Below are 52,919 nucleotides of genomic sequence, written 5' to 3' on the forward strand. Positions count from 1 at the left end.
CGATCCGGTGCGTTCCAAAGACGAATATGTCGATGCCATTCGCGAAGACCTTGAATGGCTTGGCATTGATTGGGATCGCGAAGAACGTCAGTCGCTGCGTCAGGAAAAATATGACACGGCGATTGCGGGTCTGAAAAAGCGTGAATTGCTGTATCCATGCTACGAGACCGAAGGTGAATTGAACTGGAAACGCAAGGCGGCCCGTCAGCGTCACCAGCCTTTCATCTATGACCGTAAGGCATTGACCCTTTCAGATGATGAAATCGCTGCCCTTGAGGCCGAAGGCCGCAAACCGCATTGGCGTTTTCTTCTGACCGATGGCCTGGTTGAATGGGATGACCTTTCGCGTGGGGTATGTTCGTTCGATACCGAACATGTGTCTGATCCGGTTTTGATCCGCGAAGATGGGTCATTGCTGTATATGCTGGGCTCGGTTGTTGATGATCTTGAAATGGGTGTCACCCATATCATCCGCGGCGAAGATCATGTCACCAACACGGTTTCGCAGATCCTTTTGTATCTTGCGCTTGGCGGTAAGCCCGGTGCGCTTGAATTTGCCCATATGCCGCTTTTGGCGGGTCCGGGTGGATCGCAGCTTTCCAAACGTCTGGGCAGTCTGTCATTGCGTGAATTACGCAATGACGGGTTCGAGGTCGAAGCATTGGTTGGTCTTCTGACCGGTCTTGGGGCGTCTGATAAAATCGAACCGGCCAGCCTTTCGGATGTTTTGGCGAAATTTGATCTCGACCATTATGGTCGTTCGACGCCGAAATTCGATCCGGCAGAACTTGCCAGCCTGAATGAAAAAGTCGTTCATGAAATGTCGTTTGAGGCAGCCCAGCCCAAGCTGATTGCAGCAGGCATGGCAGATGCTGACGAGATGTTCTGGAACGCGGTGCGCGGCAATTGCTGGCGCGCATCCGAGGCACTGGAATGGTGGGATGTTATCCATCAGGCCGTGAACCCGGAAATTGACGACGAAGATGCCGAATTCCTGAAACAGGCTGCTGAATTGTTGCCAGAAGGTGATTTGGACGGAACCAGCTGGAAATCCTGGACCGGGGCGGTTAAAGACGCGACCGGTCGCAAGGGTAAGCAGCTTTTCATGCCGCTTCGCAAGGCGTTGACGGCGCGTGAACATGGTCCGGAAATGTCGACCATGCTGGTTCTGATCGGTGGGGATAAGGCCCGTAACCGGCTGTGTGGGAAGGCGGTCTAAGCATATCTGTTTTGATCGCCGAAAAATGCCTGCATCAATCCCATATCACAGCCAAACGGACAGTTATAATGAACAAGACCCTTCGTATATTTGACACGCTCACCCGCGAAAAGCAGGTGTTTGAGCCGATCAATTCTGATGACGTCCGCCTCTATGTCTGCGGACCGACGGTCTATGACTATGCCCATGTTGGCAATGCGCGTCCTGTTGTCGTGTTTGATACGCTGGTCCGCGTTCTGCGCCATATCTATCCAAAAGTGACCTATGTCCGCAACGTCACCGATGTCGATGACAAGATCAATGCCCGCGCCAAGGAGAGCGGCGAGCCGATTTCCGAAATCACCAAACGCACCCATCAGGCTTATCTTGATGACATGGGGGCGTTGAACGCGATTAAGCCGGATATCGAACCGCGTGCGACCGACCATATTCCTGAAATGATCGCCATGTGCGAAAGCCTGATCGAACAGGGTTTTGCCTATGCCGCCGAAGGCCACGTTCTGTTTGCCGTCGAAAAATTCGATGAATATGGCAAATTGTCGCGCCGTGACCGCAAGGAAATGATTGCCGGTGCGCGGGTTGAAGTTGCCCCGTATAAAAAAGACCCGGCGGACTTTGTTCTATGGAAACCGGCCGAAGATGACATGCCCGGTTGGGACAGCCCGTGGGGCCGTGGTCGTCCGGGTTGGCATATTGAATGCTCGGCCATGTCGACGCGTTATCTTGGCGAGAATTTTGACATTCATGGTGGCGGTTCGGATTTGGTGTTCCCGCACCATGAAAATGAACTGGCGCAAAGCTGCTGCGCCAATCAGGGGTCAAGTTATGCCAAATACTGGATGCATAACGGCCATCTGATGGTTGAAGGCGAAAAAATGTCCAAGTCCTTGGGCAATTTCGTCACCGTGCATGACTTGCTTGAAAACTGGTCGGGCGAGGCGATCCGTCTTGCGATGCTGGGAACCCATTATCATCAGCCGATCAACTGGACGGAAGATAACCTGCGTCAGGCCAAAGAGTCGCTTGACCGGTTCTATACCGCCCTTCGTCAAAGTGCCGATGTGACCCCGGAAAACGTTCCGGCACCGCGTGCGGTTCTTGAAGCATTGTGTGATGACCTAAATACGCCATTGGCGATTGCGGAATTCCACAATCTGGTGACGCGCCTGAACAAGTCTGAAAAGAAATACGAGCGTGCCGAAGCCAAGGGCGAAATTCTTGCTGCGGCCAAGCTGCTTGGCATTCTTGAAGCGGATCCGGAAGCATGGTTCACCGGCAGTGCCGATGAAGACGAAGCCGCCGAGATCGATGATTTGATCACGCAGCGTGCCGATGCCAAAAAGAACAAGGATTTCGCAACGGCGGACAAAATCCGCAATGATCTTTTGGCCCGTGGCATCCTGCTTGAGGACTTCAAAGAAGGTACGAGCTGGAAGCGCGTTTAAGTATCCGCTTTGCTTTTGAATTTAAAGGGCCGCAAGTGTTTTGCTTGCGGCCCTTTTCGTGTCTATGTCCCGTGATTTCATCCAAGATACACCAAAGGTTGCGCATGGGCAGATTTCTGCCCAATTCTTAATGGACTATCGATGACCATTGGCAAGACGCAACAATCAGGGTGCTCTCGACCATGTCTGACATTGACCGGCGAAAATTTCTGCAAGCCACAGCGGCCCTTGGCGCATTGGCAAGTTTTGGATTGGGGCGGGCCGCATCGGCGCAAGGTAAGTCGCCCGGGGATTTCCCTGATATCCTTCGTAAACCGATCCCATCGACGGGTGAAGAAATTCCGGCCATCGGGCTTGGCAGTTGGATCACTTTTAATGTCGGCAATGATCAGGTATTGCGTGATCAATGTGCCGATGTGATTTCGGCGTTTTTCGCGGCCGGTGGGCGGATGATTGATAGCTCCCCGATGTATGGTTCGGCGCAAGAAGTCATTGGCTATTGCCTTGATAAGCTTGGGGCCCGTGATCAGGTGTTTTCAACCGACAAGGTTTGGACATCCGGCGATGGTGTGGCGCAAATTGATCAGACACTTGCGCGGTGGCATATGCAAAAGTTTGATTTGTTGCAGGTCCATAATCTTTTGGGGATTACGGATAACTTGCGGCTGTTGTTCCGTCTGAAAGACGAGGGTTTGCTGCGCTATATCGGGGTGACCACATCGCACGGGCGACGCACTGATGATTTGATTGCGGTGATGAAAAACGAACGGCTTGATTTCGTTCAGGTCACTTACAATCCGATTGACCGTAAGGTCGAAGAATATCTGTTGCCGATGGCCTATGATCGCGGCATTGCGGTGATTGTGAACCGGCCATTTCGCGGGGGCAGTTTGACCGAACGGTTGGAAGGCGAACCTTTGCCGGAATTTGCTTCTGATCTGAAAGTGGAAAGCTGGGCGCAGCTTATTTTGAAATATCTGATTGCTCATCCATCGGTGACCTGTCCCATCCCGGCAACAACCAATCCGGGCCATGCGGCCGAAAACATGCGCGCGGCAACCGGATTCTTGCCCGATGATAAAATGCGTGAACAGATTGCCGCCGTGATTGGCGTTCTGGTTTAGGCAAAGCGATATGGGAAAGCAGGCATGAGTGAATGGTGGGATTACGGGCTGGCAGATTTACTGCTGTTCTCGCCACGGGTTTATTACCGGCTGTTTGAAACGCTTAACACCACATGGTGGCTGGTGGTTGCCAGTGCATTTGTTGCCGGGCTGATTGCCTTTGGTATGGCTTTGCGCCACGGGCATCGCGGCAACCGGGTGATTTTGGTGTTGCTGTCCCTGATCTGGGGGTGGGTGAGTTACGGTTTTCTGTGGCAATATTATATGCCGATCAATTGGGCGGTGCCCTATTTCCTGCCGGGCTTTGTCGCCGAAAGTGTCTTGCTTGCTGTGTTTGCCGCACGCCCCTTGCCACTTCGGTTTGGCTGGCGGGGGGATCTTTCATCCTATGTCGGTGTGGGATTAATGGTCTGCGCCTTTGTCCTCTATCCGTTCGCCGGATTGATTGAAGGCCGCAGTTTGATCCAGGCCGAATTGTTTGGCAGTGCAGCCGATCCGACAGCCCTTGGTACATTGGGTTTTGTTTTGATGGCGCGGGGTACTTGGCGTTGGTTGCTGTTACTCGTCCCTTTGATCTGGTGCGTTCTTAGCAGTGCGACCTTGTGGGTAATGGATCAGAATATCGCATTGGTGCCGCTGATTGCGGTGTGGGTAACGGTATTTTGCGGGTGGCTTGACCTTAAGAACGGCGTTACGACGCGGAAGCTTACCGAAGCTGAATTGGCGGATTAAGCGAACTGCCAAGGTTCAGGCACATTGCGCGAAAATTACCCTGTTATCTGGCATTCAAAACCCCACCTATGGTCTGGGTGCGCCTTCTTAAGCGCAGCGGAATTTCTGCTTTTGTCTAAAAAGTAGTGGAAACCCATCTGAATCAATGGTTTCGTGAATTTGCCTGCATATGTTTTCATCCTGCTTGATCACTGTGCAGCAAGTGAATTCATATCGTAGTGCTGTCGTGCATGAAAGGGCGGTCGATGATTAAGGTTTTGTCCAGTGTTTGGGCGCTTTTACTGGGCATCGTCCTGATCATGCTGGGCAATGGCATGCACTTTACCCTGATCGGTTTGCGCGGCGGGATCGAAGGATTTTCTCCGGCTGCACTAGCAATCGTAACGTCGGGTTATTTCGTTGGTTTTCTATCTGGCGCACGGTTGACGCCGGTCATGATCCGGCGTGTTGGCCATGTGCGCGTTTTTGCCGCATTAGGCAGTTTCATGTCGGCGGCCGTGATAACCTTGCCGCTACTGACCGAACCGTGGGCATGGACGATTTTGCGGGTTCTGGTCGGGTTTTGTATGTCGGGCATTTATGTGACAGCCGAAAGCTGGCTGAACGATGCATCGAGTAACGAGACCCGGGGTAAGGTCTTATCAGCCTATATGATTGCCCAGACATTGGGGCTGATCGGGGCGCAGGGACTGCTTACACTTGGCGATGCCGCGACTTCTGCACTTTTCATTGTGGCGTCCATTCTTGTTTCGGTTTCGTTTGCGCCGATCTTGCTGTCAGTGACAGCCGTTCCCGTCACAGAGGCCGCACGTCCGATGCCGTTGCGGCAACTTTTTTCCGATGCGCCGCTGAGTACCGTCGGGATTTTCCTTCTGGGATGTGTCTATGCGACGCAAACCGGGATGGCGGCTGTTTTCGGAACGCAGATTGATCTGAGTGCGGACCAGATTGCGATGTTTGTCGCGATGATGTTTGCCGGTGCCTTGCTCTTTCAATATCCGATCGGCTGGCTGTCGGACCGGATCGACCGGCGTAAGGTTATCTTCTATGCTGCCGTGATTGGTGCGTCTTCGTGCGGGATCGGCTGGTTTGCAGAAGATCGGTTTTGGTATTTGATGGCCGCTGCCTTTTTGGCCGGTGGGGTGACAGCGCCGCTTTACGCATTGTTTTTGGCCTATACCAATGATTTTCTATCGCTTGAAGACATGCCCGCCGCATCGGGTGGTCTTGTTCTGACCTTTGGTATTGGTGCGATCATGGGTCCGCTGATTGCAGGTTGGGCCATGCAACATTTCGGTCCCTTTGCCTTCTGGTTGGTGATTGGCGTGACATTCATTGGCATCGCCCTTTATGCGCTTTATCGGATGACCAAACGCGCAGCCCTTCCGGCCGAAGAAACCGAAAGCTATGTCGGTGTCTTGCCAACCGCATCGCCGATGGCGGTCGAAACAGCCGGTGTCTGGGCTGCAGAGCAGGCCGAAGCCGCAGCTGAAGAAGAAGCCGTCGAGGCCGAACAAGCTGAAGCCAAAGCCGATTCCGACGTTGCCAAGGAAGCGGAAACCAAGCCTTAAGCAGGCATTGCTGGCCTAGCGGCTAAACAGCAATCTGATCCCGACGACGGCAAAGAAGACACCAAGCAATCCATTGATCCAGCTTGCCGCCCGGCGATAAATCGAAATGGCCGGGGCGGTTGAAAAGGCTGTGGCATAAAGCAGATGAATGGACGTTGAAATCATCCCGCAACCAATGACAATCGCCGCCCCGACCCAAAGCGGTGCGCCGTCGCTAAACCCGATTGAAATGATCGCAATCCAGGTCAGGATGGCTTTCGGGTTGGTGAGATGAAGGGCAAGGCCGCGCAGGTAATAACCGCGTCCGGTGATTTGGCTGGCGTTCTCGGCAATGGTAGTGCTGTCGACTGCTGCTGGTTTGCGAAAGGCAGTCCGAAACGCCCGATACGCCATCCATAATAAATATAGTCCGCCAAAAATCCGAATGGCGGTCATGGCATCGGCATATGTGGCAAGAACGGCAGACAGTCCGGTCAGGGTTAAAAGACCGATGGAAAAAGATCCGGTGCCGATCCCCAAGGCAAAGCGTTGTCCGGCATGACGTCCGCGATCAAGCGAGACACCCATCAAGCCCAAAAGAGCGGGGCCGGGGCTGATTAACCCGACAAGCAGGGCAACATAGGACAGTAAAATTCCGGGCAGGTATTGTGTGAATTCGGCAAAGGGGATCATGGGGCGTATCTCCTGTGGTGGCAGGATTACCGTAAGCCAGCCAAGAAAATCTGTCGAGGCATACGAAAAAGCCCCGTCCAATCTGAACGGGGCTTTGATCACGGTGGCTCGTTTTGGAAATCAGGCGTCGTTTTCGGCCTCAGCCAAGACTTCATCACCCTGACGGGCGATTTCCGAAAGAGCCTGTTCAAAAACTTCTGACGGGTGGCCGCCGGAAATGGCGAACTTGCGGTTCACAACATATGTCGGAACCGAGCTGATGCCAGCATCGCCAAATTCGTCTTCTTCGGCGCGGACTTCCTGGGCGTATTCGTCACTGGCAAGAATTTCGGCCGCACGTTCGGGGGACAGGCCAACTTCTTCGACGGCACGTTTAAGAACGCCGTGATCGCCGGGATTTTCAGCATCCTGGAAATAGGCGGTAAACAGATTAAGCTGCAGTGCCGTTTGTTGGCCCGGTTCGCCTTCTTTGCCGGCCCAATAGATCAGGCGATGGGCGTCAAAGGTATTGTAGATGCGGCTGTCTGAACTGAAATGGATCGGGAAGCCTACATTTTCGCCCATCATGGTAATGCGCGCACGGTTGTCGGCACTCTGATCCGGGGACAGGCCGTATTTTTCTTTGATATGTTCGGCAAGATCCTGACCTTCTGGCGGCATATCACGGTTCAATTCGAACGGATGCCAGCGCAGGGTAACTTCGATCTCGTCATCAAGACGGCTGATGGCTTCTTCAAGGTTTTTGTAACCGATGATGCACCATGGGCAAACCACGTCCGAGACAATGTCGATCTGCAAAGGGATGGTGTTCGTCATTAGATTGCCTTGCGTTATGTAATTTCGTTCTGCCCCATCACATAATAGCTATGGCGGCAAACGCAAGAACAGATCGCTTTGCAATGTCAGAAAGGCAGAACCCGTTGGGGCTATGTCGAGAGAAGATGGGCGTCAGTTTGCATCATCCGGCGGTTGACGACGCGCATGGTCAACCATGTATTCGGCAAAGGTTTCAAGGATGGGGCAGGACCAGTCCGCACGGGTGCGGTTGCCATCACGTTCCCATTCACCATACCAACGTTCGTCGATATCGCGGAAAATCGTATAGTTGGCAAAGCGATCGGATGCGGTCCAGCAGTTTTTCCCGGTGCGTTCCCAGGTCAAGCCGGCAAGCATCATGACATCTACGCTGGTAGCGGCTTCTCGGGCCATCGTTGGTATCCTTAGACGGCAGCAAGGCTACTTGGGGGCTTCAATTTGTGGGACAGTAACCGTGCATTTTACAATGTATGGTAGAGTTAAGCATTGATAGGTAGGGGTTACAATCATTCAAGGGGACAGGTTAGCTATCCTAAAGATTGGGAAAGGAGGGGATAGGAGTGAAAAAAAGCGCGATTGAACCAATTTACGTAATGCTGTTGCGCTATGGGTACTTTTACGGCAATTTGCCAGACCCGCAGCGACCGGAACATGCCGGTTGCACCAGACGATCGATCAGTTGGAATGAATAATGTCAGACAAGCGCGTCTATCTCTATGACAGTACCTTACGCGATGGGCAGCAAACCCAGGGCGTGGATTTTTCGGCCGCGGACAAAACCGCGATTGCCAAGGCGCTGGACGAACTGTCGATTGACTATATTGAAGGTGGCTGGCCGGGGGCCAATCCAACCGATGATGCATTCTTTGCCAATCCGCCCAAACTGAAAAATTCCAAACTGACGGCATTTGGCATGACGCGCCGTACCGGGCGATCTGCCTCGAACGATCCGGGGCTTGCCAGTCTTGCGCAGAATGCGCCGATTGTTTGCATGGTCGGTAAAAGTTGGGATTTTCAGGTGACCGAGGCGCTCGGAATCGGGCTTGATGAAAATCTGGCGATGATTTCTGAATCCATCGCACATCTTGGAACCAAAGTTTCCGAAGTGATGTTTGATGCCGAACATTTCTTTGATGGCTATAAAGCCAACCGCGACTATGCATTATCAGCGATCAAATCGGCCTATGATGCCGGTGCGCGGTGGGTGGTTTTGTGTGACACCAATGGCGGCACACTGCCCGACGAGATTTTTGACATCGTCACCGATGTTTGCAGCCTGATCCCCGGAACCCATGTTGGTATCCATTGCCACAATGATACGGAAAACGCCGTTGCCAATTCGCTTGCGGCCGTCCGTGCCGGTGCGCGGCAAGTCCAGGGTACGTTAAATGGTCTGGGCGAACGTTGCGGCAATGCCAACCTGATTTCGATCATTCCGACCTTGATGATCAAGATGGGATATGACGTTGGCATCTCCAAAGAACAGCTTTTACATCTGCGCCGTATTTCGCATGTTCTGGACGAACGTCTGAACCGCGAACCATTGCGTCAGGCCGCCTATGTTGGCGATAGCGCTTTTGCCCATAAGGGCGGATTGCATGTATCGGCGGTCGAAAAGAACCCTGCCTGCTATGAGCATATCGAACCTGAACTGGTGGGCAATCAGCGCCATATTCTTGTTTCCGATCAGGCAGGACGGTCCAACATCCTTGCACGGTTCCGCGAAATCGGGGTTGAGGTCGATCCGAAATCCGATGCGGTTGGCAAATTGGTCGATGCGGTTAAACAGCGTGAGTTTGATGGTTACGCCTATGACGGTGCCGAAGCCAGTTTTGAGCTTTTGGCGCGCAAGGCACTGGGCGAACTTGATCGCTATTTCCGCGTAACATCGTTCCGCGTGATTGATGAACGTCGCTGGGTGGATGAACAGGACGAACAGGTCATCACCATGTCTGAGGCCACCGTTAAGGTCATTGTCGGCGATGATCAGTTTATGTCGGTTGCCGAAGGTAACGGCCCGGTCAACGCCCTTGATGCCGCCCTGCGCAAGGTGCTGGTTACGGTGCCGGAATACCGTGAAGCTGTCGAACAGATCGAACTGATTGACTATAAGGTCCGCATCATAACCCGTGGTGATGGCACACGTGCCGTGACCCGGGTTATGATCGAAAGCCGCGATAACGAAGGTAATAACTGGTCAACAGTTGGCGTTTCAACCAACATTATCGAGGCGTCCTATAACGCGCTTCGTGATTCCATTACATATAAGCTTTTCAAGTCCGGTGTCGGCAGCCAGCACGGTTAAGCGGTCATTGATTTGGTTCAGAGCAAAAGGGCGCGATTTGATCTGCGCCCTTTTGAGTGTTTAATCTATTGCAGTTCTCGCCCAAAGATCAGGAGAGACCTGCCAGTTTGAGGGCGTCAGCCCCAGCGGGAAAGCGTAGGCGGTCTGATGTGTCGTTGACAGCCAGCCAGACGGCATTGGCGACATCGCTTGCGGTCGTCATTTCATCGGCCTGCAGGTACGCTGCTAAAATATCCTGTGCAAAGGCCTTGTATGCTTCGGGGATTAGGCCATCCATCCGCGAACCGGTATTGGCCGAGAATTGTGTATCCGGACAATAGCCGGGCTGCACGAGTTTTACCCGGATATCAAAAGACTTTAATTCAAACTCAAGCGATGCGGTAAATCCTTCGATCGCGATTTTGCTTGCGCTATAGGCCGATACTAGCGGCATCGGTGCGAGCACTGCACTGGATGTCACATTAACGATGGTACCATTCTTCCGGGCTCGAAATTGCGGCAAGACTGCCTGAACCATGGCCATGGTGCCAAATGTATTGGTTTCGAATATGTCGCGTATGGTGCTCATGGGGGTGGCTTCAAAGGCTCCGAACAGCCCTATACCGGCATTATTGACCAATGCATCAATCGGGCCGCATGTTTCAATTGTTGCCGCGATTGACGGAGGGTCCGTAACATCAAGTGCAAGCACTTTGATCCTGTCTGATATCGGAAGGGCATCTTCGTTAGGTGTTCGCATGGTGGCGATGACGTTCCAGCCCTTGGCGTAAAAGAGGCTTGCGATTTCAAGGCCATAGCCTGATGAACAGCCGGTGATCAGTATTGTTGGCATTTTTTTTCCATAGTCATTTTGATGTTTCTCTGTAGATAGAAATATCAAAATTCTCAGGACTTTCTATAATAGGAGATCCATTTTTAATGAGAGTTAGTCCTGTTTTGAGCGATCCCCTTGTTGAGATCATTCGCCTGCTACAGCCAAACGCCGTTTTTTCCAAAGGGATCAGCGGCGCTGGAGTATGGGCAGTGCGCTATTCACCGTTTGGGTACCCGAGTTTCGGTGTTGTGATGGATGGCAGTTGTCTACTGACCGTGGATGGTCATGCAAGCATCCGGCTTGAAGTTGGCGACTTTATTCTGTTGCCAAAAACGCCAGCTTTTACAATGTCCGGGTTTGAGACGGTGGAACCTGAAATTCTTAGTTCTGAAGTTGCTGCGACCAAGAACGACGAGGTACGGCATGGTAGGCAGAATGGCCCGCCGGATGTTCGCCTGTTAGGTGGTTATTTTATCTTCAATTCGCCGGATGCTGCGTTGCTGACATCTTTGTTGCCGGGGCTTGTCCATTTGCGAGGTGTTGACCGGCTTCTGAAGTTGGTCTCGCTGATCGTTGAAGAGACCGGGGAATGGAAGCCCGGCCGGGAACTCGTGTTGTCGCGACTGGTTGAAATCCTGTTGATTGAGGCTCTGCGATCCTCACCGGGGAAGGATGCACCTCCTGGGTTGTTGAGGGGATTGGCAGATGAGCGGATTGTGTCGGCGCTACGTCAGATCCATGGAAACTTCGGCAGTTCATGGTCGATTGCAACTCTGGCGAAGGAAGCAGCACTTTCACGGTCAGCTTTCTTTGATCGATTTGCAAGGACGGTGGGGATGGCGCCGATGGAATATTTGCTCGCGTGGCGGATGGCTATTGCCAAGAGGGAGCTCGCAAAACGAGATTGCCGGGTTGCCGATGTTGCCGAACGGGTTGGATATGGCTCGGCAAGTGCGTTCAGTATTGCGTTTTCCCGACATGTCGGGCTTCCGCCGGGGCAATATGCGCGCGAATGCTGGATGGACCATGATAGCCTGAATGTCTGACAACGGATCGGGTTATAATCAGATGATTGCCAAGATTAGGAACTAGTCTTGCTGGTTGGCTTTTGCTAAAGAAGCGCCAATATTGACGGGCATGCCTGTAAACACATCTTATTTGACGACCGGAGAAACCACGCGATGAGCGATGCCATCGGCGCAGCACGCCCCGAAACCGGGGGTGTTGCCAATCCACCAGTGATCATTCTGATTGAACCGCAGCTTGGCGAGAATATCGGTAAGGCCGCGCGTGCGATGCTTAATTGCGGCTTGGTTGATCTGCGTCTTGTCCGCCCGCGCGATGGCTGGCCCAATGAACGGGCAACTGCAAATGCGGCCGGTGCCGATATTGTCATTGATAATGCCAAGGTGTTTGAAAGCGACGAAGAAGCGGTTGCGGATTTAAACCGCCTTTACATCACAACAGCGCGTACCCGCGATGCGATCAAGCCGGTCTTTACGCCCAAGGGCCTTGCCCCCGAACTGCGCAGTGTCGTTGCCAAGGGCGAAAAGGTTGGCGTGATGTTTGGTCCGGAACGCACCGGCGTTCGCAACGAACATATTGCCATGGGCGATGCGGTGGTGACCGTGCCGCTTAATCCCGGTTTTACATCCCTTAATCTGGCACAAGCGGTTCTTCTGATCGGCTATGAATGGTGGCAGGCCGGTGTGGATGTGCCTGATTATCAGATGTTGATGAATGATACTTTTCCGGCACGGAAAGAAGATATGGAACGCCTGTTTGAGCATCTTGAAGCCGAGCTTGATGCGTCCGGTTTTTACCGGGTGGCGGCCAAACGCCCGAACATGGCCCGCAATATCCGCAATATCTTTAACCGGTCCAACCTGACCCATCAGGAAGTCCAGACGCTGCGCGGGATGATCGTTGCGATGCGCGGTGGGAAATACAAACCCAAGGACTGATCCGCGCGACAGTGCCCGCGCTAAGTCGCCTGCAAAAAAAACAAACACCCGGCCTGCATGGCCGGGTGTCTTCGTCTGGGGACTTTGCAACAGGTTAAAGCCACGCAATGCCAGACGATTTGGTCAGATCTCTATGATCAGATATTTTGAGCAGACGAGTTAGCCCGGCAGAAGAACAGTGTCGACCACATGGATCACGCCATTGGACTGCATGACATTGGCGATGGTGACTTTTGACCACTGACCTTTGGCATCGACGATATAAAGAGCACCGTCTTTCATCTCCGCCGTGATCGTCCCACCCGAAGCGGTCGTCATTTTGTACATGCCGCCCATGGCCTTGGTTTTGTCCATCAGGTCGGCCGCGGTCATGGTGCCCGGCACCACGTGATAGGTCAGAATATTGGTCAGAGTTGCCTTGTTTTCAGGTTTCAGCAGGGTATCAACCGTGCCCGCAGGAAGTTTGTCAAAGGCTGCATTGGTAGGGGCAAAAACGGTGAAGGGCCCCGGGCTTGCCAACGTGTCGACCAGACCAGCAGCCGTAACGGCGGTGACCAGTGTTGTGTGATCGGCGGAATTTACCGCGTTCTCAACAATGTTTTTGGACGGATACATCGGGGCTCCCCCGACCATTACGGTTTTCTCGCCCGACATTGTGGTTTCGGATTTCATGTCATTTGCGCATGCGCCAAGCGTCAGGGCGATCGCCGAAGCGGCAAATACCATCATGGATTTCTTAATCATGGAAAACGTGTCCTTGTCAGTCTGCCTGCGTGGCGCATTGTTTTTATCTGCGCACTTTTGCCACGCAACCCGGTTTTCAAATTCGATCCCAAGAGCGGATTTCGTCATCGATAGTTCCTGTTTTCGTGCGCGTTACGGATGAAGCTACGCACAAGAGCGCCATCGGGTTTCAGCAGGGATGATGTTTTTTTGCCAAAGGGTTATGGATCGGCAACCGGCCGATTGCGCAAATGCGGCGGGGCGGGCATCGCGGTGATCGCGTGTAAATCAGCGCAGAGTGGCAGAAATGCAGGGCTTGCATGCAGGCATTAGCGGGCGATTAATGTTTGACTCTTGGTCAATCATCTCTATATTGCGCCTCACTTCCGAGAAAGCGGGTCGAAACAGGTGTTTTCGTCCCCGTTCCTTATGTCCGGCTTTTGGGTGTTTGGAAACTATCGGGACAATAAAGCGATTTTAAAAAAGAGAGTTACAAAATGTCGAAACGTATTGCTGCAAAGCATAAGATTGACCGCCGCCTTGGTGTGAACCTTTGGGGCCGTGCAAAATCGCCGCTGAACAAGCGCGAATATGCACCGGGCATGCACGGCGCAACCCGCCGTAAAAAGCCGACCGATTATGGTACCCAGCTGTTCGCTAAACAGCAGCTTAAAGGCTACTACGGTTCCATCTCCGAGAAACAGTTCCTGCGTTATTACAAAGAAGCACAGCGCCGTCCGGGCGATACTTCTGAAACGCTGGTCGGTATTCTCGAGACCCGTCTCGATGCCGTTATCTACCGCATGAAATTCGTTCCGACCGTTTTCGCAGCGCGTCAGTTCGTTAACCACGGCCACATTCTTGTCAATGGCAAGAAAGTTACCATTCCTTCTTTCCTCGTCAAAGAAGGCGACGTTGTTGAAGTCAAACCGGCTTCGCGCGAAGTGCCAATGGTTATGGAAGCTGCCAACCTGAACGAACGCGATGTTCCGGAATATCTCGACGTTGACGCGAAGGCCTTCAAAGGCACCTTCGTTCGCGTACCGAAATTCGCAGAAATTCCTTACCCGGTTGTTATGCAGCCGAACCTGGTTGTGGAATTCTACTCGCGTTAATCCACCTTCGGATTTCGCGACGACCATACAAAACGCCCGCTGGAAACAGCGGGCGTTTTTGTTTGTCCACATGCCAGATTTGACCCATTCGGGAATGCGGCAAGTGCGCCCTCGGCACAGCTTGGGGGTGGTGGAGGATTGATGCGCATGTGCTACTGCCGCCCAGCATTAATCCCCACAGGCCGAACAAATCAAAACCCCCGATTCGATGATGCATCGGGGGTTTTGTCTTTGGTCTAGGTCGCTCAAACCAGCTTGGCAGGTTATTTCGGCTGATTGAGTTGCTCGGACGCCTGTTGGGCGGCGGCAGCGACGGCTTCCTGTTTTTGTTCGGGCGTTGCGTCTGCTGGTACGTCGACCTTGACGTTGCGCGATGCCATCTGGATGCCGTTTTCTTTGAACATCGCCAGAACGCTTTGATAGACGGTTTTACGGATGGTGAATTGTTCGCCCGGTTTGGAGGTGAATTTTAACCCGATCACCATGTTGAATTCTTCCATCCGGCGCACGCCTTGCGATTTCAGCGGTTCGATGAAGCTATCACCAATCAGCGGATCATTGAGCAGATCAGCAGACAGCTTTTTGATCAGCTTTTTGATCTTGTTAACATCGGTGTCAAACGGAACACGGAATTCCAGTTTAAGAATGACCCAGTCGCGGCTGTGATTGACGATGGATTTGATTTCGCCAAAGGGCACCGTTTGAAGCGGGCCACGGTGATGGCGCAGCTGCATTGACCGGATCGAGATATTTTCAACCCGACCCCGCAGGTTTTCAACTTCGATATATTCGCCAATGCGGAACGCGTCATCAAGCAGGAAGAAAACCCCCGCTACAACGTCACGCACCAATGCCTGACTGCCAAAGCCAAGGGCCAAGCCAACAACACCTGCACCGGCGATCAGCGGGCCGATATCAACGCCAAGGGATGACAGGGTGACCATGGCAACCATGATAACAATCACGGTCAATGAGAAGTTTTTAAGCAGCGGCAACAGCGTTTCAATCCGCGACAGGCCCGATCCGCCGCCTTCATCGCCAGCATTGCCCTGATTGGTGGCATCCATGCGTTCATCAAGAAACGCCTTGATCAGCGACCAGATCAAATCGGCGATCAACAGGATCATGATGATTTCGGTCGACGCATCAATGATCCGCGCAATGATCCCGGCATCTTCGGCCAGGGCAAGGCGGTCAAACCCCCAGATACGCCACATGCTTGCCAACACAAACACAAGTGCCAAAAGGCGCACGCCACGTTTTAGGACCTTGGTAAAGACCGGAAGTTTGGGTTTTACCGGTTCATAAACGTCATCGGTTTCAGCAGCAGCCGCTTGGGCGATTACGTTTTGTTCGGCGGCCTTCTGTTCGGCGATTTCGGCCTTTTTACGGTGCTGGGCTTCTATGATGTTGCGGAAAATCACATCAAACAAACAGGCGACACCAATGGCCAGAAGTGCCTTTAGCACGCGTTCTGCGCCAATGATGGCAACCCCGCCCAACAGGACAAGCCATGTGCAGACAATGATCGGCCAGAGGCGGGAAATCGATGTTGGCAGGGCAATGGTTTCAACCATATCGCCTGCGTGATGGGTTCTAAAGAACCGGCCAAGCCATACGGTGGCGACACAAAATGCGACGACCGAAATGACAACCGCATGATCAAACAGGATGATGTCGCCAAGCACCATGGTCGGTGCAGCACTAAACACGCCCGCCAGACCAAAGGAAAACAGCGAAATGCCTGCAGCCCAGGTCAGGCTTTTGGTCAGGGCATTGGCCGCATCAGGGGAAACATTGATCATGCGCAATCCTTCGGCCTTTGGCGCGAACAGGAATTGCAACGCGATCATTAGAACGCGCAAGGCGAAGAATGCCATTAGAAGCGACATAATCGCCGTTTTAATGATCGGCGGCCAATCAAAGATCAGGAACGTTCCGACCGAGCCAATGGCAAACACCACCAGCGAGAGCAGCGAAAGCACACACAGCAACAGCATGTGTTTCAGGCGGGATGAGAATTTTTGCGGAGACTGGGCTTCAAGATGGGCGCACATCGGTGCGGCAAGCCGACGATAGACAATCTCGGCAATAATGCCAACGCCAACAAAAATCGCGGTAAACAGGATGACCCGCATCAGGCCGGTTTTACCGACGTCCGAGGACATGAAGTCAAGTGTTGCGTCCACCTCGGCAGGGAATGCTTCAAGGCCGGTCAAGGTCAGTTCTATGCGCGCCTTGGTACGATTAATGCCCTCATCAAGGAAACCATAATAGCTGAATGTATCGGCAACGACATCGTCGGCCGGGGCTGCTGTGTCCGTAGCCGCCGGATCATCGTTCCCGGCTGCTGTCATGGCGGCAACCGCAGCCAATTGCGCGTGGGCCGGTGCTGCTGGCGTCATGATGCATGCTGCGAACAACCAAATGGCAAGGCATGCCATTGTTTTAATTGCTGGTTTCATCCCCAATATATTCCCCTGTGGCGCGAACAATCCGCATAGGACAAAGATGGGGAAGTCTGGGCAAAGCATCAAGAAATAGTTTTGCGAAGATCAGGAAATGAACGCAAAAGACGTATTCAGGCTATATCCAGACACAAAAAACGCGCTGGCACGTTCATGCACAGCGCGTTTTTAAATGGGGTTGGTCGCGCCTTAGGCGTCGATTGCAACGCCTTTGTCTTTAAGGTGCTGGGCAAGTTCGCCCGATGCAAACATCTCGCGCACGATATCACAGCCGCCAAGGAATTCACCTTTGACATACAGCTGCGGAATGGTCGGCCAGTTCGAGAAATCCTTGATGCCCTGACGGATTGCCGGGTCAACCAGAACGTTGATGTCTTTGAATTTAACACCAAGTTCGGCCATGACCTGAACCACAGCAGCAGAGAAACCACACTGCGGGAACATGGAGGTTCCCTTCATGAACACCACGATATCGTTTTCGGTGATGTCCTTCTGGATGCGTTCGAATACCGGATTGTCGGTCATAATGATTGTCCTTGGCTTGGGCGGCGATCTTTTTACCGCAGAAATACAGGTTAAACTTTTATGGCCGAAGATATGGCTGGAACCTGCAGTTCTGTCAACTCTTGGCGCGATTTTGGCGGGCTGTTCGCAGGTTATCCCAACTGTAGACCCCAAGGCCAAGCCATACCAAGGCGTATGTCACCATATGCGCAGAGGTGAATGCTTCGCCAAAGACCAGAACAGCAATAAAGAATTGTAAGGTCGGGTTCAGGTATTGCATCAGGCCAAGGGCGGAAAACTTCATGTTCCGCGCAGCAAAAGCAAACAGCACAAGCGGGATGGTCGTGCAGACCCCAAGCCCGATCAAAAGGGCGTCATTTGCAATCCCGGTATTGCCAAATGCCGATCCGCCGTGACTGTGAAGCCAGAACATATAAACCAGTGACGCCGGGGTCAGAAGCGCGCATTCCACAAAAAGACCGGCAATCGGGTCAGCGGGCACAAATTTGCGGATCACACCGTAAAAGGCAAATAAAGTCGCAAGGCTGAGCGCGATCCATGGCAGATGGCCGTAAAACACCAAAAGGTTCAACACCCCGACCGAACAAATCGCAACCGAAAGCAACTGAATGCGGTTTAACTGTTCACCAAAGAAAGCCCGGCCCAAAACCAACATGACCAATGGCATGATGTAATAGCCAAGGCTTGCTTCAAGCGCGTTGCCACTATTGACCGCCCAGATGTAAATGATCCAGTTTCCCGCGACCAGAAGACTGCTGAGAAACAGCATGCCAAGCGTTCGGGAAGACGAGATCAGCAGCCAAAGCTGCTTGCGACGGCCCAATGCAAATACCAGAATCAGCGTTAGAACAGCCGACCAGATGATCCGGTGGGACAGAATTTCAAGCGGTTCGGCAAAGGAAACCTGTTTGAAATACAGGCCAAAAACGCCCCAGATGGTAAAGGCGGCAAGTCCGGCGAGCGGACCGGCACCGATAAGGGCCGGTTTTTCCTGTGATGACATAATTGATGAGCCGTGGTCAGTTATTGGGGCTGTGTCCGGGCGGGGAATTCGGGCCATCCGGGCTAAATCGGGTCGTTACGCAAACGGGCGTCGAATTGTCTCCGACGCCCGTGAATGTCCGGTGATGCGCAAAATGGTGGCTGTGCGCAGGACCGCGATATTATGGGGGTTATTCCGGTGCAGAAGTCTGCAGGGCAAGCGCGTGGAGTTCGCCGCCCATTTTGCCTTTCAGCGCGGAATAAACCATCTGATGCTGGATCACGCGGGTTTTGCCGCGGAAGGCTTCAGACACAACAATTGCGGCATAATGATCGCCATCGCCACGCAAATCCTCGATGCGGACTTGTGCATCGGGCAGGGCTTCCTTGATCATGTTTTCGATTTCGTAGGCTTCCATGGCCATGGCGTTTATTCCTTATAATTAATCGCTGGCATCTTTGTGCCGTCGATAAGACCTCTTTTCACTGGTATATGACCTTGTTACGGGGGCTGTCAATTTCTGTGCAATGGGCCGCGCAATCACCGGCATCATCATCTTCAATGCTTGTCCTGCGCGCGATATTGTTCTAATGACGCAATCAAGGTTGCGCACACCTGCCGTCCGCAAGGTTTATGCCTTGGGTAAAGTGGCGCTGATAACATCAATCGGACCCGTTTCCAGATCAGGATACGGCCCGGCAATGCGGACACCCGGCCTCCTGCGTGGAGACGACGAACATGACTTCAAATACGCTTAATATCAGCCGTGCGGATATCGAAACCGACGCGACCGAACAGTTCAAGGCACAGGCAAAACGCCTGCGCAAAGCCTTGGCCGCCCGCGATGTTGCGATATCACACAGCGGCAGTCTCGAACTTCTGGCGCAAAGCCACGGTTATCGCGACTGGAATACAGCCATTGCGATGGCAAGGCGCAATATCCCGACCAATGTATCGGACCTTGGTATCGGCAAACGCTTTGCCGGTTCCTATCTTGGCCATGCGGTGACGGGTTTGATCCGCAGTGTGACTGCAACCCCGGTTGGCGGGGTGTTCCGGGTCGAGGTGCATCTTGATGAAGCCGTCGATGTGGTGGCATCAAAACGCTTCACCGGATTTCGCCAACGCATCGGTGCCCGGATTAACGAGCATTGCGAACCGGTCCTGACCAACGGCACACCCGGACCGGGGCTTTCGATTGATCTGTTGCTGCGGGATCAACCTGAAGCGTAAATACGTTTTTGTTGAAATAGATGATGAACTCTCCGGCAACTGGTTGCAGTTGCCGGGGCGGTTTAACCGCCGGTCATGCTCATATGCCGACCAACGGCCGGTTTCTGGCCTTTGCGGTCGATCACGAAGTCATGGCCTTTGGGTTTGAGTTCCATGGCGGCATCAAGCATTTGATCAAGCGCGCGGGGATCGCCGGTGCGAAGGGCCGCACGCAGGTCAACATGGTCTTCCTGGCCAAGGCACATGTAAAGCGTTCCGGTGCAGGTCACGCGCACACGGTTGCAGCCTTCGCAGAAATTATGGGTCAGTGGCGTGATGAAGCCGAGACGCCCACCAGTTTCGGCAACGGTGGTATAGCGGGCCGGGCCGGGGGTGACGTATTCGGACGGGATCAGGGTATATTCCTTTTCCAGCCGTTCACGCACCACGGTCAGGGGCAAATATTGTTCCGTACGGTCGCCATCAATGTCGCCCAGCGGCATGGTTTCAATCAGGCAAAGATCGAAATCTTCTTTGCCGCACCATGCAACAAGGCGGGACATTTCATCTTCGTTGAAATTGCGCAGCGCCACGGTATTGATCTTGATCTGAATACCGGCCTGCTTGGCGGCTTCAAGCCCGGCCAGAACCTGTTCAAGGCGGCCACGCCGGGTGATTTCAGTAAATTTCTGAGAATCGAGACTATCAAGCGAGATGTTGAGACGCTTCACCCCAAGGCGGGCCAGATCATCGGCATAGGTTGCAAGCTGGCTGCCATTGGTGGTCATGGTCAATTCATCAAGCGCACCGGCTTTAAGATGGCGTGACAGATCGGCAATCAGATCCATGATGCCACGACGCACCAGCGGTTCGCCACCGGTCAGGCGCAATTTGCGGACACCGCGTGTGATAAAGGCCGTACAGAGCTGATCGAGTTCTTCAAGGGTGAGAACTTCGGATTTTGGCAGGAAGGTCATGTTTTCCGCCATGCAATAGGTGCAGCGGAAATCGCAGCGGTCCGTTACGGAAACGCGCAGATATGAGACATGGCGGCCATATTTATCGATCAGCGGTTTGGTCATGGCGTTGGCTTAATTAAGCGTCCTAGGGTTCGCGGGGCAATAATCTATACTGTGACTGTTGCACAATGGGCGGGGTGTTGACCAGCTAGTTTCCATCGCGGGTCTTCACCTTTCCGTCAGGTGAAAACGCATAAAGCCGCACGTGATAAAACAAGTGCGGCTTTAGCAATATCGGATTACGGGTAACCGATGGGTAACTGCGAGCTTGGGCGGCCGGTCCTAGGATTTTGGCAGTCTTGCCTTGTCCGCATCAATTGCCTTGATGACTTCACGCAGGGTTGCAACATCTTCGCTGCCAAGCTTGGCAACAAGTTCGGCGGAATGTTCAGGAACCGCAAGGGTCTCGCGGACATCGCCAAACAGGGCATCGAGCAAACGAATGCAATGTTCTTCGGTGAAAGACCAGATTGGATCGCTGATCGGCATATTGTCATTGACCAGCTGAAGCAGCCATTTCTTACGATGCTCATAGGATTTGAAATGCAGGGCCATCCGGGCAAAGACAAGGTTGATGCAGGATTTGACTGCCGGTTCCTTCGCCAGATGATCCCAATATTCAATCGGATCGCGCAATTCGTCATCTTCATCGGCATGGGCTTCGATGATGGTGTGAATTTCGCGGTCGATTTCCTGAAGCATATCCATGCCAACCATCATGCGGATGACTTTGAAGAAGGGCTGTAAAATCGTCCGTGACAGGGCACCATCCTGAATGGTGCCTGCTTCGTTGCCTTCCAGAAGATGGTCAAAGCGCGACACCAGAAGACGGCCAAACGGGTCATGGCGAACAGCAGCATGTTCGCGGGCCTTGATGGATTCAAGATCGGTTTCAAGCACCGCCCACGCCGCGTCAAACAAGTCTTCCTTGTCGCGCAGGCCGTTCAGCGCCTTGAGAATTTGTTCTTCGCTTACCGAACCGCCATTGTTGCGTGCGAAATGGATCAGCCCCTGGGAAAATTGTTCCAGCACCGTAAAGGCAGCAGAAGTATGTCGCTGCTTAAAGCTGTCACGTGGTGGTTTGATGGCTGCAATCATGGAGTTTCCAGACCTTTTCTTAGACGGATGCGCACGTCAAAGCTACATCAAATCGTGCCTGATAGAGTCTCATTCGTACGCCGAATTCATTAACAAATTTATGTCAGCAATTCGTGTGCCAAGCATCGCCGTGACGACACAGCACCCTGTGCGGGCCAGAAGCCACATGCCAAACCCGGCCAAAAGACCCCAAGCGGCATCGCGTTGCATCAGATCCGTCTGGTTGTGTCGGGCTTTAAGCTATTCGTAGCCGACGGCAGCTTCGACAATTTCAAGCACGACATAGCGTGGCCGGATGATCTGACGGCCGACTTCTTCGAAATTCACGGCAATGCGATCCCCGTCAACAGCCTGAATGCGACCTAAACCCCAATCGGGCTGGTTGGGATGGCGAACGATGGTGCCAGGGGTCAGCAAAAAATCCATTGGGTTCTCTGTGTTGGTATCTTGGGGTTCGAAGTATCGCCCTTAATATAGGTTGTTCTGCCCAAAGGCACAAATTTGATTAGGTCATATGGCTTTATTGACGTTGCCTTTGCAGGCAGGGCGGCAAAAATTGCCGAGCATCAAAGTTCTAAATTTCGTGCTGGCTAAATAAGCTCTTAACATATGAAGGTCAATCTGAGCCATCTGAAGCCAGCCCTTGTGCGGGAATGCATACAAGATATCTGTTTCAATGATGTCGGGCGGGGTTTGGAAATCGGGCATTGTGTTTGGGAACGCAATGCAGTGCAGGAAATATAGAAAGACCTTGGAGAACCCGCGTAATGGTTCAGGATATCGCCCTTGAAATGACGCTGATCGAATTGATTAGTTCGCGCATTTGTCATGATCTTGTCGGTCCGGTCGGGGCCGTCAATGCCGGGGCGGAACTTATGGGCGAAGACGGGGTTGCCGATGACGAGGCGCTGGCGCTTATGCGTAAAAGCGGCCTTGAAGCCGCCCGTCGATTACAATTATTCCGTCTGGCATTTGGCCGGGCAGGCAACAGCGTTGATACGCAATCAATGCGAACCGCGGCACGCCAAACATATGATGCAGAAGGGAAAGTCAGCCTTGATTGGCCCAACTTGCCGTTTGATGCAGCGCATGGACGAGTCGTCTTGAACATGGTCATGCTGGCCCGTGAAGCTTTGCCGTTTGGCGGGGTGATCACGGTTGCCCACGACTCCGGTAGCACGACGGTTCTTGCCGAAGGTAAGCGCGCGGCCCTTCGCCCGGAAGTGATGACGGTGTTGGAAAAAGACGTTTCTGCCGATGTGCTTGATCCGCGCACTGTGCATGGGTTTTTCGTGCGAAATCTGGCCTATCGGACGGGCGGGGCGCTTTCTGTCTTGCAACAGGAAGGAAATATTGCATTGATCTATGGATAAAAAATTGACCTGTGGGTCTGGTAATAAGGTGTGATAACTTCTACGTAAGTAACCGATGTAGCGCACGTTTCTCGCCATGAATGCGCATAATGGGAGTTCCAGTTCCGGCAAGCGTTTAATTGTTGGAGATTTGGAGGGGGTATATGGACGATCTTTTAAGTGAATTTCTGACCGAGACTTCGGAAAGCCTTTCAACGCTTGACGTTGAGCTGGTGAAGCTTGAACAGAACCCGAATGATCCGGACATTCTGTCCAATATTTTCCGTTTGGTGCATACCATCAAAGGGACCTGTGGATTCCTTGGCCTGCCGCGACTGGAAGCTGTCGCACATGCTGGTGAAAACGTTTTGGGGAAAATCCGTGACGGCGAATTGGTGGTGACACCTGATGCTGTGACGCTGGTTCTCGAATCGATTGATACGATTAAATACCTGCTCGGCGAGCTTGAGCAGAATGAAACCGAGCCAGACGGCAACGATGCCGATCTGATTGCGCGCCTTAACCATTTTGCCGATACCGGCACGATCATGGGCGGTACCGCGGCACCGGCGGCGGCTGTTGAAGAAGCGCCTGCAGATGACGCGCCGGAAATGACCGATGACGAACGGTTGCAGGCCATCTTTGATGCGACTGAAGTTGACCCGGAAGTCGCAGCGGAGCCAGAGGCTCCTGCACCTGCGCCGGCGCCGCCTGCTGCTGCGAAATCACAAGCAGTTGCCCCGGCGAAAAAACCGGCTGCCGAACAGCAGGCCGACGCCCCGCGCGGCGAGGCCAAAGAAAGTTCAGTTGCGGCCCAGACCATTCGTGTGAATGTCGAGCTGCTTGAAAACCTGATGACTTTGGTATCCGAGCTTGTCCTGACCCGTAACCAGCTTCTGCAGATGGTGCGCGGAAAGGATGACAGTGAATTTACCGTTCCGTTGCAGCGCCTGTCGCACATCACCACCGACCTTCAGGAAGGTGTGATGAAGACCCGTATGCAGCCGATTGGCAATGCCTGGGCGAAACTGCCGCGTATTGTTCGCGACCTTGCCCTTGAGATGAACAAAAAAATCGATCTGCAAATGATCGGTGCCGATACCGAGCTGGACCGTCAGGTTCTTGAATTGATCAAGGATCCGCTGACCCATATGGTGCGGAACTCTGCTGACCATGGTCTGGAAGATATTCCGGGTCGTCGTGAAGTTGGCAAGCCTGAAACCGGTACGGTCACGCTGAATGCGTATCATGAAGGCGGTCACATCATCATCGAGATTTCAGATGATGGCCGTGGCTTGAACCTTGAACGGATCAAAGCCAAAGCCGTTGCCAATGGTCTGGCGACTGAAGGTGAACTGGAAAGCATGGGCGACCAGCAGATCCAGCAATTTATCTTTAAGGCCGGGTTCTCGACCGCCGAGAAAGTCACATCGGTTTCTGGCCGTGGTGTCGGTATGGACGTGGTTCGTACCAACATTGAAAAAATCGGCGGTACGGTTGAGCTGAAATCGGTCGAAGGCCGTGGGTCGACCTTTATCATTAAAATTCCGCTGACCTTGGCAATCGTATCGGCCCTGATCGTTGAAAGTGGTGGCGAACGTTTCGCAATCCCGCAGATCAGCGTTCTGGAACTTGTCCGTGCGTCGAGCAATTCCGAACATTCGATTGAACGTATTCACGACACGCCGGTCTTGCGTCTGCGCAACCGGTTGTTGCCGCTTGTCACGCTCAAGAAAATTCTGGGGCTTGATACCACAGAAGAAGCCGATGACGGGGTTGATGAAGAAGCCTTCATCGTTGTGGCCCAGGTCGGGACATATTCGTTCGGTATCATCGTTGACCGCGTCTTTGACACCGAGGAAATCGTTGTTAAACCGGTCGCCCCGATCCTGCGTGATCTGTCGCTGTTCTCGGGCAATACCATCCTTGGCGATGGTAGCGTGATCATGATCCTTGATCCGAACGGCATTGCCACCCGCACAGGTGAAATCACAGTTGGTGGTTCGCAGGGTGTCGAAGGCAAAGCCAAAGCCGATGCCGGGGACCGCGAAACAACGTCGATGCTGGTCTTCCGGGCTGGCGGCAGCGAAATGCGTGCGGTACCGCTTGCGCTGGTTGCACGTCTTGAAGAAATCGATGTCGGTGACATTGAACATTCAAACGGGCGTCCGTTGGTTCAGTATCGCGGGAAACTGATGCCGCTTGTCTTTATCGACGGCAGCTATCAGATGAAAGCCGAAGGTCGCCAGCCGACCCTTGTCTTCCAGGATCGCGAACGGACCATGGGTCTTGTTGTCGACGAGATCGTCGATATCGTTGATGATGTTCTCAATGTTGAACTGACAGCGGATCAGGATGGTCTGGTTGGTTCTGCGGTGATTGACGGCAAGGCAACCGATCTTATTGATGCTGGTTACTATCTTGAACTGGCATTCAGCGACTGGTTTGGCACCGAAGATACCGGTGGCGAGAAAAAACGTGTTCTGTTGATCGATGACAGCCCGTTCTTCCGCAACCTTCTGACCCCGATGCTCTCTGTTGCCGGGTTCCGTATTACGGCGGTAGAGACGGCAGAGCAGGCCATGGAACTGAAAAACCGCGGCGTTCTGTTTGATGCAATTATCAGCGATATCGAAATGCCGGGTATGAACGGCTTTGAGTTTGCCGAAGCGTTGCAGAATGACGAGCTGTGGGGGGATGTTCCAATTATTGCCCTGTCCTCGCATACCAAAGAAGAAGATTTCGAGCGTGGTCGTCAGGTCGGTTTCAGTGACTATGTCGCCAAGTTTGACCGTGAAGCGCTCGTCTCGACCTTGGTCCAGACTCTGAGCAATATGTAATCGGGAGAAAGTCCAATGAGCGATAGTAACGCACTCGTCCCGAGCCACGAAAAAGGCGGTGCTCTTGATCTTGGTGGTGACAGCAAGGATTTTGTCACTGCATATATAGGTAAGCAGTTGTTTGGTATTCCGGTCCTGACGGTTCAGGATGTTCTGGGACCACAGCGCATTACCCGTATTCCGCTTGCACCGCCAGAAGTTGCCGGTTCTTTGAACCTGCGCGGGCGTATTGTGACTGCCATTGATGTGCGCAAACGTCTTGGTTTGCGCGACAAGGATGACGATGATCCGGGAATGAGCATTGTTGTTGATCAGGGTGGCGAGCTTTACAGCCTGATGGTTGATCAGGTCGGAGAAGTTCTGAGCGTGCCGAAAAAGGCGTTCGAACAAAATCCGGCAACGCTTGATCCGCGCTGGCGTGAATTCTCGGACGGGATTTTCCGTCTGGATAAGAAGCTTCTGGTTATTCTCGACGTTGCGCGGCTGCTTGATTTTACTTCTTCTATCAAGCAGGCTGGGTAAGCGAACTTGCGTGCCGGGGGCGCGATGCTCCCGGTATTTTGCCGTTATTGGCTTAACGATCTAAGTAAACGAGAAGGAAGTCGATGAAGAGTTGTCTCGTCGTCGATGATTCGAAAGTCATCCGAATGGTAGCGCGCCGTATCCTTGAAGAGATCGGGTTTGCGGTCGTAGAAGCAGTGGATGGTCAGGAGGCATTGGAAAAATGCCACGAAGACATGCCTGATGCGGTTCTGCTTGACTGGAACATGCCAGTGAAAAGCGGAATTGAGTTCTTGCGCGACTTGCGTGCAACGCCGGGTGGTGATGAGCCTGTCGTCGTGTTCTGTACGACAGAAAATGATCTGGAACACATCCAGGAAGCCATCACTGCCGGTGCGAACGAATACATTATGAAACCGTTCGATAGCGAGATCATTCAGGCGAAGTTTGAACAGGTCGGACTGATCTAGTCTGGTGTCTGCACCTTATGCCGGTCTAGTATTCTGAGACTGATCTCCTGACTCAAACGGGGACACTGCTACGTGGAAGAAACGCCTATCCATTCGCCATATAAAGTCCTGATCGTGGATGATTCCGCCATTGTGCGCGGACTTGTCACACGCATGATGACCGAAGACGACGAAATCAATGTCGTCGGATCGGTAAGTAATGGCGAAGAAGCATTGGCAGTGATGGAAGGCGGCGGCATTGAAGTCGTTGTTCTTGATATCGAAATGCCGGTGATGGATGGCTTGACGGCTCTTCCCAAGCTGTTGGAGATTGATCCGACAGTGCGCGTGATCATGGCATCCACCCTTACCAAACGAAATGCCGATATCAGTTTTCAGGCGATGACGCTTGGCGCGGTGGATTATATTCCCAAGCCAAGCTCGTCAAAAGATCTTAACGTTGGTGAGGGGTTCCGTGCCGAGCTTCTAGACAAGGCGAAAGCATGGGCTGAACAGCGTCGCAAGATGCTTGAAGCTGAACAGGTCGGGATTGCGCCAGCAGCACCTCAGGCCAGCCCAGCGAAACCTGCGGCAGAACCGGCACCAGAAGCAGCTCCTGCGCCTTCTGAAAGCGCGGATGGTCAAGCAGATGCATCATCTGCGGCGCAAAAACCGGCCGAGCAACAACACCCGCACAAACCGGGTCGTGTTCAACGCAAAACATTTACCGCTGAATTGCGGCCGCGCCCAACGCAGCAGCATGCACGCCCGCAAGCAATGCAAATGCGCCCGATGCCGCAACAGCCAAGCCCGGCACCGGGTACACCGTCCGCGACGGGTGGCGCAGGTGCGGCCAAGGCAAGCCCGGCGAGCATTGCTAAAGGTGGTGATTCCGCGCGGTTACAAAGCCCGTCGGCGGCGTCCCGAGATCCCGGCAGGCTTATTCGCGATGCGGCGATTGCCGCGGGCGGGGCGAAGCCTGCTGCATTGAAAACAACCCGTCCGGCACCCGCAACACCGGCAACGCAGAATATTGCGACGGCAAAGCGCGCCGCACCGGGCGGGTCGGCAACAGGTAAGCTTGCGCGTGGTGGTGGCGCGCCTGCACCGGCACCGGTAAAGCGTGTTTCAACGCGCGGCGCTGTTTCGTTGCTGCCGGAAAAGCGTATCAATGTCGAAGCGATTGCGATTGGCAGTTCAACCGGTGGGCCGCAGGCATTGTTTGAAGTGTTGCGCGGGCTTGCCGGTGTGCGGCAGCCAATTTTTATTACGCAGCATATGCCTGCAACCTTTACCACGATCCTTGCTGAGCATATTACCCGTTTGACGGGGTTGAAATGTCAGGAAGCGCAAAACAAAATGCCGATTGTCGCCGGACAGGTTTACCTTGCACCCGGGGATTACCACATGACAGTCGAAGGGCGCGGCGCTTCGCGCCATCTTATGTTGAACCAAAATCCGCCAGAAAATTTCTGTCGCCCGTCTGTCGATCCGATGCTTCGGAGTATTGTGGCAAGCTATGGTGGAAATATTCTAACCGCGATACTGACCGGAATGGGTCAGGATGGTATGTTGGGTGGTCGCGACGTTGTAAATGCCGGGGGAATAGTCGTGGCACAGGACGAACAAAGCAGTGTTGTATGGGGGATGCCAGGTGCGGCCGCGCATGCCGGTATCTGTTCTGCGATTTTACCAATTGGTGGAATTGCAGCCTATATCAAAAAATTTGCGGGGGGTCGTTAACCCACAATGATGAAGCCGGATGACTTCGAATTTGTAAGCAGACTGATAAAGTCCAAGTCCGGGCTCGTACTGAGCGAGGACAAGACTTATCTGCTTGAAAGCCGGCTGATGCCCATTGCGCGTAAGCGCGGGCTTAAAGATCTGGGCGAATTGATTGGCGCGATGCGCGGCGGCGACCGAAATTTGGTCGAAGAAGTCGTTGATGCGATGACGACCAATGAAAGTTTCTTCTTCCGCGATACCAAACCGTTTGATCAGTTCCGTCATGTTGTCTTGCCACATATGATCCGGGAACGTGCGTCCAAACGCCATTTGCGGATTTGGTGTGCTGCGGCGTCTTCGGGGCAGGAGCCCTATTCGCTGGGGATGATTCTTGATGAATTCAAAACCCAGCTGGCTGGCTGGCGGGTTGAAATTATCGGGACGGACATTTCGCGGGAAATTTTGACAAAGGCGCGCGCAGGTCTGTATTCCCAGTTTGAAGTTCAAAGGGGACTTCCGATTGGTCTTCTGGTCAAATATTTCCAGAAGAAAGAAGACCAGTGGCAGATTTCATCGGAAATCCGTTCCAAGGTTCAATACAAAGAATTCAACCTTCTGGAAGATTTCAGACCACTTGGCCAGTTTGACATCGTCTATTGTCGTAACGTGCTGATCTATTTTGATCAGCCGACCAAAAGCGATGTTTTGGCGCGTGTTTCGGCCTTGATGCCTGACGATGGATTCTTGTTCCTTGGGGGGGCAGAAACCGTCCTTGGGATTTCAGATAAATTCAAACCGCTTGCCCGTCAGCGTGGCATTTACCAGCTGAACCGTCCCGGTGCGCCAGAAGTTGACCTGACCGCGCTGGAAAAGGCGCAGGCAAGTGGCACCGCCGCCGCAAGCAGTGGTGCTGCAGGTGCCGCAGCAGGCGGATTGGCGTTTCCTAAGCCCAAACATATGCAAACAGGTGCCGCTGCGGCGGGAACTGCAACCCGACCGGCAACGACAGGCGGCATTCCGCCACGCCCGACCACAACAGGTACTGCAACCGCCCGTCCGGGCCTGACAGCCACGACTGCACGTCCGACGACGACGGGAACGGCGGGAACAATTCCACCGCGTCCGGGCACGACCGGGACGACAGGAACAGCTGCGCGCCCGGGAAGCACCGGTACAACCGGAACTACAGCACGTCCGGGGACCACGGGTACAACTGGAACGACAACGCGACCGGGTGGTGTCGGGACTACCGGAACGGGTAGCTCGTTCAGCAAACCGTCAGGTTCGACTGGTACTGGTTCAACTGCGCGTCCTGGAACGACGGGAACATCCGGTTCGACGGGGTCGACATATCGCAGGCCGCTTGGCACCGGCACGGCTGGAAGTGGGACTGGAACCACGCCAACGCGTCCGTCAAGCAGTTCAGGAAATTCCTCAGGCGGGGCTTCAGGTACCACGCGACCGTCAACCACGTTTGATCGTTCACGTTTCGGCAAGCCCGAAGATAAGAAATAGTAAGGCAGCCGGTGTTTTAACCGACTGTCTTCCCTAAACGGAGACGTCGGAAAAGAACATGGCCTCCTCTTCTTTTACCCAACCACCACCACGTAGATCGCTGACCCATTTACAGCGTCGTCGTAAATTGACGATTGCCTGTCTTTCCATGCTGTTATTGGGCGCATTACCCTTGGTTCATTCATTGACGGTGGTCAAATCCGTCAATCACGAAACGGTCGAAATGGTGGGGATCGGGCTGATCTTGATCGCGATCCTTGGGCGGGCTTGGTGCACGCTTTATATCGGTGGACGCAAAGCGCAGGAATTAACGCGATCCGGGCCCTATTCGATCAGCCGAAATCCACTATATCTGTTCAGTTTTATCGGGGCTGCCGGGATCGGTGCCCAAACTGGAAGTCTTGTCATTTCGGCTTTGTTTGTGGCCGGGGCGTTTGGCGTTTTCTTGCCAGTTATCTTGCGCGAAGAGCGGGCCTTAAAAGAGATTTTCGGATCTGAATTTTCTGATTATCAGGCCAGTGTGCCGCGATTTGGACCCCAGTTTTCGAAGTGGCAGGACGCGGAAACAATTGAAGTAAAGCCACGGCTTTTATGGCGAACAATCCGGGACGGTTTGGTGTTCTTGATGGTGATCCCAATTTTTGAACTGATTGATTGGGTGCAGCTTACGGGGTTGGTTCATCCGATGGTTCTTTTACCCTAAATCGGGGTCGGAAAACCAATTACAGGCATGACGCGCAGATACAAAAACGCCCCGGTGCAGATCCGGGGCGTTTTTTGTGTAGCGGGCACTGTTGTTGTAACTCTTCTGCACAACGGAGTTGCACAAAAAGTTATATTTTATGCCACAGCACTGTTCGTGTCCGGGTCGCGCAGGACATAGCCCCGGCCCCAAACCGTATGGATATAGTTGTCGCCTTTGGTTGCAGACTGGATTTTCTTACGCAGTTTGCAGACAAAGACGTCAATAATCTTGAGTTCCGGCTCGTCCATACCGCCATAAAGGTGGTTCAGGAACATTTCCTTGGTCAGTGTCGTGCCTTTACGCAGCGACAACAGTTCAAGGATGCCATATTCCTTGCCGGTCAGATGCAGTGGCGATCCATCGACATCGACCGTGCGTGCATCAAGATTAACGTTGAGTTTTCCGGTCGCTATCATCGACTGGGCATGCCCGCGTGAGCGACGGACGATCGCCTGTACGCGTGCCAGAAGTTCGGTTTTTTCGAACGGCTTGGTAAGATAGTCATCCGCACCAAAACCAAGGCCTTTGACCTTGTCTTCGGTTTCCGTCAATCCTGAAAGGATAAGAACGGGGGTATCAACGCGTGCGTCGCGCAAACGTCTTAAGACTTCATAGCCGTCTATATCAGGCAGCATCAAGTCCAGAAGAATGATGTCATAATCGTAAAGTTTACCGATCTCGAGACCATCTTCCCCAAGATCCGTCGTGTCGATCACCATGCCTTCAGACTTGAGCATGAGCTCAATGCTATCAGCATAGGTGTTATCATCTTCAACCAGCAGCACCCGCATGTCTCTGCTCCGTTACCGTGTTCCGCAATAAGTCCGTGTTAATCCGGTTATTCGACAAGCGCCCCAACGATTGTCGGCGGGAATTTCTTTCCCATTTCGTTAACGATACGTTGCTTTGCGACTCGTGGCAAGCAGCCGAGTCGCATCTTGTTAACTTTTTTTCATCGTAAAGGGCGACTCGGGACCGGAATGTGAGTTTTCCCAACGGTTTGCTGTATTAATACGCAAAGGGCGATTTAGACAAAAAAGTTGTCTTTTTATCGTCTACACAGCTTTTTAATACCGAATATGCCTATATATCTGGGACGACGCGGTGCGATTTGCCACCCCTTGACCATTGGGGATGATCAAAATTCCGTGTTAAAACGAATATGAACCACCGCAACCGGAAAAGATCCAAAACGTGTTCCAGATCGGTCGAAACATCATCGCAGAACTTCGCCGCATTCCCGACTACCGCGTGGTCGGGCGGGTTACGGCGGTTTTGGGCCTGCTGGTGGAAATCGGCGGGGTTGAAGGTGCATTGTCCGTCGGGGATCGCTGCAAGGTCAAACGGCGCGATGGCAAGGCTGTGATTTGCGAGGTTGTTGGCTTTCGCAACGAACGCGCGCTTTTGATGCCGTTTGGTATTCTTGATGGTATCGGGATCGGCTGTGAAGTTGAACTGGGTGATACCCAGCCACAGGTTTATCCCGATGAAAGCTGGCTTGGCCGTGTGGTCAACGCATTTGGCGAACCTGTTGATGGCAAAGGCCCGCTAAGCGAAGGCACGAAAGCCTATCCAATTCGCAATATGCCGCCATCGGCCCATTCGCGTCAGCGTGTTGCGGGCAAGATTGATCTGGGTGTTCGGGCGATGAATACCTTCCTGACCTGTTGCCGCGGGCAACGTATGGGCATTTTCGCCGGGTCGGGTGTCGGGAAATCCAGTTTGCTGTCGATGATGACGCGCCATACCACATCGGACGTATCGGTGGTTGGTCTGATCGGCGAACGTGGGCGTGAAGCCCGCGAATTCATTGAAGATGATCTGGGCGAAGAAGGCTTGCGCCGTTCGGTTGTCGTGGTGGCGACATCAGATGAGCCGCCCTTGATGCGGCGTCAGGCAGCTTATATGACCATGGCGATTTCGGAATATTTCCGCGATGTCGGACGCGATGTGCTGTGTATGATGGATTCCGTCACCCGTTTTGCCATGGCCCAGCGTGAAATCAGCTTGTCAATCGGCGAACCACCAGCATCGAAGGGCTATACCCCGACGGTCTTTGCCGAATTGCCGCGTCTTTTGGAGCGTGCAGGTCCGGGCGGACCGGGGCAGGGATCAATCACCGGGCTTTTCACCGTTCTGGTCGATGGTGATGACCATAACGAACCGATTTCTGATGCGGTGCGTGGTATTCTTGACGGGCACGTGGTGTTGGACCGTTCCATCGCGGAGCAGGGCCGCTATCCGGCGATCAATATCCTGCGCAGTGTGTCGCGTACGATGCCCGCCTGTAACAGCGAAGAAGAAAACCACATCGTGTCACGTGCGCGGCAATTGCTTGCGACCTATGACGATATGGCCGAATTGATCCGGCTTGGCGCGTATCGTCTGGGAACCGACCCCAAAGTCGATGAAGCGATCCATTATTTCCCGCTGATTGAAGAATTTCTCAAACAGCGCAAGACCGAATGTACACGGCTAAATGAAGGCTATCTTGATCTGGCGCGCCGCCTTGATCTGTTGGCCCAGCAGCCAGAAGACCCACGTGTCGCCAAAGGGGCCCAATCGCAAAAACCACAGCAGGCCGCCCAACCGGCCGCAGCTGCGCCGCAAGGCATTCCAGATGAAATGCCACCCCATCGGCCTGCACCACCGCCGTCAACGGGGCCGACGATTAACCGCGGGCCAAAGGTCAATAGCCGGTCCAAGGCAGGCAATGCGGGTGACCTTAACGATGCCAAACGTGCCTTGCGTCGTGATCAAGGCGGGAAACCGTAATGACGATCTTTGCTGTGTGTGAGGGCCGGTTGATAAGGGTTTCTGCGATGATGGTTTCTGAGGACAAGGGGTAACCCATGGCCAAGGATTTCAAAACACTGGTACGGATGCGCAAATGGGCGCTGGATGAAAAACAGCGTGAACTGGGCGAGATGCAAGGTGTGTTAAATAACCTTCTTGCCGAGAAAGACGCGCTTGAAAAAGCGGTCATTGCCGAACAAAAGGTTGCTGCTGAAAACCCGGAACTTGCCGGTTTTGCCTATGGCGGTTTTGCCAGTGCGGTGATCGCCGAACGCGAAGCGATTACGAAAATGATTGCCGAGCAGGAAAAAAAGATCGACGTCTTTCGCGATGAAGTTGCCGATGCCTTCAAGGCAATGAAAACAGCCGAGATCGCCGAACGTAACAGGGCCGCCGCCGCACAAGCCGAAGAAGACCGCAAAGAGCAAGAAGAGCTTGATGAAATCGGCATGCGTTCTGCGACACGGGATGACGGACTTGTTTAAGGCTAGGATCCTACCTTAGCAATCAGGCAGAAATATCCACGCCCGTCTCAATCCCGGTAACATCACGCAAATCACGGGTCGAAAGTGTAAACACTGTCTTGGGCGTGCCTGCGGCCAGCCAGACGGTGTCTTTTTCCAGAAGCTTCTTATCAATCAGCGTTTCTACCGGCTTTGCATGACCAAAGGGCGGGACGCCGCCAATCACATATCCGGTGGTTTCGCGGACTTCGGCGGCCTCCGCTTTGCGGATCGGCAGACCAAGAAGGTTTGAGGCCTTGGTCAAATCAACCTGATCCGCCCCGTTCATGATGATCAGGATCGGGTTGAGTGTTTCCGTCACAAAAACAAGCGATTTGCCTATGTCGCTGACGTCACAGCCAATGGCCTTGGCGGCATCGGCAGCCGTGTGCGTGCCTTCGGGAAATTCGAACACTTCGATTTGCGTAAGACCATTTTCCTCAAAGGCATTTTGTAAACATTGAGGTGGGGCAACTTTCTTCATCAGACGTTCTCTTGCTCACGGTTTTTGAGTTTGCGCTTGCGATTTAGAAGGTTCAGCGTTTCGACAGACAGGCTAAAGGCCATTGCGAAATAGATGTAGCCTTTTGGTATGTGAATTTCGACACCGTCAAGTAACAAGACAAACCCGACCAGAATTAAAAACGATAAGGCGAGCATTTTGACAGAAGGATGTTTTTCAACAAAGTCGCCAATGGTCTTAGCCGCAGCCAACATCACCAGAACCGACAGGATAACGGCAATCACCATGATCGAAATATGGTCGACCAAGCCGACCGCTGTAATCACGCTATCAAGCGAGAAGATCATATCAAGCAACATGATCTGAACGATCGTCATGGCAAAACTTGACATCACTTTGCCGGGGCCCTGTTCTTCGGGTTCGTCAATGGAATGATGGATTTCCTTGGATGCCTTGGCAATCAGGAACAACCCGCCAATAATCAGGATTAAATCCCGTCCACTGACCTCCTGCCCGAAGGCTTCAAACAAAGGCGCGGTTAATTGCATGATCCAGGTAATGCCCGCCAAAAGGCCCAAGCGCATCCCCATTGCAGCCAACAAACCAATGCGTCTGGCCGATGCCTGCTGCTTTTGCGGAAGTTTGGAAACAATCACGGACAAAAAGACGATATTGTCGATGCCCAGAACAATTTCGAGGGCGGTCAGGGTGGCAAGTCCCATCCACATATGTGGATCGCTCATCCATTCGAACATGATTTCATTCCCAATATAGGCTGTGATGGCAATAACCGGATCGGTGATAAGGTGTGTGTCAACACGTTCTAACGCAAGCGTGAATTGATTTTGCCGGGCGAGTATAGAAAAACTGGCAATCATAAAAGTCAAACAGCTTACCCGACGACGCCCCCGTATAGAAGGGCGCACGGGTATGTTGATCATTAGGTGAAAAGGATTGTTCAAGATGCGTTTGAAAATGCGCGCTTTTGTTTCTGCCCTGACTTTGGCAACGGGCATTGCCACCGCATCTGTATCCGTTCCGGCCTTTGCCGATCCGGCACCAGATGTTGGCAACTGGCAATCGGTTCTGGATCAGGCCCGTGGTCAAACCGTTTACTGGCATGCCTGGGGCGGAGAACCGCGCATTAATGATTATATCGCATGGGCGGGTGAACAGGTCCGTGAACGGTATGGTGTGAATGTCGTTCAGGTGAAATTGACCGATACCGCCGATGCTGTGACCAAGGTTTTGACAGAAAAGACGGCCGGTGTTGATGATGGCGGTGCGGTTGATATGATCTGGATTAACGGTGAAAACTTTGCCGCGATGAAGCGCAATGAATTGCTGTTTGGTCCGTGGGTCGAAGAAACACCGAATTTCGATTATGTCGATGTTGCTGGCAAACCCACCGTGATCAATGATTTTACCGTGCCAACCGATGGGCTTGAAGCACCGTGGGGCATGGCACAGGTCAGTTTTTATTACGATACGGCCAAACATGATGACGTGCCAAAATCAGCACAGGCATTGCTTGAGTGGCTTGTGAAAAATCCGGGTCGTTTTACCTATCCGCAACCGCCAAACTATATGGGATCGACCTTCCTTAAACAGATCCTGACCGAACTTGTGAAAGACCCGAAAGTCTTGCAGCAACCTGCTGATGAAGCGGATGCCGAGGAAGTTCTGGCACCGCTTTGGGGATATCTAGAAGATTTGCAGCCATTGTTGTGGCGCAACGGGCATGCCTATCCGCAGAACGGTGCATCAATGCGCACCCTTCTTGCTGACAATGAAGTTGATATCGCCTTTTCGTTCAGTTCCGGCGAAGTGTCATCGGCGATCGAGGCGTTCGAACTTCCAGATACAGTGCGCTCCTACGTTTTTGACACAGGAACCCTTGGCAATACCAACTTTGTCGCCATCCCCTATAACGCATCGGCCAAGGCCGGGGCCGTGGTTCTGGGCGATTTTCTGATGTCGCCTGAAGCACAGCTGCGCAAACAGGATCCGCAATACTGGGGCGCTGATACCGTTCTTGCGATGGATAAGCTGCCTGATGATATGCGCGATGCCTTTGCCAGTCTTGATCTTGGCATTGCATCCCTTTCACCTGCCGAGCGCGGTACAGTTTTGCCAGAACCCCATCCAAGCTGGATGGAACTGGTCGAAGTTGAATGGCAGAAACATTACGGCGCGGTTCAATAATCGCGCATGCTGCGATTTATCCCGATCCTGACAATTGTGATTATGATCGGCCCGGTTTCAGCCGGGCTGATTGGAACATTGTTGCCCGCATTCGGCATTTTGCCCGCCCTTGGCGGCAATAGCCCCAGCCTTGATGCGTGGGCAGCGATATTTGCCCAGCCGGGGCTTGATCAATCTATTCGGTTGTCCTTGGTCAATGGTCTTGCTGCGACCTTGATATCGGTTGTGATTGTTTTGCTGTTTTGTGCCGCCTGGCAGGGCACTGCGGTTTTCCGCATGATGCAGCGGGTACTGTCGCCAATCTTATCGGTGCCACATGCAACGGCGGCATTCGGTTTGGCATTCCTGATTGCGCCATCGGGCTGGATCGCGCGCGTTGTCGCACAGTTTGCCGGATGGGATCGACCGGTCGATGTCGCGATTATCAATGATCCCTTGGGAATGGCGATGGTGGCAGGATTGGTCGCCAAGGAAATCCCGTTCCTGTTTCTGATGACATTGGCGGCCTTGCCGCAGGCAGAAACAGAACGCACCGCCCAGATCACCGCAACATTGGGATATGGCCGGATTGCCGGATGGTTCAAGGCAAGTTTGCCACGCATATACCCGCAAATCCGTTTGCCGATACTGGCTGTGCTTGCCTATTCGACGTCGGTTGTTGATGTCGCGATGATTTTGGGGCCGACCACGCCGGCGCCCTTGGCTGTGCGCATTCTTGGGTGGTTGTCCGACCCGGATCTGGCATATCGGTTTATGGCATCAAGTGCGGCCGTGCTTCAGTTACTGATCGTGATTGTCGCAATGGGGATATGGATAATCGGTGAGAAGATTGTAGGCATCACCGGACGCTACTGGGCCGAAGATGGACATCGGTTTAAACGGGATGACGGGCTTCGTCGTTTTAGTGCCGTTCTGGCCGGGATTGCAGCAGGGACGGTTATTCTTGGTCTTGTGATCCTGTTGGTCTGGAGCATTGCGGGGTTCTGGGCCTTTCCCGATATACTGCCGCGCAATTTCAGTTTCCGCCTTTGGATGCGGGAATTTGATATGATCGGGACTAGCCTGTGGGCGACATTGCTGATTGGTATTCCCGCCGTTTTGATCGCGGTGGCCCTTGTTCTGGGCTGTCTGGAAAATGAAATACGCATTGGTCATGGTCCGGGGCGCGGGGCCATATGGTTGATTTATGTGCCCCTTCTGGTGCCGCAGATCAGCTTTATGTTTGGATTGCAGGTCTTCTTTACCCTGATCGGGTTGGAGCGCACATTATATGCCGTCGTGTTGGCGCATCTGGTGTTCGTTTTGCCCTATGTGTATCTGTCGCTTTCTGATCCGTTTCGCGCAGTTGATCCACGTTACGGGCAAACGGCCCTGTGTCTGGGGGCATCGCCAAACCGGGTGTTTTGGCAAGTTCGCTTGCCGTTGCTTACCCGTGCGGTTTTGACAACCATGGCGGTCGGATTGGCGGTAACGGTTGGTCAGTATCTGCCAACTTTGTTGATCGGGGCTGGTCGATTTGCCACGGTAACGACCGAGGCGGTTGCGCTTGCATCTGGTGGGGATCGTCGGATGATCGGGATTTATGGATTGCTGCAAATGGTTCTGCCGTTTGCCGGGTTTGTTTGCGCACTTTTGATACCTGCCGTTCTGTTCCGTCATCGACGGGGCATGAATGTGCAAAGCAAAGGATAAGGAATGCCAGTTTCGGGCAAGACAGGTCTTGAGTTACGCGATGTACGCATAAACCTTGATGGGCGTGAACTCATGAAGGTCAATCTGACCATTGCACCGGGCGAAGTCGTGACCCTGATGGGACCAAGCGGATCGGGGAAGTCAAGCCTGCTTGGCCATATCTGCGGAACACTTCCGGCCCAGTTCACGATATCGGGCGAAGTTATCCTTGATGGCATGGCGCTTGATGGCTGTGCGCCGCAGGATCGCCATGTCGGCATTTTGTTTCAGGATGATCTGTTGTTCCCGCATTTATCGGTTGGCGGCAATCTGGCCTTTGCCCTGCCATCGCAGGTCAAGGGCAAAGCAAACCGCCGTGAGCGGGTTGAAGAAGCCCTGATCAGTGCCGGTATGGAAGGGTTTTATGATCGTGACCCGGCGACATTGTCGGGTGGGCAGCGCGCACGTGTTGCCCTGATGCGGGTTTTGGTATCAGAACCTTGCGCACTGTTGCTTGATGAACCATTTTCAAAACTTGATAGCGGGCTTCGTGATCAGATCAGGTCATTTGTTTTTGATCTTGCGCGCAAGAACGGGCTGCCGACTTTGATGGTGACCCATGATCCCGAAGACGGCGCGGCTGCAGGTGGCAGGGTTATCAATCTGGCCTGATATTTTGTGATACAGGCAGTGCCAAATTTGCTGGCAACCGGCGTGAATTGGCCCTATAGCATCTTACCGCCCAAAATATTTTGTGCTTAAGTCATCAGATTAAGCAGCCGTGCGGCATGGAGAATGTCGTCAATGTTTCCAGATGAAATGTATGCTGTTGTTCCAGATGCCCTTGATGGCGAGACGTGCGAACGCCTGATCAATGGTTTCGCCAAGGACATGGATGATGGCGGGCTTGTTCAAGGACAGTCAGCAACGCATATCCGGCAATCTAAAATCACGTGGTTTAACGAAGAACAGGAACCGGCTGTGTCGCGCCGGATCACGGACCTTGTTGCCGATGTGAACCGCAACTGGTTTGATTTTTCCCTGACCGACTTTGCCGAAGACGCGCAGATTGCCTGTTATGTTGGCGATCAGCGCGGCCATTATGACTGGCACAGTGATATCGGATCATCTGAAGTTGCCCGGCGCCGCAAGATGACCTTGGTCATTCAGCTTTCCGAACCTGATCAGTATGAAGGCGGGTTGCTGCAACTCAATCCGGCCGGACATTTCATTGATGCGCCAATGGAACGCGGAACAGCGATCTTTTTCCCAAGCTTTGTTCTGCATCGGGTCGCACCAACCACAGCAGGTCTTCGTTATTCCCTGACCCAATGGGTGCATGGAAACCCGTTCCGCTAATTCCGTTTAATAGCGCTCTAACCGATCCAGAAGACGCGGATTGCCCCATTTGGGCTGACGGTCTTCAAGGGCGGCTTCGTGGTGGAAAATCTGATCATTGTCAGCGGTCTGTTTGTCCAGACGCAAGCTGATCCAGCGCGGTACGAGTTCATTGTTGAAATCGTCCATCAGCAGCACAGCCGCACTTTCGAAATTCTCGAACGCGACATTTGAGATTTCGGCATAGTACTGCGCAAGGTCGTCGGTCTTGAGGATCAACCGATCCGGGACATAGCGTAGCGTCATGCGGGCAGGGAAAACGTTTTTCGCACCGGTCAGGTTGCTTTGCAACGTCACGACATAATCAACCTGCGGGCCCGGATTTGTTTCCGTCAGGATCAGGTTTCGACGTTGATAAATTTCAAGCATGTCTTCTAACCGTTTCTAATTTTTAAGATCATTAAGAATACGCGCCTGTTCTTAACAGGAAAAGCATTCATTTTTGGGCATTGCGGGTGGTTTAAGCTTCGATCCCGTGATGGGAATTGGGGCCACTGTTATCACCCGTCGGGGCAATATGGACAAAGCGCGACCCGTCCTGAAACAGGATGTGGCCCTTATATCCCGATATTTGCAATGCTTCGCGGAAGATGCCGCGAATATCGTCACGGTTATGCGGTTGCAGCGGGTTTTCCGTGCGAATGATCAGATCAAATTTGCTGTCTTCGCCTTTGACCAATCCATCAAGTTGGGTATGGCCGACGGCACTAAAGGACAAATCAAGCAGGAACCGGGTTCCCTGATCATCTTTTTTGTCGGGATCATCTTCGCGGTCACCGTGGCGCCAGCCCAGTTGAAGCTGTTCGATCCGATCGCCCATATTGAACGGCATCGCCATCACACGCCAGCCATCCGGGCGATCGTCACTTGCCATGGCGCGCAATTGGGCAAAGTCGCCTTCAAGCCGTTTCAGGCCGCCACCATCAAGATCAGACAAGCTTGAAAGACTGTTCGCAGCACGATCCCCCATCCAGCCACGGATGCCGCTGCCCGAGCCTGTCATTGCGGCAAAAAAGAACATCATGGTGGTGGTCAGTTTCGGACCAGCCTGCGGCAGGTTGTTCAAAAGCGACATGGCTGCACCCGGATCATGCTGCTGAAGGGCTGTGATGGCCGTTTGCAGGCTGCTCCAGTCGCGTGACAGAGCGGCATTCTGGCCACGTGCAATCAGCTCGGCCTCGGTCATCGGCATGGAGGTCGTAACCTTGCCACTGCCCGATGCATCAACGCTGAAGGATAAGGTGGCCCCAACTGGGGCAGGAACCGGCAATTTGATCCCGACGATGCCAGCCGATGTGCGCAAAGCAGTAAAGCCCTGCGGCAACATGCGGGCTTCGGCGCTATCAGATGGCAAAACGGTTCCGCTTAGCAACAAGGCGGGACTTGGCTGCCCTGAAAGTTGAGGTGTCGCCGTCGTAGGTATCGCCCCAGCCGTCGCCATACCAGCCGCAGTACCACCAGCAACCAGTCCACCTGCGCCGCCCGCTGTGGTGCCACCTGCAGCGGCATTCAAGACATTGGCGGCTTGTTGCGGTGTTACAGTGCCCTGACCAAGGAAGATAACTTGCGTCTGACTTCCGGCAGGCAATTGCGTGCCGTTGGGCATGGTCAGGATCGATGTGGTCATGGCACTGAAGGTTTGACCGGGTGTTAGGGTGGTTGCGGTGATGTTGCCAGCTGAAAGGCCACCAGACGTTCCGGGGGTGAGGGTTTGCGGCAAAAGTTGCAGGCGCATGCCATCGGCAGGGTTTGCGCCTGCTTGTCCTGTGCCGGGATTGGTTGTTGGAATGCGGGCCCAGATCAGATCGCCAAGATTACCCGGAAGTTGTGTCGGGACTTTTACGGTGACCTGCCCAAGGGCGGTGGCCAATGTCAGTTGATTGCCAGACTGCGATTGCACCGATGCCTGCAAAAGCGTTTCCACAGGCAGCTTGGCCAAGGCCGCAGCGACTTGCGGCGATGTTGCATTGGTAACGGTCGCGGTGACCTGTGCCGGGACCGATACCTGGCCTGATTGTGCCGATGCGCCCGCCGAGGCCTGACCACCGACCGACGGCCCGGGTGATATGGCTTGTGGCGGGAGCGTCATGGCACAATTACTCCTCGAGAAGGATTTGTGCGATGGCCTCTATATCGTGGGCGGCATCGCAATTTGGATGACGGGTCAAAAGCGGTGTTTGATTCCGAATGCATTCGGAAACACGCGCATCAGCCCGGATGACACCCAGAAGCGGCGGTGAAATCTTAAGGAAGCCCTCGCAGGCTTTCAGAAGTTTGCTATAGATCGCCTGACCTTCTTTTTTATCCTTGGCCATGTTGATGACGACCCGGATATCGGTTTTCGGGCGGGCCATATGCGTGATCTTGATAAAGGCATATGCATCGGTCAAAGAGGTCGGATCACCATTGGTGATGACAATCACCGTGTTGGCAAGTCCGGTCATTTGACGGACACCCTGATCAACCCCGGCACCCAGATCGATCAGAACCTTGTCATAAGCCTTGCCGGTCTGAAGCAAATCGTCAGACAGGGCCTGAAGCCGGGAGGCCGGAAGGTTGGCAAGGCTGCCCGATCCACTGCGACCGGCAACAATGTCAAAACCGCCATCGGGGAAATGGGTGACGGCATCTTTCAGGCCGATACGGCCAGCAATGACACCCCCCAGATCATGTTTGGGCATCAGGCCGAGCTGAATATCGATGTTTGCCAGACCAAGATCGCCATCAAACAGAAGCGCCTTTTGCCCTTCGAGAACCATGGCATGGGTCAAGGTAATCGAGAACCAGGTCTTGCCCACGCCGCCTTTACCAGATGCGACGGCAAGAACATTGCGGCCTCTGGTGCGCGGGGCAGATTTGGGTGCAGAATCAGACTTGGTAGTCATTTCACGACCTCGGAGAAGCTCGGTTTTGCGGTATCCGCGCGATGGGATGGTATCAGAAGTTTTGCCAAGGCAAGGGGACTTAAGGCAGTTAAACCGTCCGCAACCTGAGCTGTCATACTGACATTACAAAGGGAAAGATTTCCTGAATCAGCCCCATATAGCGCACCGCCAAGGCGGGCTGCAACATCCAGACGTGAAATCATCACGCGTGTTGCACCACCATCGGCAAAGGCATTGGCGATATCAGCAGACTCATCTGCATCAATTCCTGCCGGGTTAACCAATATCGTTTCACTTGGTATTGCCTGCATGAATTCACAAAGCGTGCCAATATCATTTCCAAGATACGGATTGCAGCTTGCTGTATCGACCAGAATGACATCCGCTTGGCGGATATCGTTAAAATGGTTTTTGAGTTCTTCAGGCGATTTGGCCTGTATCAGGTCAATTTTTAAAATCCGGGTAAAGGCTTCAAGCTGCGCAATGCCGCCAGCACGTTTGTAATCGGTTGAAAGAACAGCAACTTTGCGTTTTTTCATCACTGCACGTGCAGCCGTTTTTGCAACGGCCAGCGTTTTACCTGATCCCGGGGGGCCGACAAAGGCCAAGGCACGCGGCGTGTTTTTTTCCGGTAGCGGCGAAAAATCAAAAATTTCGTCAAGCGCACCGGCCAATAATTGTTGTGCCGAAGCCGCGGCTGTTTCGCGTGCCATCAGATTGCAAATACGAATGCGCAGCCTTTCAGGCAAATTGTGCCGTGTCAGGGCCGTTTCGACCATATCAAGTTGTTCTTGCAATGCCGGGGCAGGGCCGCTGTCATCGTCAAAATCAGGATCATGATCAAGGGCCGCCGTAAGACGCACACCACTTCCGGGGATGTCCTGGGTTGATACAATGATCGCATCATTGCCCATATGCTCTTTTACAAGCGCCATCGCCTCGGTCATTGTGGGGGCGGTAAATGTTTTAAGACGCATTTATTTCCCCCCAATCATTTCTGCGGGCATTCAGAGCCATCTGCATGAAACCAACCAATCAGACCTGCCCCAGTGTTTTAAGTTGTGCTTTGGGGTGAATTTCATTTTGTGACATCACCACCGTGCTTGGACGGAATCGTTCAACAATAGAACGAACATAGGGACGAATGCCCGGACTTGTAAGAAGGACAGGCGATTCTCCCATCATACCCAAGCGTTCAAATGTTGTGCGCACCTTGTTGATAAATTCCTGCAGCTGGCTTGGCGGGATGGAAAGCTGTTTTTCCTCGCCCGATCCAACAAGGCTTTCGGCAAATATCTGTTCCCATTGCGGTGACATGGTCACAAGCGGGATAACACCTTCCTGATTGGTATTCACATCTGATAGCTGACGGGCAAGACGGGATCGCACATGTTCGGTCATAAAGGTCGGATTGCGGGTAAAGGCAGTTGCCTCGGCCACACCTTCAAGGATGGTTGGCAGGTCACGAATGGACACGCGTTCGATCAAAAGGTTCTGCAGCACTCGCTGAACACCGCCGACGGAAACCTGACCCGGAACGATATCTTCGACCAGTTTTTTCTGATCGTCATCAAGTTCATCAAGCAGCTTTTGCGTTTCGGCATACGACAGCAATTCAGGCATGTGGTCCTTGATCACTTCGGTAATGTGCGTCGTGATCACGGTTTGCGGGTCAACCACAGTGTAACCACGGAACATGGCTTCTTCCTTCATGCCCTGTTCGATCCACATCGCCGGCAGGTTAAAGGTTGGCTCCATGGTTTTTTCACCCGACAGGGTGATTTCTTCGCCGCGCGGATCCATGACCAGCAGCATGTTCGGGCGCAAGTCGCCCCGGCCTGCCTCGATCTCCTTGACCCGAAGGACATAGGTATTGGCAGGGAGCTGCATGTTGTCCTGAATACGGACAGATGGCATGACAAAGCCCATATCACCGGCCAGTTGACGGCGCAGTGCCTTGATCTGATCGGTCAGTTTCTGACCCCGTTCGGTGCTGATCAGCGACAGCAACCCATAGCCCAGTTCAAGCCGGACATAATCCATGCGCAGCGCATTGGCGATGGGTTCTTCGGCGGGTGGGGCGGCGGCATCGGCTGCGGCCTGCGTTTCTCTCATCTGTTCGGCGTCGACAGCGTTCTTCTGACGCTTGCTCATGTAATAGGCGAGATAGCCCAACCCGATCGCAAGACCCAGGAACCAGATCATTGGAATGCCCGGCAGAAGCGACATGCCGCCCATCAGGGCCGCAGCAACGCCAAGGGCTGCGGGATAGTTACTGATCTGGCCAAAGACGGCTTTTTCTGTCGCGCCATCAAGACCACCTTTGGTGACCAAAAGACCCGCTGCGGTCGAAACGATCAGGGCCGGGATTTGCGATACCAGACCATCACCGACCGTCAGAATGGTATACACCTCGGTGGCTTCGCCAAGGGAAAGCCCCATCTGCGCAGTGCCGATGATGATGCCACCAACCACGTTGATAAACGTAATCAGAATACCGGCAACTGCATCGCCACGGACAAACTTCGATGCACCATCCATGGAGCCGAAGAACGAACTTTCGTCTTCAAGTTCCTTACGGCGGGCCTTTGCCTGTTCTTCGTTGATGATCCCTGACGATAAATCGGCATCAATCGCCATCTGTTTGCCGGGCATGGCATCAAGGGTAAAGCGTGCTGCGACCTCGGCAATACGGCCAGAACCCTTGGTGATAACGACGAAGTTAATGATTACAAGGATGGAAAATACGATAATCCCGATGACAAAGTTTCCTGAAATCAGGAAGCTGCCAAAGGCCTCGATCACCGCACCGGCGGCATGTGTTCCTTCGTGACCATGACCCAGAATAAGCCGGGTCGTCGCGATGTTCAGCGCCAGACGTAACGACGTTGCCACCAGCAAGATCGTTGGAAACGAGTTGAATTCCAGCGGTTTTTGAATGAACAACGATGTCATCAGGATCAGAACAGAGAAACTGATCGACAATGCCAGCATGAAATCAAGCAACCATGGCGGCATCGGGAACATCATGACCACAAGGATCATGACAAAACCAAGCGCCATGGCGATATCGCCACGTTTCATCGCCGATAAGACGCGGGACTGAATGATTGCGCCTATATTGACGCCGCCGGGCGCACCACCACCGGGGCCGTCAGAGCCGCCCGATCCAGTCGGTGTGATGTTTTGACCTTCGGCCATGGTGTTTGCTTGTAATCCTGTTGGTTGCTCTGTGTCTGGTGCGCTTTGTTACCCTTTGATACGGGGGCGCTAACGACAAGAAATCCTGTTAGTCGTGGCCGTCACCCGGTGCCGGAACTGCCAGTCCATCGTCGGTATATTGGCGCAGTTTGTTGCGCAATGTCCGGATGGAAATGCCAAGAATATTGGCGGCATGGGTGCGATTGCCAAAGCAATGCTTAAGCGTATCAATAATCAGATCACGTTCAACATGCGCAACCGTCCGCCCGACCAAGCCCGCTGTTGCCGATCCATCGCCCGATGCGGCTTCTGCATCGGAACCCGCCACACCATCATCATCGATTGTTTCAGGCGTGATCGGGGCTTGCGCCGGTGGCTGCGTTTGTGGGCTTGGCTGATAGGCCGATGACGCTGCCCCATAGGCTGCATTGGCACTGGCATAGGCCGAGTTCGCCCGCGCAGATGCAGGTGAGGGTGCCGGTGCCGGTGCAGTTGGTGCCTGCTGTGCGGGCGCAGGTGTGTGTTCACTGTTCGGGGATCCGGAAAGCATGATGGCTTCGGGGCCGATTTCAGTAGGGCCCGCAATCAAAACCGCGCGATGCATGGTGTTTTCAAGTTCACGCACATTGCCGCGCCAGTGATGTGATTGCAGACGCGCGATGGCAAGCGGGCTAATCGGGCGTACAGCGACATCATTGGCTTCGGAATATTTTTTAACGAAAAACTCGGCCAGTACCGGGATGTCATCAGGACGTTCGCGCAAAGCCGGAATATCAAGATTAACAACGTTCAGGCGGAAATATAAATCTTCGCGGAAATTGCCCGCATTGACTTCTGCCTCTAGATTTCGGTTCGAGGTTGCTAGAATACGGACATCGATCTTGACCGGGGCTTTGCCGCCCAGACGGTCAATTTCCTTTTCCTGAATGGCACGCAGAAGCTTGGCCTGAAGGCGCACATCCATCTCGCTGATTTCATCAAGCAAAAGGGTCCCGCCATTGGCCTCTTCAAACTTCCCGATGCGTCGGGCCTGTGCGCCGGTAAAGGCACCTTTTTCATGCCCGAAAAGTTCGGATTCCAAAAGATTGTCCGGGATCGCAGCACAGTTTACGGCAACAAATTGCTTATCCGAACGGTTGGATTTGCGATGGACAAAGCGCGAAATGATTTCCTTGCCGGTCCCGCTTTCACCTGTGATCAGAATGGACGCCGAACTGTTGGCGACCTGTGATGCCAGACGCAGGGTTTCTGCCATGCGGGCATCGCGGTGGATCAGCGCGTGGCTTTCTTCGGTGACGGCTTCGAAAATGGCGGCGATCAGGTCTGCTTCGGGGGGAAGCGGGATGAATTCCTGTGCACCGGCTTTGATCGCGTTGACCGCACCATTGACGTCATTGCCAATGCCACAGGCAACGACCGGCACATTGATACGTTCCTGACTGATAGCGACGATCAGGGCGGCAACATCCAGTGTGATGTCAGCCATCACCAGATCAATACGGTTGCCTGCCCGCAGGATATTAAGCGCAGTCGTGACGCTTTCGGCCAACTGGACCGAAGCGCCGCGCGCCATTGCGATCTTGCTGGCTGCGCCTATCTGTCCGCCCAGTCCACCAACGATCAGTACCTGCATAGTCTCATCTCTTTCCGATCAGTTCCAAGCGGCCCCGAATGCCAAAAGAATATGTCGGTTCTCGGGGCCATCGCATTCACGTTTATGATCAATCGAAATAGCTGACGCGTTTTGACGGCGGCAGGATCGAATTGATCAGCATTTCCAGTCGGCGCGGGTTTTCCTGACGGCCAATGGAAACGGCACCGACCATATAGACAGAATTTAGCAATTCTTCGTCGCCAGAGTTACGTTCAAGTTTCCCGGCAAGTGGCACGAAGACCATGTTGGCCAAAACTGCACCATAGAAGGTTGTCAGAAGTGCGACAGCCATGGACGGACCAATTGACGACGGATCATCAAGGTTACCAAGCATCTGAACCAGACCGATCAGTGTCCCGATCAGACCCATTGCCGGGGCGACGTCACCGGCTTTTTTCAGGATGTTGGCACCTTTTTGGTGGCGCCCGATGGTTGCGTTCATGTCTTTGCGCATGATGGCTTCGACTTCTTCGGCAGGGGTGCCGTCGACGACCAAAGACAGGCCCTTCCAAAGATATTCTTCGCTTTGCAAGCTATCAAGATGGCCCTGAAGCGACAAAACGCCGCCTTTGCGCGCGATTTCTGCAAGTTGCAAGATCTGGAGTGCGGCATCGGCCGGGTTGCGTGATTTGTGGAAAATCGTCCGCATCAGGACTTTGCCTGACCCAAGGAACTCGCCAAGCGCAAAGCTCACAGCTGTGATCGCGGCAGTACCGCCGATAACAATCAGAACAGAAGGGATATCAATAAAGGCACCCGGTGAGCCGCCAAAGATAATAGCAGCAATCACAAGCGCGAAGCCAATGATCAGTCCCCCGACTGTCGCAATGTCAAACGACGTTTTAGTCCCCCCTTCGGCCATAGTCGCAATTCCTCTCTTACGTTAGCCTTTTTCAGACTTAATGATTTCCGTCATGGTCACGCCAAGCCGATCCTCAACAACCACGACTTCGCCGCGCGCGACGAGACGGTTGTTCACATATATATCAATAGCTTCCCCAACCTTACGGTCAAGTTCTACTACAGCACCACGACCAAGTTTCAGCAATTGGCTGACTTGCATGGTTGCTTTTCCAAGGACCGCTGAAACCTGAACGGGAATATCGTAGACGGCTTCCAGATCTTTGGATGTTTTCATCTGCTCGCCGCCAGAGTCGGCAGCGGCCAGAAGTTCAGTGCCTTCACCCTCTAGCTCGATTTGATCATCATCAAGTTCCGAGAGTTCTAGATCGTCATCATCAGCCATTTTCGTCTCCTGCGTCTTTGGTTGGTTGCTTCACAGCAGCCAAATCTTCGGCTTCGGTCGGGTTCACGGGCATTTCTTTTTCCGCACTTTCAGTCTGTCCCCTTTGACTTTCGGGTGCGGGCGGTGCCGGTTGAGGTTCCGGTGCAGTGACATTTTTCTGTTCCGGAACGCCAGATTCCTCTGGTGTCGGGGCAGGCTGCCCTGCCGGAGTGTCAGCCCTGATTACCTCATCAGCATCGTCTGTCGTTGCCGCGTGGCTCGGTGCCGGTGCCTGTTGTGTGTCTGGTGCGGCTGCTTTTTCCTGATTTTGCGGAGTTTCCGGCGTGTTGTCAGCTTGTGGCATCGCATCATTTGATGATGTTTGCACATTCCGTGCATCGGTGCCATCGCCTTCTTTGGAACCATTGTCGACTTGGTTTTGCGCGGGCCCTACATCCGCGGACGGAGCCGAGGTCTCGGGTTCTGTCATTGCAGATGGTGGTGCCACAGTGTGAGATTGTTCACTGCCTTCCGATGATCCATTGGTGGGATCGGATAGTGGCTCATTACCTTGCGGGGCCTTGGCCGTGTCATCAGAACCAGCCTGTTGGGCAGAACCTTCCGGGTCGTTGCCTGTTGTTGATGGAGCTACTTGCTCAGTTAGGTCAGGTTGTGTTGGATTTTGGGCGCTGTTCTGAGTATTGGGCTGGGCATCTGCGGCGTCCAACAGCGCATCATTATTTTCAGGTTCGGAAAGACGCGTTTCCTGAAGATCCAGATCACCCATGTCACTTTGTGAAAGGTCATGATCTTCGGCGTGAAGCGAAAGAGCGTTATCAATGATCTCGTTGATTTCGGACCACACACGGGCCGTATCGCGAACAGCGGTGCCATCGCCCCAAGATACCATGCAATCGCCAATGGCGACGTCCGGTTCGCCCACCACGATCACCTTGCCGGAAAAACCACGCGACAGCGCAATGCGTTCTGATACTGCGGCGAGTTCCTGTTCAAGATCGGGATGAACTTTTATCAGGACCTTCGGCGCGTCAAACAGATTGGCAAGACATTGGCGAACGATATCTTCGATTTCGGTCAGTTCATATTGCTTTGACCAAGCCGGTGCCAGTTTCCGCATGACGCCAAGGGCGACGTGAATGGCATCCTCGTTGATTTTTGCATTAGCGCGTTTTTGCTGCTCGTCAATCTGGTCCAGTTTTTCGGCAATGACGGATTCAACATCGCCAATGGCTTTCTCAACCGAAGCCATCACTTCCTGATGACCTTGTTCAAACCCTTGGGCGTGGCCTTCGGTCAAGCCTTGCGCATGGCCTTTTTGCTCGGCCTCGGCGACCATCTGGGCTGCTTGTTCTTCGGTATAGACGGGTGGCGGCGGTGGCGGAGTGTCGTCTTTCTTCTTTTTTTTCTTTTTGCCAAACGCGTAATGCTCGTCATCGCCCCCGGATGAGCGAATGACATTGTCTGCATCATCAAAACTTAGAGAAAATGTGAACTTTTCAATGGCCGTCATATCAAACTGCTAAACCGCCTTGAGCGACAAAAGGAAGGCAGCCACAGGGCTGCCAGTGAGCCGACGACTGTTCGGAAAATCAGGTCTCCTGATACAGCCAGTTGCGAATGATCGAAAGAGCTTCTTCCGGGTGCTTTTCCACGATCTCGCCGATTTTTTTAACCGAGGATGCTTTCACACGCCCTTCAACCTGCGACAGGTTGATCAGTTCTTCACCGTCATCCATGCCCGGTGCCATCGGTACCGGGGCAGGGCCGGCAAGGGCTGGCGTCCCATCGGCGGTCATATCTTCAGCCAAAAGCTGGCGCTGGGCCATATCGGCGGCACTTGGCAATGTTTCGAACGCACGGGTCAGAAGCGGGCGAACCACCAGCAGGATGACCAGAATGGCAACGATGGCCAGAACCAGCATTTCGGCGATGCGGAAGATTTCAGCTTTATCAAGCCCAAGGAAGGTTTCGATTTCTTCATCTGCGAACAGATCGCCGGTATCGGCAAACCGCATATTGATGACTTCAACCTGATCGCTGCGCTGTGGGTCATAGCCGATGGCGCTGCGTACGAGAGCTGCGATCTTTTCAAGGTCTTCCGGTGCGCGTTCCTCATACAGCCGTTCGCCATTTTCGTCGGTGGTGTATGTGCCATCGACCAGAACCGCCACGGTCACACGGGAAATCTCACCGATTTCCTTGACCTGCGTGGTGGTTGTTTTCGAAATCTCGTAATTCACCGTTTCTTCGGAACGGTTTTCCTGACTTTGGGTTCCTGAACCGGCCCCGCCACCAAAGTTGGCATCTGGCAGATTGTTCTGAAGTGTTACAGGGTCAGTACCCTCTGTTTCGGAGTTGGTCGCGTTTTCTTCAATCGTCTGACTGGACCGAACAACCCGTTCATCAGGGTCATAGCGTTCATTTGCCGTGGTGACCTTGTTGAAATCCATTTCAACAGAAACTTCGGCACGGACTTCGCCATACCCAAGGGAACGCGATAAAAGGTCTTCGATGGTGTTGCGCAGTCGGCTTTCGGTGCGAATGCGCATTTCATCGGCAGATTGGGTCAGGAAGGTCGAGGATTGTTGTTCACCATCGCCACGGGCCAGCAAACGGCCACGTTCATCAATGATGGAAACCTTGCTTGGGTTCAACTGTGGAACAGCAGCCGCGACCAGATGCTGAATTGCGATAACCTGTTCAGGTTTAAGTTCACCACCGGCCATTTTTACCGCGATGGATGCACTGGCTTCCTGCGTCTCACGCGAGAACATCTGACGTTTTGGCAGAACCAGATGGACACGGGCCTGCTGGATCGACTGGATCGAGCTAATGGTGCGGGCAAGTTCGCCTTCCAGTGCGCGAACATGATTGATGTTCTGCTCAAAACTGGTGGCGCCAAACCCGTCTGCATTATCAAAAACTTCATAGCCAACAGAACCACCGGCAGGCAGGCCACCTTCGGCCATGCTCAGACGCATGCGGTTGACCTGATCCCCCGGGACAAGAATTTCGGTGCCGTTATTGAGAAGTTGATAGGAGACCTGTTGATCTTCCAGTCGATTGACAATCTGGCTGGCATCGCCGGGATCAAGATCCCGATACAGCAGTTCCATATTCGGAGCGGAAACACGCAAGATCAGAAAGGCAAAGAACACAAGCAGCAATACGCCCACGCCACTGATTGCCATCAGGCGTGTAGGTCCCAGACTTTTGAATGTTTGTAACAAGCCGCCCACGTTCGACTGCTCCGAAACGAAATTTTACCACTGTCCCCGATGCGGGTCGGTCCATACGGAAATCGACCAGCATCAACAACGAATAGTTCTCCATGCTGAAGAACAGGTTAACAACCGGCAATTTTTGCCCAGTTGGATGATTCAATTTTGCCAGTGATTTGAATCATTTGCATCTTTGTTGGCGTCTTTCGCCAGTTCTTAATGTAGTGAGTCATCGCGGCAAAAAGAAGCCCGGCATGTGTGCCGGGCGAGTCGTTTTGCGGACATATCACTGCAGGGTGCGCTAACCCCCTGCAATAAAACCTAATTACCGTTTGATTCGAATAAGTTCGTCAAGCATCTCGTCAGTCGTGGTAATGGTTTTGGTGTTGGCCGAGTAGGCACGCTGGGTAACGATCATATTGGTGAATTCTTCACCCAGATCGACGTTTGATCCTTCAAGGGCCGATGCCACAACATTACCCGCACCATTCAGGCCCGGTTCACGCAACAGATAGTCACCCGATTCACGGGTCTGGCGGAATACGTTACCTGTATGGTTTTCCATTTCATCAGCGGCTTCGAACGTTGCAATGGCCAGTTTGTAAACCGGGCGTTTGACACCGTTGGCGAATTCGACCTGAAGGAAGCCTTCTTCGGTCAGGGCATAGTTCACCATGGTCCCGGCTTGCGCGCCGTCCTGGTTGATGAAGTGGGTGGTGTAGCTGACAAGGTTACCGTTGGCATC

The 52,919-nt window shown here is 53.4% G+C and carries 49 protein-coding genes (1 of these 49 only partly in view); 23 read left to right on the forward strand and 26 right to left on the reverse strand.

The window, feature by feature from the left end:
• From RIC05_RS01160 to RIC05_RS01180, 5 genes are all read left to right on the forward strand, one after another.
• Positions 1 to 1,219, forward strand: the 3' portion of a protein-coding gene (locus RIC05_RS01160; RefSeq protein WP_350047990.1) for a glutamate--tRNA ligase. Its footprint begins 134 nt before the window's first position; 1,219 of the gene's 1,353 nt are visible here — the last part of the coding sequence; its start codon lies beyond the left edge, outside the window; its stop codon occupies positions 1,217 to 1,219.
• 68 nt (positions 1,220 to 1,287) lie between these two features.
• A complete protein-coding gene (gene cysS, locus RIC05_RS01165) occupies positions 1,288 to 2,664 on the forward strand; it encodes a cysteine--tRNA ligase (RefSeq protein ID WP_350047992.1) in 1,377 nt (458 codons plus the stop codon).
• A 182-nt stretch (positions 2,665 to 2,846) separates the two neighbouring features.
• Positions 2,847 to 3,788 carry an aldo/keto reductase gene (locus RIC05_RS01170; RefSeq protein WP_350047994.1) on the forward strand — a complete coding sequence of 314 codons (942 nt, stop codon included), beginning with the start codon at positions 2,847 to 2,849 and terminating at the stop codon, positions 3,786 to 3,788.
• A 24-nt stretch (positions 3,789 to 3,812) separates the two neighbouring features.
• On the forward strand, positions 3,813 to 4,520 hold the full coding sequence (locus RIC05_RS01175; RefSeq protein ID WP_350047996.1) for a hypothetical protein: 708 nt from the start codon (positions 3,813 to 3,815) through the stop codon (positions 4,518 to 4,520).
• A 245-nt stretch (positions 4,521 to 4,765) separates the two neighbouring features.
• A complete protein-coding gene (locus RIC05_RS01180) occupies positions 4,766 to 6,091 on the forward strand; it encodes an MFS transporter (protein WP_350047998.1) in 1,326 nt (441 codons plus the stop codon).
• A gap of 15 nt (positions 6,092 to 6,106) precedes the next feature.
• Here the strand turns inward: RIC05_RS01180 and RIC05_RS01185 are convergent, their stop codons facing one another.
• The 3 genes from RIC05_RS01185 to RIC05_RS01195 form a co-directional block, all read right to left on the reverse strand.
• The gene (locus RIC05_RS01185) at positions 6,107 to 6,763 is read right to left on the reverse strand and encodes a LysE family translocator (RefSeq protein ID WP_350048000.1); all 657 of its coding nucleotides are present in this window, start codon (positions 6,761 to 6,763) and stop codon (positions 6,107 to 6,109) included.
• 120 nt (positions 6,764 to 6,883) lie between these two features.
• The gene (locus RIC05_RS01190; protein WP_350048002.1) at positions 6,884 to 7,579 is read right to left on the reverse strand and encodes a DsbA family oxidoreductase; all 696 of its coding nucleotides are present in this window, start codon (positions 7,577 to 7,579) and stop codon (positions 6,884 to 6,886) included.
• Between the two features lie 132 nt (positions 7,580 to 7,711).
• Positions 7,712 to 7,972 carry a hypothetical protein gene (locus RIC05_RS01195; protein WP_350042494.1) on the reverse strand — a complete coding sequence of 87 codons (261 nt, stop codon included), beginning with the start codon at positions 7,970 to 7,972 and terminating at the stop codon, positions 7,712 to 7,714.
• Between the two features lie 298 nt (positions 7,973 to 8,270).
• Here RIC05_RS01195 and cimA point away from each other — a divergent pair, with 298 nt between their 5' ends.
• Positions 8,271 to 9,884, forward strand: coding sequence for a citramalate synthase (gene cimA, locus RIC05_RS01200; protein WP_350042495.1), 1,614 nt, complete (start codon positions 8,271 to 8,273; stop codon positions 9,882 to 9,884).
• A gap of 88 nt (positions 9,885 to 9,972) precedes the next feature.
• Here the strand turns inward: cimA and RIC05_RS01205 are convergent, their stop codons facing one another.
• Positions 9,973 to 10,716 (reverse strand): SDR family oxidoreductase, encoded by a 744-nt coding sequence (locus tag RIC05_RS01205; protein WP_350048004.1) that lies wholly within the window; start codon positions 10,714 to 10,716, stop codon positions 9,973 to 9,975.
• Between the two features lie 86 nt (positions 10,717 to 10,802).
• Here RIC05_RS01205 and RIC05_RS01210 point away from each other — a divergent pair, with 86 nt between their 5' ends.
• Both RIC05_RS01210 and RIC05_RS01215 read left to right on the forward strand, forming a co-directional pair.
• Positions 10,803 to 11,744, forward strand: coding sequence for an AraC family transcriptional regulator (locus RIC05_RS01210; protein ID WP_350048006.1), 942 nt, complete (start codon positions 10,803 to 10,805; stop codon positions 11,742 to 11,744).
• Positions 11,745 to 11,879: 135 nt separating this feature from the next.
• Complete coding sequence (locus RIC05_RS01215; protein ID WP_350048008.1) at positions 11,880 to 12,662, forward strand: RNA methyltransferase; 783 nt, start codon at positions 11,880 to 11,882, stop codon at positions 12,660 to 12,662.
• Positions 12,663 to 12,821: 159 nt separating this feature from the next.
• Here the strand turns inward: RIC05_RS01215 and RIC05_RS01220 are convergent, their stop codons facing one another.
• Entirely contained in the window at positions 12,822 to 13,514 is a 693-nt protein-coding gene (locus RIC05_RS01220) for a fasciclin domain-containing protein (protein WP_350048009.1), read from the reverse strand.
• A 368-nt stretch (positions 13,515 to 13,882) separates the two neighbouring features.
• Here RIC05_RS01220 and rpsD point away from each other — a divergent pair, with 368 nt between their 5' ends.
• The gene (rpsD, locus tag RIC05_RS01225; protein ID WP_350042498.1) at positions 13,883 to 14,500 is read left to right on the forward strand and encodes a 30S ribosomal protein S4; all 618 of its coding nucleotides are present in this window, start codon (positions 13,883 to 13,885) and stop codon (positions 14,498 to 14,500) included.
• A 263-nt stretch (positions 14,501 to 14,763) separates the two neighbouring features.
• Here the strand turns inward: rpsD and RIC05_RS01230 are convergent, their stop codons facing one another.
• The 4 genes from RIC05_RS01230 to RIC05_RS01245 form a co-directional block, all read right to left on the reverse strand.
• Positions 14,764 to 16,905 carry a mechanosensitive ion channel family protein gene (locus RIC05_RS01230; RefSeq protein ID WP_350048011.1) on the reverse strand — a complete coding sequence of 714 codons (2,142 nt, stop codon included), beginning with the start codon at positions 16,903 to 16,905 and terminating at the stop codon, positions 14,764 to 14,766.
• 252 nt (positions 16,906 to 17,157) lie between these two features.
• On the reverse strand, positions 17,158 to 17,493 hold the full coding sequence (gene grxD / locus RIC05_RS01235; protein ID WP_350048013.1) for a Grx4 family monothiol glutaredoxin: 336 nt from the start codon (positions 17,491 to 17,493) through the stop codon (positions 17,158 to 17,160).
• A 94-nt stretch (positions 17,494 to 17,587) separates the two neighbouring features.
• Positions 17,588 to 18,496 (reverse strand): EamA family transporter RarD, encoded by a 909-nt coding sequence (rarD, locus tag RIC05_RS01240; protein WP_350048015.1) that lies wholly within the window; start codon positions 18,494 to 18,496, stop codon positions 17,588 to 17,590.
• Positions 18,497 to 18,665: 169 nt separating this feature from the next.
• Entirely contained in the window at positions 18,666 to 18,899 is a 234-nt protein-coding gene (locus RIC05_RS01245) for a BolA family protein (RefSeq protein ID WP_350048017.1), read from the reverse strand.
• A gap of 314 nt (positions 18,900 to 19,213) precedes the next feature.
• Between RIC05_RS01245 and RIC05_RS01250 the strand changes: the two genes are divergently transcribed.
• Positions 19,214 to 19,708, forward strand: a complete 495-nt coding sequence (locus RIC05_RS01250) for a glyoxalase superfamily protein (RefSeq protein ID WP_350048018.1) — start codon at positions 19,214 to 19,216, stop codon at positions 19,706 to 19,708.
• A 62-nt stretch (positions 19,709 to 19,770) separates the two neighbouring features.
• Here RIC05_RS01250 and moaA read toward each other — a convergent pair whose 3' ends face one another.
• From moaA to RIC05_RS01265, 3 genes are all read right to left on the reverse strand, one after another.
• Positions 19,771 to 20,769 carry a GTP 3',8-cyclase MoaA gene (gene moaA, locus RIC05_RS01255; protein ID WP_350048020.1) on the reverse strand — a complete coding sequence of 333 codons (999 nt, stop codon included), beginning with the start codon at positions 20,767 to 20,769 and terminating at the stop codon, positions 19,771 to 19,773.
• 219 nt (positions 20,770 to 20,988) lie between these two features.
• Entirely contained in the window at positions 20,989 to 21,804 is an 816-nt protein-coding gene (locus RIC05_RS01260) for a hypothetical protein (RefSeq protein ID WP_350048022.1), read from the reverse strand.
• A gap of 240 nt (positions 21,805 to 22,044) precedes the next feature.
• Positions 22,045 to 22,230, reverse strand: coding sequence for a DUF3553 domain-containing protein (locus tag RIC05_RS01265; protein ID WP_350042897.1), 186 nt, complete (start codon positions 22,228 to 22,230; stop codon positions 22,045 to 22,047).
• A 341-nt stretch (positions 22,231 to 22,571) separates the two neighbouring features.
• On the opposite strand from RIC05_RS01265, the gene RIC05_RS01270 reads away from it, so the two are divergent.
• The 7 genes from RIC05_RS01270 (at position 22,572) to RIC05_RS01305 (ending at position 30,889) form a co-directional block, all read left to right on the forward strand.
• Complete coding sequence (locus RIC05_RS01270) at positions 22,572 to 23,177, forward strand: histidine phosphotransferase family protein (RefSeq protein ID WP_350042898.1); 606 nt, start codon at positions 22,572 to 22,574, stop codon at positions 23,175 to 23,177.
• A gap of 143 nt (positions 23,178 to 23,320) precedes the next feature.
• A complete protein-coding gene (locus tag RIC05_RS01275) occupies positions 23,321 to 25,996 on the forward strand; it encodes a hybrid sensor histidine kinase/response regulator (protein WP_350048024.1) in 2,676 nt (891 codons plus the stop codon).
• A 15-nt stretch (positions 25,997 to 26,011) separates the two neighbouring features.
• The gene (locus tag RIC05_RS01280) at positions 26,012 to 26,518 is read left to right on the forward strand and encodes a chemotaxis protein CheW (RefSeq protein ID WP_350040574.1); all 507 of its coding nucleotides are present in this window, start codon (positions 26,012 to 26,014) and stop codon (positions 26,516 to 26,518) included.
• 83 nt (positions 26,519 to 26,601) lie between these two features.
• Positions 26,602 to 26,967 carry a response regulator gene (locus tag RIC05_RS01285; RefSeq protein WP_350040575.1) on the forward strand — a complete coding sequence of 122 codons (366 nt, stop codon included), beginning with the start codon at positions 26,602 to 26,604 and terminating at the stop codon, positions 26,965 to 26,967.
• A gap of 72 nt (positions 26,968 to 27,039) precedes the next feature.
• Positions 27,040 to 28,689: a chemotaxis protein CheB gene (locus RIC05_RS20710; protein WP_502989532.1), complete on the forward strand. Its 1,650-nt coding sequence runs from the start codon at positions 27,040 to 27,042 to the stop codon at positions 28,687 to 28,689.
• A 9-nt stretch (positions 28,690 to 28,698) separates the two neighbouring features.
• Entirely contained in the window at positions 28,699 to 30,186 is a 1,488-nt protein-coding gene (locus tag RIC05_RS01300; RefSeq protein ID WP_350048058.1) for a CheR family methyltransferase, read from the forward strand.
• A 58-nt stretch (positions 30,187 to 30,244) separates the two neighbouring features.
• Positions 30,245 to 30,889, forward strand: coding sequence for a methyltransferase family protein (locus RIC05_RS01305; protein WP_350048026.1), 645 nt, complete (start codon positions 30,245 to 30,247; stop codon positions 30,887 to 30,889).
• Between the two features lie 137 nt (positions 30,890 to 31,026).
• Here the strand turns inward: RIC05_RS01305 and ctrA are convergent, their stop codons facing one another.
• Positions 31,027 to 31,722: a response regulator transcription factor CtrA gene (gene ctrA / locus RIC05_RS01310; protein WP_350048028.1), complete on the reverse strand. Its 696-nt coding sequence runs from the start codon at positions 31,720 to 31,722 to the stop codon at positions 31,027 to 31,029.
• A gap of 403 nt (positions 31,723 to 32,125) precedes the next feature.
• Here ctrA and fliI point away from each other — a divergent pair, with 403 nt between their 5' ends.
• Together fliI and RIC05_RS01320 are read left to right on the forward strand one after the other, a co-directional pair.
• Entirely contained in the window at positions 32,126 to 33,706 is a 1,581-nt protein-coding gene (gene fliI, locus RIC05_RS01315) for a flagellar protein export ATPase FliI (protein WP_350048030.1), read from the forward strand.
• A 77-nt stretch (positions 33,707 to 33,783) separates the two neighbouring features.
• Positions 33,784 to 34,212, forward strand: coding sequence for a flagellar FliJ family protein (locus RIC05_RS01320; RefSeq protein ID WP_350048032.1), 429 nt, complete (start codon positions 33,784 to 33,786; stop codon positions 34,210 to 34,212).
• A gap of 22 nt (positions 34,213 to 34,234) precedes the next feature.
• Here RIC05_RS01320 and RIC05_RS01325 read toward each other — a convergent pair whose 3' ends face one another.
• Together RIC05_RS01325 and RIC05_RS01330 are read right to left on the reverse strand one after the other, a co-directional pair.
• Entirely contained in the window at positions 34,235 to 34,714 is a 480-nt protein-coding gene (locus RIC05_RS01325; protein ID WP_350048034.1) for a YbaK/EbsC family protein, read from the reverse strand.
• Positions 34,714 to 35,448 (reverse strand): TerC family protein, encoded by a 735-nt coding sequence (locus tag RIC05_RS01330; protein ID WP_350043475.1) that lies wholly within the window; start codon positions 35,446 to 35,448, stop codon positions 34,714 to 34,716. Before RIC05_RS01330 ends, RIC05_RS01325 begins: the two co-directional genes overlap by 1 nt.
• Before the next feature lie 208 nt (positions 35,449 to 35,656).
• On the opposite strand from RIC05_RS01330, the gene RIC05_RS01335 reads away from it, so the two are divergent.
• From RIC05_RS01335 to RIC05_RS01350, 4 genes are all read left to right on the forward strand, one after another.
• Positions 35,657 to 36,898 (forward strand): ABC transporter substrate-binding protein, encoded by a 1,242-nt coding sequence (locus RIC05_RS01335; RefSeq protein ID WP_350048036.1) that lies wholly within the window; start codon positions 35,657 to 35,659, stop codon positions 36,896 to 36,898.
• Positions 36,899 to 36,904: 6 nt separating this feature from the next.
• A complete protein-coding gene (locus RIC05_RS01340; protein WP_350048038.1) occupies positions 36,905 to 38,590 on the forward strand; it encodes an ABC transporter permease in 1,686 nt (561 codons plus the stop codon).
• Between the two features lie 3 nt (positions 38,591 to 38,593).
• Positions 38,594 to 39,241 carry an ATP-binding cassette domain-containing protein gene (locus RIC05_RS01345; RefSeq protein WP_350048040.1) on the forward strand — a complete coding sequence of 216 codons (648 nt, stop codon included), beginning with the start codon at positions 38,594 to 38,596 and terminating at the stop codon, positions 39,239 to 39,241.
• 132 nt (positions 39,242 to 39,373) lie between these two features.
• Positions 39,374 to 39,928, forward strand: coding sequence for a prolyl hydroxylase family protein (locus RIC05_RS01350; protein ID WP_350043471.1), 555 nt, complete (start codon positions 39,374 to 39,376; stop codon positions 39,926 to 39,928).
• A 6-nt stretch (positions 39,929 to 39,934) separates the two neighbouring features.
• Here the strand turns inward: RIC05_RS01350 and RIC05_RS01355 are convergent, their stop codons facing one another.
• The 11 genes from RIC05_RS01355 to RIC05_RS01405 form a co-directional block, all read right to left on the reverse strand.
• On the reverse strand, positions 39,935 to 40,336 hold the full coding sequence (locus RIC05_RS01355) for a hypothetical protein (RefSeq protein WP_350048042.1): 402 nt from the start codon (positions 40,334 to 40,336) through the stop codon (positions 39,935 to 39,937).
• Between the two features lie 91 nt (positions 40,337 to 40,427).
• Positions 40,428 to 42,056: a hypothetical protein gene (locus tag RIC05_RS01360; protein WP_350048044.1), complete on the reverse strand. Its 1,629-nt coding sequence runs from the start codon at positions 42,054 to 42,056 to the stop codon at positions 40,428 to 40,430.
• 7 nt (positions 42,057 to 42,063) lie between these two features.
• On the reverse strand, positions 42,064 to 42,852 hold the full coding sequence (locus tag RIC05_RS01365) for a MinD/ParA family protein (protein WP_350048046.1): 789 nt from the start codon (positions 42,850 to 42,852) through the stop codon (positions 42,064 to 42,066).
• Positions 42,849 to 43,829, reverse strand: a complete 981-nt coding sequence (locus tag RIC05_RS01370) for a flagellar biosynthesis protein FlhF (protein WP_350048048.1) — start codon at positions 43,827 to 43,829, stop codon at positions 42,849 to 42,851. The genes RIC05_RS01365 and RIC05_RS01370 overlap by 4 nt, the downstream gene beginning before the upstream one ends.
• A gap of 58 nt (positions 43,830 to 43,887) precedes the next feature.
• Positions 43,888 to 46,053 carry a flagellar biosynthesis protein FlhA gene (gene flhA / locus RIC05_RS01375; RefSeq protein ID WP_350043466.1) on the reverse strand — a complete coding sequence of 722 codons (2,166 nt, stop codon included), beginning with the start codon at positions 46,051 to 46,053 and terminating at the stop codon, positions 43,888 to 43,890.
• Positions 46,054 to 46,141: 88 nt separating this feature from the next.
• Complete coding sequence (locus RIC05_RS01380; RefSeq protein WP_350048050.1) at positions 46,142 to 47,686, reverse strand: sigma-54-dependent transcriptional regulator; 1,545 nt, start codon at positions 47,684 to 47,686, stop codon at positions 46,142 to 46,144.
• A gap of 88 nt (positions 47,687 to 47,774) precedes the next feature.
• Positions 47,775 to 48,569 carry a motility protein A gene (locus tag RIC05_RS01385; RefSeq protein ID WP_350043464.1) on the reverse strand — a complete coding sequence of 265 codons (795 nt, stop codon included), beginning with the start codon at positions 48,567 to 48,569 and terminating at the stop codon, positions 47,775 to 47,777.
• Between the two features lie 21 nt (positions 48,570 to 48,590).
• Positions 48,591 to 48,953, reverse strand: coding sequence for a flagellar motor switch protein FliN (gene fliN, locus RIC05_RS01390; protein ID WP_350043463.1), 363 nt, complete (start codon positions 48,951 to 48,953; stop codon positions 48,591 to 48,593).
• On the reverse strand, positions 48,946 to 50,463 hold the full coding sequence (locus RIC05_RS01395) for a FliH/SctL family protein (RefSeq protein ID WP_350048052.1): 1,518 nt from the start codon (positions 50,461 to 50,463) through the stop codon (positions 48,946 to 48,948). Before RIC05_RS01395 ends, fliN begins: the two co-directional genes overlap by 8 nt.
• Positions 50,464 to 50,542: 79 nt before the next feature.
• On the reverse strand, positions 50,543 to 52,144 hold the full coding sequence (fliF, locus tag RIC05_RS01400) for a flagellar basal-body MS-ring/collar protein FliF (protein WP_350043461.1): 1,602 nt from the start codon (positions 52,142 to 52,144) through the stop codon (positions 50,543 to 50,545).
• Between the two features lie 355 nt (positions 52,145 to 52,499).
• On the reverse strand, positions 52,500 to 52,919 hold a 420-nt coding region (locus tag RIC05_RS01405), incomplete at its 5' end, for a flagellar hook-basal body complex protein (RefSeq protein ID WP_350059735.1).

Origin of the sequence: Thalassospira sp., assembly GCF_040218635.1 — a bacterium.
GTDB lineage: Bacteria > Pseudomonadota > Alphaproteobacteria > Rhodospirillales > Thalassospiraceae > Thalassospira.

Excerpts from the sequence above, each read along its gene's own strand:
- cysS (WP_350047992.1), top strand. The coding sequence starts at position 1,288 with ATGAACAAGACCCTTCGTATATTTGACACGCTCACCCGCGAAAAGCAG.
- RIC05_RS01170 (WP_350047994.1), top strand. The coding sequence starts at position 2,847 with ATGTCTGACATTGACCGGCGAAAATTTCTGCAAGCCACAGCGGCCCTT.
- RIC05_RS01175 (WP_350047996.1), top strand. The coding sequence starts at position 3,813 with ATGAGTGAATGGTGGGATTACGGGCTGGCAGATTTACTGCTGTTCTCG.
- RIC05_RS01180 (WP_350047998.1), top strand. The coding sequence starts at position 4,766 with ATGATTAAGGTTTTGTCCAGTGTTTGGGCGCTTTTACTGGGCATCGTC.
- RIC05_RS01185 (WP_350048000.1), bottom strand. The coding sequence starts at position 6,763 with ATGATCCCCTTTGCCGAATTCACACAATACCTGCCCGGAATTTTACTG.
- RIC05_RS01190 (WP_350048002.1), bottom strand. The coding sequence starts at position 7,579 with ATGACGAACACCATCCCTTTGCAGATCGACATTGTCTCGGACGTGGTT.
- RIC05_RS01195 (WP_350042494.1), bottom strand. The coding sequence starts at position 7,972 with ATGGCCCGAGAAGCCGCTACCAGCGTAGATGTCATGATGCTTGCCGGC.
- cimA (WP_350042495.1), top strand. The coding sequence starts at position 8,271 with ATGTCAGACAAGCGCGTCTATCTCTATGACAGTACCTTACGCGATGGG.
- RIC05_RS01205 (WP_350048004.1), bottom strand. The coding sequence starts at position 10,716 with ATGCCAACAATACTGATCACCGGCTGTTCATCAGGCTATGGCCTTGAA.
- RIC05_RS01210 (WP_350048006.1), top strand. The coding sequence starts at position 10,803 with ATGAGAGTTAGTCCTGTTTTGAGCGATCCCCTTGTTGAGATCATTCGC.
- RIC05_RS01215 (WP_350048008.1), top strand. The coding sequence starts at position 11,880 with ATGAGCGATGCCATCGGCGCAGCACGCCCCGAAACCGGGGGTGTTGCC.
- RIC05_RS01220 (WP_350048009.1), bottom strand. The coding sequence starts at position 13,514 with ATGACGAAATCCGCTCTTGGGATCGAATTTGAAAACCGGGTTGCGTGG.
- rpsD (WP_350042498.1), top strand. The coding sequence starts at position 13,883 with ATGTCGAAACGTATTGCTGCAAAGCATAAGATTGACCGCCGCCTTGGT.
- RIC05_RS01230 (WP_350048011.1), bottom strand. The coding sequence starts at position 16,905 with ATGACGCCAGCAGCACCGGCCCACGCGCAATTGGCTGCGGTTGCCGCC.
- grxD (WP_350048013.1), bottom strand. The coding sequence starts at position 17,493 with ATGACCGACAATCCGGTATTCGAACGCATCCAGAAGGACATCACCGAA.
- rarD (WP_350048015.1), bottom strand. The coding sequence starts at position 18,496 with ATGTCATCACAGGAAAAACCGGCCCTTATCGGTGCCGGTCCGCTCGCC.
- RIC05_RS01245 (WP_350048017.1), bottom strand. The coding sequence starts at position 18,899 with ATGGCCATGGAAGCCTACGAAATCGAAAACATGATCAAGGAAGCCCTG.
- RIC05_RS01250 (WP_350048018.1), top strand. The coding sequence starts at position 19,214 with ATGACTTCAAATACGCTTAATATCAGCCGTGCGGATATCGAAACCGAC.
- moaA (WP_350048020.1), bottom strand. The coding sequence starts at position 20,769 with ATGACCAAACCGCTGATCGATAAATATGGCCGCCATGTCTCATATCTG.
- RIC05_RS01260 (WP_350048022.1), bottom strand. The coding sequence starts at position 21,804 with ATGATTGCAGCCATCAAACCACCACGTGACAGCTTTAAGCAGCGACAT.
- RIC05_RS01265 (WP_350042897.1), bottom strand. The coding sequence starts at position 22,230 with ATGGATTTTTTGCTGACCCCTGGCACCATCGTTCGCCATCCCAACCAG.
- RIC05_RS01270 (WP_350042898.1), top strand. The coding sequence starts at position 22,572 with ATGGTTCAGGATATCGCCCTTGAAATGACGCTGATCGAATTGATTAGT.
- RIC05_RS01275 (WP_350048024.1), top strand. The coding sequence starts at position 23,321 with ATGGACGATCTTTTAAGTGAATTTCTGACCGAGACTTCGGAAAGCCTT.
- RIC05_RS01280 (WP_350040574.1), top strand. The coding sequence starts at position 26,012 with ATGAGCGATAGTAACGCACTCGTCCCGAGCCACGAAAAAGGCGGTGCT.
- RIC05_RS01285 (WP_350040575.1), top strand. The coding sequence starts at position 26,602 with ATGAAGAGTTGTCTCGTCGTCGATGATTCGAAAGTCATCCGAATGGTA.
- RIC05_RS01300 (WP_350048058.1), top strand. The coding sequence starts at position 28,699 with ATGAAGCCGGATGACTTCGAATTTGTAAGCAGACTGATAAAGTCCAAG.
- RIC05_RS01305 (WP_350048026.1), top strand. The coding sequence starts at position 30,245 with ATGGCCTCCTCTTCTTTTACCCAACCACCACCACGTAGATCGCTGACC.
- ctrA (WP_350048028.1), bottom strand. The coding sequence starts at position 31,722 with ATGCGGGTGCTGCTGGTTGAAGATGATAACACCTATGCTGATAGCATT.
- RIC05_RS01320 (WP_350048032.1), top strand. The coding sequence starts at position 33,784 with ATGGCCAAGGATTTCAAAACACTGGTACGGATGCGCAAATGGGCGCTG.
- RIC05_RS01325 (WP_350048034.1), bottom strand. The coding sequence starts at position 34,714 with ATGAAGAAAGTTGCCCCACCTCAATGTTTACAAAATGCCTTTGAGGAA.
- RIC05_RS01330 (WP_350043475.1), bottom strand. The coding sequence starts at position 35,448 with ATGTTCGAATGGATGAGCGATCCACATATGTGGATGGGACTTGCCACC.
- RIC05_RS01335 (WP_350048036.1), top strand. The coding sequence starts at position 35,657 with ATGCGTTTGAAAATGCGCGCTTTTGTTTCTGCCCTGACTTTGGCAACG.
- RIC05_RS01340 (WP_350048038.1), top strand. The coding sequence starts at position 36,905 with ATGCTGCGATTTATCCCGATCCTGACAATTGTGATTATGATCGGCCCG.
- RIC05_RS01345 (WP_350048040.1), top strand. The coding sequence starts at position 38,594 with ATGCCAGTTTCGGGCAAGACAGGTCTTGAGTTACGCGATGTACGCATA.
- RIC05_RS01350 (WP_350043471.1), top strand. The coding sequence starts at position 39,374 with ATGTTTCCAGATGAAATGTATGCTGTTGTTCCAGATGCCCTTGATGGC.
- RIC05_RS01355 (WP_350048042.1), bottom strand. The coding sequence starts at position 40,336 with ATGCTTGAAATTTATCAACGTCGAAACCTGATCCTGACGGAAACAAAT.
- RIC05_RS01360 (WP_350048044.1), bottom strand. The coding sequence starts at position 42,056 with ATGACGCTCCCGCCACAAGCCATATCACCCGGGCCGTCGGTCGGTGGT.
- RIC05_RS01365 (WP_350048046.1), bottom strand. The coding sequence starts at position 42,852 with ATGACTACCAAGTCTGATTCTGCACCCAAATCTGCCCCGCGCACCAGA.
- RIC05_RS01370 (WP_350048048.1), bottom strand. The coding sequence starts at position 43,829 with ATGCGTCTTAAAACATTTACCGCCCCCACAATGACCGAGGCGATGGCG.
- flhA (WP_350043466.1), bottom strand. The coding sequence starts at position 46,053 with ATGGCCGAAGGTCAAAACATCACACCGACTGGATCGGGCGGCTCTGAC.
- RIC05_RS01380 (WP_350048050.1), bottom strand. The coding sequence starts at position 47,686 with ATGCAGGTACTGATCGTTGGTGGACTGGGCGGACAGATAGGCGCAGCC.
- RIC05_RS01385 (WP_350043464.1), bottom strand. The coding sequence starts at position 48,569 with ATGGCCGAAGGGGGGACTAAAACGTCGTTTGACATTGCGACAGTCGGG.
- fliN (WP_350043463.1), bottom strand. The coding sequence starts at position 48,953 with ATGGCTGATGATGACGATCTAGAACTCTCGGAACTTGATGATGATCAA.
- RIC05_RS01395 (WP_350048052.1), bottom strand. The coding sequence starts at position 50,463 with ATGACGGCCATTGAAAAGTTCACATTTTCTCTAAGTTTTGATGATGCA.
- fliF (WP_350043461.1), bottom strand. The coding sequence starts at position 52,144 with ATGGCAATCAGTGGCGTGGGCGTATTGCTGCTTGTGTTCTTTGCCTTT.